Origin of the sequence: Metapseudomonas cellulosilytica, from assembly GCF_049334135.1 — a bacterium.
GTDB lineage: Bacteria > Pseudomonadota > Gammaproteobacteria > Pseudomonadales > Pseudomonadaceae > Metapseudomonas.
This window is the reverse complement of record NZ_JBHZGN010000012.1, coordinates 167,704-211,177: the sequence shown is the minus strand read 5'-3', so window position 1 is coordinate 211,177 and position 43,474 is coordinate 167,704. Positions and strand designations below refer to the sequence as shown.

At 66.0% G+C, this 43,474-nt stretch carries 33 protein-coding genes and 1 pseudogene; 17 read left to right on the top strand and 17 right to left on the bottom strand.

Annotated features, from left to right (window positions below):
- Window positions 1-141: transposase (locus ACFW0H_RS17270; RefSeq protein ID WP_422915094.1), on the top strand; the 141-nt coding region annotated here is incomplete at its 5' end.
- 32 nt (window positions 142-173) lie between these two features.
- Here ACFW0H_RS17270 and ACFW0H_RS17265 read toward each other — a convergent pair.
- Window positions 174-629: a DUF721 domain-containing protein gene (locus tag ACFW0H_RS17265; RefSeq protein ID WP_422915087.1), complete on the bottom strand. Its 456-nt coding sequence runs from the start codon at window positions 627-629 to the stop codon at window positions 174-176.
- Between the two features lie 284 nt (window positions 630-913).
- Between ACFW0H_RS17265 and secA the strand changes: the two genes are divergently transcribed.
- The 4 genes from secA (at window position 914) to ACFW0H_RS17245 (ending at window position 6,829) form a co-directional block, all read left to right on the top strand.
- A complete protein-coding gene (gene secA, locus ACFW0H_RS17260; protein ID WP_422915086.1) occupies window positions 914-3,655 on the top strand; it encodes a preprotein translocase subunit SecA in 2,742 nt (913 codons plus the stop codon).
- A 261-nt stretch (window positions 3,656-3,916) separates the two neighbouring features.
- Window positions 3,917-5,134 carry a bifunctional glutamate N-acetyltransferase/amino-acid acetyltransferase ArgJ gene (gene argJ, locus ACFW0H_RS17255; RefSeq protein ID WP_422915085.1) on the top strand — a complete coding sequence of 406 codons (1,218 nt, stop codon included), beginning with the start codon at window positions 3,917-3,919 and terminating at the stop codon, window positions 5,132-5,134.
- Between the two features lie 118 nt (window positions 5,135-5,252).
- Window positions 5,253-5,891 carry a glutathione S-transferase family protein gene (locus ACFW0H_RS17250; RefSeq protein WP_422915084.1) on the top strand — a complete coding sequence of 213 codons (639 nt, stop codon included), beginning with the start codon at window positions 5,253-5,255 and terminating at the stop codon, window positions 5,889-5,891.
- Window positions 5,888-6,829, top strand: a complete 942-nt coding sequence (locus ACFW0H_RS17245) for a Nudix family hydrolase (protein ID WP_422915083.1) — start codon at window positions 5,888-5,890, stop codon at window positions 6,827-6,829. The genes ACFW0H_RS17250 and ACFW0H_RS17245 overlap by 4 nt, the downstream gene beginning before the upstream one ends.
- A gap of 116 nt (window positions 6,830-6,945) precedes the next feature.
- On the opposite strand, the gene ACFW0H_RS17240 is transcribed toward ACFW0H_RS17245, so the two are convergent.
- From ACFW0H_RS17240 to ACFW0H_RS17225, 4 genes and pseudogenes are all read right to left on the bottom strand, one after another.
- Complete coding sequence (locus ACFW0H_RS17240; RefSeq protein WP_422915082.1) at window positions 6,946-7,521, bottom strand: cob(I)yrinic acid a,c-diamide adenosyltransferase; 576 nt, start codon at window positions 7,519-7,521, stop codon at window positions 6,946-6,948.
- A gap of 1 nt (window position 7,522) precedes the next feature.
- Window positions 7,523-9,538 carry a sensor histidine kinase gene (locus tag ACFW0H_RS17235; protein WP_422915093.1) on the bottom strand — a complete coding sequence of 672 codons (2,016 nt, stop codon included), beginning with the start codon at window positions 9,536-9,538 and terminating at the stop codon, window positions 7,523-7,525.
- A 48-nt stretch (window positions 9,539-9,586) separates the two neighbouring features.
- Complete coding sequence (locus ACFW0H_RS17230) at window positions 9,587-10,498, bottom strand: putative 2-dehydropantoate 2-reductase (RefSeq protein ID WP_422915081.1); 912 nt, start codon at window positions 10,496-10,498, stop codon at window positions 9,587-9,589.
- Window positions 10,495-11,460: pseudogene (locus ACFW0H_RS17225) on the bottom strand (GGDEF domain-containing response regulator); the annotation flags it as partial. The pseudogene ACFW0H_RS17225 and the gene ACFW0H_RS17230, both read right to left, overlap by 4 nt.
- 224 nt (window positions 11,461-11,684) lie before the next feature.
- On the opposite strand from ACFW0H_RS17225, the gene ACFW0H_RS17220 reads away from it, so the two are divergent.
- Complete coding sequence (locus ACFW0H_RS17220) at window positions 11,685-12,164, top strand: YajQ family cyclic di-GMP-binding protein (RefSeq protein ID WP_377690825.1); 480 nt, start codon at window positions 11,685-11,687, stop codon at window positions 12,162-12,164.
- 116 nt (window positions 12,165-12,280) lie between these two features.
- The gene (locus ACFW0H_RS17215) at window positions 12,281-13,105 is read left to right on the top strand and encodes a mechanosensitive ion channel family protein (protein ID WP_422915080.1); all 825 of its coding nucleotides are present in this window, start codon (window positions 12,281-12,283) and stop codon (window positions 13,103-13,105) included.
- A 58-nt stretch (window positions 13,106-13,163) separates the two neighbouring features.
- Here the strand turns inward: ACFW0H_RS17215 and ACFW0H_RS17210 are convergent, their stop codons facing one another.
- Both ACFW0H_RS17210 and ACFW0H_RS17205 read right to left on the bottom strand, forming a co-directional pair.
- Complete coding sequence (locus tag ACFW0H_RS17210) at window positions 13,164-14,903, bottom strand: AmpG family muropeptide MFS transporter (protein WP_422915079.1); 1,740 nt, start codon at window positions 14,901-14,903, stop codon at window positions 13,164-13,166.
- A gap of 84 nt (window positions 14,904-14,987) precedes the next feature.
- Window positions 14,988-15,374 carry an MGMT family protein gene (locus ACFW0H_RS17205; RefSeq protein ID WP_422915092.1) on the bottom strand — a complete coding sequence of 129 codons (387 nt, stop codon included), beginning with the start codon at window positions 15,372-15,374 and terminating at the stop codon, window positions 14,988-14,990.
- Window positions 15,375-15,633: 259 nt separating this feature from the next.
- Between ACFW0H_RS17205 and ACFW0H_RS17200 the strand changes: the two genes are divergently transcribed.
- The 7 genes from ACFW0H_RS17200 to ACFW0H_RS17170 all read left to right on the top strand — a co-directional run bounded on the left by ACFW0H_RS17200 (window position 15,634) and on the right by ACFW0H_RS17170 (window position 21,675).
- Complete coding sequence (locus ACFW0H_RS17200; RefSeq protein WP_422915078.1) at window positions 15,634-16,638, top strand: DUF481 domain-containing protein; 1,005 nt, start codon at window positions 15,634-15,636, stop codon at window positions 16,636-16,638.
- Window positions 16,639-16,944: 306 nt separating this feature from the next.
- Window positions 16,945-17,901, top strand: coding sequence for an ornithine cyclodeaminase family protein (locus ACFW0H_RS17195; RefSeq protein ID WP_422915077.1), 957 nt, complete (start codon window positions 16,945-16,947; stop codon window positions 17,899-17,901).
- A gap of 10 nt (window positions 17,902-17,911) precedes the next feature.
- Complete coding sequence (locus ACFW0H_RS17190; protein WP_422915076.1) at window positions 17,912-19,036, top strand: NAD(P)/FAD-dependent oxidoreductase; 1,125 nt, start codon at window positions 17,912-17,914, stop codon at window positions 19,034-19,036.
- An 80-nt stretch (window positions 19,037-19,116) separates the two neighbouring features.
- Window positions 19,117-19,749, top strand: coding sequence for a helix-turn-helix transcriptional regulator (locus ACFW0H_RS17185; RefSeq protein WP_422915075.1), 633 nt, complete (start codon window positions 19,117-19,119; stop codon window positions 19,747-19,749).
- 108 nt (window positions 19,750-19,857) lie between these two features.
- Window positions 19,858-20,343: a nuclear transport factor 2 family protein gene (locus tag ACFW0H_RS17180; RefSeq protein ID WP_422915074.1), complete on the top strand. Its 486-nt coding sequence runs from the start codon at window positions 19,858-19,860 to the stop codon at window positions 20,341-20,343.
- Between the two features lie 44 nt (window positions 20,344-20,387).
- Window positions 20,388-20,702: a GIY-YIG nuclease family protein gene (locus ACFW0H_RS17175; RefSeq protein ID WP_422915073.1), complete on the top strand. Its 315-nt coding sequence runs from the start codon at window positions 20,388-20,390 to the stop codon at window positions 20,700-20,702.
- Between the two features lie 37 nt (window positions 20,703-20,739).
- Window positions 20,740-21,675 (top strand): glutathione S-transferase family protein, encoded by a 936-nt coding sequence (locus ACFW0H_RS17170; RefSeq protein WP_422915072.1) that lies wholly within the window; start codon window positions 20,740-20,742, stop codon window positions 21,673-21,675.
- Between the two features lie 123 nt (window positions 21,676-21,798).
- Here the strand turns inward: ACFW0H_RS17170 and yejK are convergent, their stop codons facing one another.
- Complete coding sequence (yejK, locus tag ACFW0H_RS17165; RefSeq protein ID WP_422915071.1) at window positions 21,799-22,806, bottom strand: nucleoid-associated protein YejK; 1,008 nt, start codon at window positions 22,804-22,806, stop codon at window positions 21,799-21,801.
- A gap of 145 nt (window positions 22,807-22,951) precedes the next feature.
- Here yejK and ACFW0H_RS17160 point away from each other — a divergent pair, with 145 nt between their 5' ends.
- Window positions 22,952-27,931 carry a tetratricopeptide repeat protein gene (locus tag ACFW0H_RS17160; RefSeq protein ID WP_422915070.1) on the top strand — a complete coding sequence of 1,660 codons (4,980 nt, stop codon included), beginning with the start codon at window positions 22,952-22,954 and terminating at the stop codon, window positions 27,929-27,931.
- On the opposite strand, the gene ACFW0H_RS17155 is transcribed toward ACFW0H_RS17160, so the two are convergent.
- Window positions 27,919-29,253, bottom strand: a complete 1,335-nt coding sequence (locus tag ACFW0H_RS17155; protein ID WP_422915069.1) for a TAXI family TRAP transporter solute-binding subunit — start codon at window positions 29,251-29,253, stop codon at window positions 27,919-27,921. The two genes, ACFW0H_RS17160 and ACFW0H_RS17155, sit on opposite strands and share 13 nt — an antisense overlap.
- A gap of 111 nt (window positions 29,254-29,364) precedes the next feature.
- Here ACFW0H_RS17155 and sbcD point away from each other — a divergent pair, with 111 nt between their 5' ends.
- Window positions 29,365-30,585, top strand: coding sequence for an exonuclease subunit SbcD (gene sbcD, locus ACFW0H_RS17150; RefSeq protein ID WP_422915068.1), 1,221 nt, complete (start codon window positions 29,365-29,367; stop codon window positions 30,583-30,585).
- Complete coding sequence (locus tag ACFW0H_RS17145) at window positions 30,582-34,013, top strand: AAA family ATPase (protein WP_422915067.1); 3,432 nt, start codon at window positions 30,582-30,584, stop codon at window positions 34,011-34,013. Before sbcD ends, ACFW0H_RS17145 begins: the two co-directional genes overlap by 4 nt.
- Before the next feature lie 111 nt (window positions 34,014-34,124).
- Here the strand turns inward: ACFW0H_RS17145 and rlmF are convergent, their stop codons facing one another.
- The 8 genes from rlmF to ACFW0H_RS17105 form a co-directional block, all read right to left on the bottom strand.
- Window positions 34,125-35,117: a 23S rRNA (adenine(1618)-N(6))-methyltransferase RlmF gene (gene rlmF, locus ACFW0H_RS17140; RefSeq protein ID WP_422915066.1), complete on the bottom strand. Its 993-nt coding sequence runs from the start codon at window positions 35,115-35,117 to the stop codon at window positions 34,125-34,127.
- A gap of 56 nt (window positions 35,118-35,173) precedes the next feature.
- On the bottom strand, window positions 35,174-35,734 hold the full coding sequence (locus tag ACFW0H_RS17135; protein ID WP_422915065.1) for a VTT domain-containing protein: 561 nt from the start codon (window positions 35,732-35,734) through the stop codon (window positions 35,174-35,176).
- Window positions 35,735-35,834: 100 nt separating this feature from the next.
- Window positions 35,835-37,664 (bottom strand): SLC13 family permease, encoded by a 1,830-nt coding sequence (locus tag ACFW0H_RS17130; protein ID WP_422915064.1) that lies wholly within the window; start codon window positions 37,662-37,664, stop codon window positions 35,835-35,837.
- A gap of 41 nt (window positions 37,665-37,705) precedes the next feature.
- Window positions 37,706-38,002 (bottom strand): winged helix-turn-helix domain-containing protein, encoded by a 297-nt coding sequence (locus ACFW0H_RS17125; RefSeq protein ID WP_422915063.1) that lies wholly within the window; start codon window positions 38,000-38,002, stop codon window positions 37,706-37,708.
- A 65-nt stretch (window positions 38,003-38,067) separates the two neighbouring features.
- Window positions 38,068-40,917, bottom strand: coding sequence for a valine--tRNA ligase (locus ACFW0H_RS17120; RefSeq protein WP_422915062.1), 2,850 nt, complete (start codon window positions 40,915-40,917; stop codon window positions 38,068-38,070).
- Window positions 40,918-41,040: 123 nt separating this feature from the next.
- Window positions 41,041-41,478, bottom strand: a complete 438-nt coding sequence (locus ACFW0H_RS17115) for a DNA polymerase III subunit chi (protein ID WP_422915061.1) — start codon at window positions 41,476-41,478, stop codon at window positions 41,041-41,043.
- A 12-nt stretch (window positions 41,479-41,490) separates the two neighbouring features.
- The gene (locus ACFW0H_RS17110) at window positions 41,491-41,907 is read right to left on the bottom strand and encodes a DNA polymerase III subunit chi (protein WP_422915060.1); all 417 of its coding nucleotides are present in this window, start codon (window positions 41,905-41,907) and stop codon (window positions 41,491-41,493) included.
- Window positions 41,904-43,391, bottom strand: a complete 1,488-nt coding sequence (locus ACFW0H_RS17105; RefSeq protein WP_422915059.1) for a leucyl aminopeptidase — start codon at window positions 43,389-43,391, stop codon at window positions 41,904-41,906. The genes ACFW0H_RS17110 and ACFW0H_RS17105 overlap by 4 nt, the downstream gene beginning before the upstream one ends.
- Window positions 43,392-43,474: the final 83 nt, after the last annotated feature.

The window sequence follows — 43,474 nt, the reverse complement described above, 5'->3', positions numbered from 1 at the left end:
GCTCGCTTCCCCCTGCACACCAGTGTCCTGGAGGGCGTGAACAACCGCATCAAGGTGATCAAGCGCATGGCCTATGGCTTTCGGGACTCGGTCTACTTCTTCCTGAAAATCAAGGCCGCCTTCCCCGCGAAAGCGCGATGAACCTTTTTTTATGTCCGGATTCCGGCGAAGCCTCATTCCGCTTGCTTGCCGTGGCGGGCCAGCCGCTCCAGGGCGTCCCGCAACCTGGGGTCGCTGACAGTCTCCGCGGTGGCTTGCAGGCTCTCGGCCGCGGCAGGGGAGAGGCGACCTTCGGTCACTGCCGGGCTGCTCGTGTTGTAGCTTGGCTGTACCTTGAAAATGATGCGTTGCAGCCCGGCGAAGGCCTCGAAGCCCTTCAGCTGGCGCAGCAGGCGAGTTTGCTGGTAGCGCAGCCGGGTCGCCCAGTGGCCGTCGGTGACGATCAGCAGCAGTCGGCCCTCGCGCCAGGACGCCACGTGGCAGTGCTCCCGGGCCGCAGGTTGCAGCTGGCTGGCCAGCAGCTGTTGCAGCTGGTCGATACGCTGGGCCTCGTTGAACAGCGCCCGCAACGGCTTCTCTTCGCGCAACAGCGCGGCAGGGGAACGTGCGGGCAGGGGACGGAATGCCATGGCGGGTCGCTTGAAGGAAAACAGAGCGTCCCCATATTAGCAGAAGCGGCCTGTCGCCCGGCCGTTCGCTAGCCGCGTCGCATGGCGCACGAACGGTCCGATAGCGGCGCTCAGGCAACGCTCCGGGCGGCCTCTTGTCGACCGGGTCTTACGGCGGCTGGGAAGTGCGCCCGCTTTCCTCGACAAGGAATCCGGGTAGAATGCCCCCTTCGCAAGCAGCCATGGCGGCTGCGCGGGCGACTCCGGGGCGCCCTCCATCCCAATGTGTGGAAGATTCTCTCTATATGTTTGCGCCATTGTTGAAGAAACTCTTTGGAAGCAAGAACGAACGCGAAGTGAAGCGCATGGCCAAGGCTGTCCAGGCCATCAACGCGTTCGAAGAGCAGATGGTGGTCCTGTCCGATGACCAGCTGCGTGCCAAGACCGAAGAGTTCAAGGCGCGCCTGGCCAAGGGCGAAACCCTCGACCAGCTGCTGCCGGAAGCCTTCGCCGTGGCGCGTGAGGCCGGCAAGCGCGTCATGGGCATGCGCCACTTCGATGTCCAGCTGATCGGCGGCATGACCCTGCACGAGGGCAAGATCGCCGAGATGCGTACCGGCGAGGGCAAGACCCTGGTGGGAACCCTGGCGGTCTACCTGAACGCACTGTCGGGCAAGGGCGTGCACGTGGTCACGGTGAACGACTACCTGGCCCGCCGCGACGCCAACTGGATGCGTCCGCTCTATGAATTCCTCGGCCTGTCCGTCGGCATCGTCACCCCCTTCCAGCCGCCGGAAGAGAAGCGCGCCGCCTACGCCGCCGACATCACCTACGGCACCAACAACGAATTCGGCTTCGACTACCTGCGCGACAACATGGCCTTCAGCACGGATGACAAATTCCAGCGCGAGCTGAATTTCTCCGTGATCGACGAAGTGGACTCCATCCTCATCGACGAAGCGCGCACCCCGCTGATCATCTCCGGCCAGGCCGAAGACAGCTCCAAGCTGTACATCCAGATCAACAAGCTGATCCCGCGCCTCAAGCAACACATCGAAGAAGTGGAAGGCCAGGTCACCCAGGAAGGCCACTACTCGGTCGACGAGAAGACCCGCCAGGTCGAGCTCAACGAGATGGGCCACCAGTTCATCGAGGAAATGCTCACCCAGGCCGGCCTGCTGGCCGAGGGCGAGAGCCTCTACTCGGCGCACAACCTCAGCCTGCTGACCCACGTCTACGCCGCGCTGCGTGCCCACACCCTGTTCCACCGCAACATCGAATACATCGTGCAGAACGACCAGGTGCTGCTGATCGACGAGCATACCGGCCGTACCATGCCCGGCCGTCGCCTGTCCGAAGGCCTGCACCAGGCCATCGAGGCCAAGGAAAACCTGCCGATCCAGGCGGAGAGCCAGACCCTGGCCTCCACCACCTTCCAGAACTACTTCCGCCTCTACAAGAAGCTGTCCGGCATGACCGGTACCGCCGATACCGAGGCCTTCGAATTCCGCCAGATCTACGGCCTGGACGTGGTGGTCATCCCCACCCACCGCCCGGTCGCGCGTAAGGACTTCAACGACCTGGTCTACCTGACCCAGGAAGAGAAATTCGCCTCCATCATCAGCGACATCAAGGAGTGCCAGGCCAGTGGCCGCCCGGCGCTGGTGGGTACCGCGTCCATCGAGAGTTCCGAGTACGTTTCCCAGCTGCTGGTCAAGGCCGGCATCGAGCACAAGGTGCTCAACGCCAAGTACCACGAGAAGGAGGCCGAGATCATCGCCCAGGCCGGTCGTCCGGGCGCCGTGACCATCGCCACCAACATGGCCGGCCGGGGTACCGACATTCTCCTGGGCGGCAACTGGGAAGCCGAGGTGGCTGCCCTGGAAGCGCCGACCGACGAGCAGGTCGCGCAGATCAAGGCTGAATGGCAGAAGCGCCACCAGCAGGTGATCGAGGCCGGCGGCCTGCACGTGGTCGCCTCCGAGCGCCACGAATCCCGCCGTATCGACAACCAGCTGCGCGGCCGTGCCGGTCGCCAGGGCGACCCGGGTTCCAGCCGCTTCTACCTGTCGCTGGAAGACAACCTGATGCGCATCTTCGCCTCCGACCGGGTGAAGAACTTCATGAAGGCGCTGGGGATGCAATCCGGCGAGGCCATCGAGCACCGCATGGTGACCAATGCCATCGAGAAGGCCCAGCGCAAGGTCGAAGGCCGCAACTTCGACATCCGCAAGCAGCTTCTCGAATATGACGACGTGGCCAACGAGCAGCGCAAGGTGATCTACCACATGCGCAACAGCCTGCTGGCCGCCGAAGATATCGGCGACACCATTGTCGAGTTCCGCGAGGAAGTGCTGAACAGCACCATCGATGCGCACATTCCGCCGCAGTCCATGCCGGAACAGTGGGACATCTCCGGCCTGGAGGCGGCCCTGTTCAGTGATTTCGGCCTGAAGCTGCCGATCCAGCAGTGGCTCGACGAAGACGACAAGCTCTACGAGGAAACCCTGCGCGAAAAAATCATGGCGCAGCTGCTGGCCGCCTATAACGAGAAGGAAGACCTCGCCGGCGCCGAAGCCCTGCGTGCCTTCGAGAAGCAGATGCTGCTGCGCGTGCTGGACGACCTGTGGAAAGACCACCTGTCCACCATGGACCACCTGCGTCATGGCATCCATCTGCGCGGCTACGCCCAGAAGAACCCGAAGCAGGAGTACAAGCGCGAGTCCTTCACCCTGTTCCAGGACCTGCTCGACTCCATCAAGCGCGATACCATCCGTGTCCTTTCCCATGTCCAGGTGCGTCGCGAGGACCCGGCCGAGGAAGAGGCTCGCCTGCGCCGCGAAGCCGAGGAACTGGCCCGTCGCATGCAGTTCGAGCATGCCGCTGCGCCCAGCCTGGATGAGCCGGAAGTGACCGAGGAGCAAGACGATGTGGCTGTCGCCACCGCCGCAGCTCCGGTTCGCACCGAGCCCAAGGTCGGCCGCAACGAGCCCTGCCCGTGCGGTTCCGGCAAGAAGTACAAGCACTGCCACGGCCAGATCAGCTAGGAATCGGTCCACGATCTGCTGCGCGTCGGCCATACGGCGTTGAAAATGGCCTCGGGATGCTCATTTACATCTGTAAACTCCGCTCCTTCGGTCATTTTCGCCTTGTCTGGCTCTAGCTCGCGAGGTCGTGCACAGATTCCACGGCACTGCTGTAATACCCCACGCCGCGACCGGCCCTGCCGCTCGCGGCGTTTTTCCTGTTAATCCCTGGCCGCCTGCGCCGCGCGCAACCGGCCGCCCGCTGACAAAGGAGCGCTTCCCATGGCTGTTGGTCTTGGCCCTCTGCCTACCCTGCACCCGGTACCCGGATTCGAACTCGGCATCGCCTCTGCCGGCATCAAGCGCCCCGGGCGCAAGGATGTCGTGGTGATGCGCTGCGCCGAGGGCTCCACTGTGGCCGGGGTGACCACCACCAATGCCTTCTGCGCCGCACCGGTGCTGATCACCCGCGAGCGCGTCGACGGCGACGTGCGCTACCTGCTGACCAACACCGGCAACGCCAATGCCGGCACCGGTCCCGATGGCCTGGTCCGTGCCCGCCGTGCCTGCGCCAGGCTGGCTGAACTGGCTGGCGTGGACGAAGCTGCCGTGCTGCCGTTCTCCACCGGAGTGATCGGCGAGCCCCTGCCGGTCGAGAAGATCGAGACCGCGCTGCAGGCCGCCCTGGACGACCTCAAGGTGGATAACTGGGCCCAGGCCGCCGAAGGCATCATGACCACCGACACCCAGCCCAAGGGTGCCAGCCGCCAGTTCCAGCATGACGGCGTGACCATCACCATCACCGGCATCAGCAAGGGCGCCGGCATGATCCGTCCGAACATGGCCACCATGCTCGGCTACATCGCCACCGACGCCAAGGTCGCCCGCGATGTGCTGCACGCCCTGGTGCGTGACGCGGCGAACAAGTCCTTCAACCGCATCACCATCGACGGCGACACCTCCACCAACGACTGCTGCATGCTGATCGCCACCGGCCAGGCCGCCCTGCCGGAGATCACCGCCGCCAGCGGCGCACTCTTCGCCAAGCTCAAGCAGGCCGTGTTCGAGGTGTTCATGGAGATCGCCCAGGCCATCGTTCGCGACGGCGAAGGCGCCACCAAGTTCGTCACCGTGCAGGTGAATGGCGGCGGTAACCACCAGGAATGCCTGGACGTGGCCTACGCCGTGGCCCACTCGCCACTGATCAAGACCGCGCTGTTCGCCTCCGACCCCAACTGGGGCCGCATCCTCGCCGCCGTGGGTTACGCCGGCGTGCCAGACCTGGACGTGAGCAAGATCGACGTGTTCCTTGGCGAAGTCTGCATTGCCAGCCAGGGCGGTCGCGCCGCGACCTACACCGAAGCGCAGGGCGCGGCGGTCATGGCTCGCGAGGAGATCACCATCCGCATCGAACTCGGCCGTGGTGACTGCAGCGAAACCATCTGGACCACTGACCTGTCCCACGAGTACGTGAAGATCAACGCGGAATATCGTACTTAAGCGGTTGGCCTGGCATTCCCGGTTTTCATGCCCCGATGAAAATCGGGAATTTGCCATGGGCGCAGGCGGCTTCCATGATCCAGCCACACCCTGAGGAACTGGAACCAAGGAGCTAGGCATGTCCCTGACACTGGTAATAGGCAACAAGAACTACTCGTCCTGGTCGCTGCGGGCCTGGCTGGCCATGGAGCTGACCGGTTCGCCCTACGACGAAGTGCGTGTCCCCCTGTACCAGGCCGATAGCCACAAGCGCCTGCTGGCCTGGTCGCCCACCGCCAAGGTCCCTGTCCTGAAGTGCGAGGACGGCACCATCTGGGATTCCCTGGCCATCGCCGAATACCTCGCCGAACGCTTTCCGGAGGCGCATCTCTGGCCCTTTGGCCAGGCCGCCCGTGCCGCGGCCCGGGCAGTCTGTGCGGAGATGCACAGCGGGTTCGTGCCCCTGCGCAGCCATATGCCGATGGACATGCGGCGCAACCAGCCGCTCGCCGAGGTGCCCGACGAGGTGGTGGCGGACATCCGCCGCATCTGTGCCCTCTGGAGCGAGTGTCGCTCGCGCTTCGGCCAGGACGGGCCCTTCCTATTCGGCCATGCGAGCATCGCCGACGCCTTCTATGCGCCGGTGGCCAGCCGCCTGCGCAGCTACGCCGTGGAGCTGCCGGCGGACGCCGCGGCCTACGTCGACACCATTTACCGGTGGCCTGCCTTCCAGCGCTGGTACCAGGCCGCCTTGCAGGAAACGGAGATCATCGAATGAAACGTGTGCATGTGGCCGCCGCCGTGATTCGCGGCCCTGACGGACGGGTGCTGATTGCCAGGCGCCCGGACGACAAGCACCAGGGCGGCCTCTGGGAGTTTCCCGGCGGCAAGGTGGAGGAGGGCGAGGCCGTCGAGGCCGCGCTTTCCCGCGAGCTGGAGGAGGAGTTGGGCATCCGCGTCAACGCCGCCCGGCCGCTGATCCAGATCCACCACGATTACCCGGACAAGCATGTGCTGCTGGATGTCTGGGAGGTCGGCGCGTTCGCCGGTGAACCTCATGGCGCCGAGGGCCAGCCCCTGGCCTGGGCTTCGCCCCGGGAGCTGGGGGATTACGAGTTTCCAGCCGCCAACAGGCCCATAGTGGCTGCCGCGCGACTTCCGGACCGCTACCTGATCACTCCTGATGACCTGGAGCCCCCGGCCCTGCTCGCGGGACTCAAGGCGGCCCTGGCCGCTGGCGTGCGCCTGGTGCAGCTGCGCGCGCCGAAGATGTTCGACGCCCAGTATCGCGACCTCGCGGTGGACGTACAGGGTCTTTGCGCGGGCAAGGCGCAGCTGATGCTCAAGGGCCCGCTGGAGTGGCTGGGCGATTTTCCCGCCGCCGGATGGCACCTGACGGCCGAGCAGCTGCGCAAGTATGCGCCCAATGGTCGCCCCTTCCCTCGCGAGCGCTGGCTGGCGGCGTCCTGTCACAGTGTCGAGGAGCTGCAGCTGGCGCAGGCCATGGGGGTGGACTTCGTCACCCTGTCGCCGGTGCAGGCGACTAAGACCCATCCCGAAGCCGCACCCCTTGGCTGGGAGCGGGCGGAGGAGCTGCTGCGTGGCTTCAACCAGCCGGCTTATCTGCTGGGCGGCGTTGGCCCGGATGAGCTTGAGCGCGCCTGGCGGATCGGCGCCCAGGGCGTGGCAGGTATCCGCGCGTTCTGGCCGGAGTAGAGAACTCAGCGAAGCTCAACGGTGGACGGTTGGAATGTTGGGTTTCGCTTCGCTCTACACCAACCTACGGCAGGTCTTCGACCTGCTTGGCGAATGAATTCGCCCCTACAGGCGACCTATGCCTTGCTCGCCGCCTGCCACAGCACTTCATCCACCCCCTGGCGCCGGGCAATCAGGCGGGCGGCAACGAAGAGCAGGTCGGAAAGGCGATTGAGGTAGGCCAGCAGTTCCGCACGCAGCGGCTCTTCGCCGTTCAGCGTCTGTGCCCGGCGTTCGGCGCCGCGGGCGAAACTGCGGCAGACGTGGGCCTGGGCCACCAGGCGCGAACCACCCGGCAGGATGAAGTTCTTCAGCGGCCCCAGCTCATCGTTCCAGCGGTCGATGGCCGCTTCCAGCCGCTCGATCTCCGCGCCATCCACCACCTGGTACTCGGGCATGGCCAGTTCACCGCCGAGGTCGAACAGGCGATGCTGGCAGGGCGTCAGCACCTCGATCACTTCGCCCAGTCCGGCGCAGCTCTCCGCACTTTCGATGAGTTCCGCCAGCAGCAGGCCCAACTGGCTATTGAGGGTATCCACCTCGCCAATGGCCTCGATCCGCGGATGGTCCTTGGGCACGCGGCGGCCGCTGGAGAGGCCGGTTTCGCCCTTGTCGCCGGTGCGGGTATAGATCTTCGAGAGGCGGTTTCCCATTTCAGGTTCCTGCGTTCGCGGCATTGGCGGTCAGCGGCAGGCGCAAGGTGAAGCAGGTACCCTGGCCGGGCTTGGACTGCACTTCCATCTGCCCTTTGTGGTTGTTGGTGATGATGAAGTAGGAGACCGACAGGCCGAGCCCCGTACCCTGGCCCACCTCCTTGGTGGTGAAGAAGGGTTCGAAGATACGCTTGCGCACGTTCTCCGGAATGCCGATGCCGTTGTCCTCTACCTGGATTTCCGCCCAGGGTGGGCTCAGGCGCGTGCGCAGGGCGATCCGGCCTTCCTTGTCATTCTCGCGCAGGTGAATGGCCTGGGCGGCGTTCTTCAGCAGGTTGAGCAGCACCTGTTCCAATTCGTTCGCGGTGCCCGGCACCGGCCCCAGCTCCGGATCGAATTCGCGGGTGACCTGCAGCCCCTTGAAGTCGAAACCCTCGGTCAGGTCGAAGTCGTTGCTGGCGATCTCCAGCGCCTGGTCGATCAGCACGGGGAGCTGGCATGGCGCCAGCTGGCGGTTGCTGCGGCGGCTGAAGGCGAGCATGTGGGAGACGATCTTCGCCGCTCGGGCGCCGGCCTGGTGGATGTCATCGAGCAGCTTGGGCACCTCGCGTGCGTCCAGGTACTGATTGACCGATTCCAGCCTGATGCCGCTGATGGCGGCCTGCTCCTGGTTGCGGTCCAGATCCGGCGACAGGCGTCGACGGATGTTCTGCACGTTGTGCAGGATGGCGCCCAGGGGGTTGTTGATCTCGTGGGCCATGCCGGCCGCCAGGCCTCCCACCGAGAGCATCTTCTCCGATTGCACCATCAGCTCTTCCATCGACAGCCGCTGGGTGATGTCGTCGATGCGGATCACCACGCCGCGCCCGGTACCGCCCATCAGCGGGTAGAAAGTCAGGGCGTAGTGGTGGACGTCCTCGCCCACCAACCAGCTGACCCGTTCCACCTTTTCCACCTTGTGCTTCTCGGCGGTCAGGCGGATCTGCGGCAGGAAGGGCTTGAGCGAGGGGAAGGCGAGGAACACCGGCTGGTTCAGCGCGTCGTCCATGGGCGTGCCGGAAAGGGCGCTGGCTTCCTGGTTCCACTGGGTGACATAAAGCTGCTCGTCCAGGGCGATGAGCGCGGATGGCATCGAGTCGATGATGCTGTTGAGGTAGTTCTGGAAGCCGGTGAGCTTCTTTTCGATCTTGCTGCGCACCTGCACTTCCAGCTCCAGCTTGCGGTTGGAATGGCGGGTCTCTTCGGCCAGCTCATGGGCCTGGTCGAAGGCGGCCTGGGCGTCGTCACGGGCGCGCTTGAGTTGCTGCTCGCGGGCTTCGATGCGGCTGAGCATGGTGTTGAAGGCGTCGGCCAGGCCGCCGATTTCATCGCGGTTGCCGCGCGGTGCGCGCAGGGCATAGTTCTCTTCGCGGGTCACCTGGCGCGACAGTTCTTCGAGCCTGCGAATGGGGCGGGTGATCATGCGCCGGACCTGTCGCGCCACCAGCAACCAGAGCAGCACGCTGCAGGCGAGGATCGCCAGGCTGGCGGTCAGCGTACCGGTGTAGAAGACCCCGGGCAGCTCGCTGGAGGCCACCAGCAGCAGGTGGCCGGGCTTCCTGCCGGGCATCGGCAGTTCGGCCAGGTGGGTGGTGCGGAATTCCCGCAGGCGCCAGCCGGGCAGGTCCGCGGCATTCAGCGGCAGGTCAAGCAGTTCGCCCCGCTGCAACTGGGCCAGCAGGCGGCCGTCGCTGTCGTAGAGCGCGGCGGCGCGCAGCGGCGTGTAACCGTCCAGGCGTTCCAGCATCTGCTTGGCGTTGTCTTCCGAGGAAAGCGCCTCGGGGCCGAGTGCGGAGGTGGCGAAGAGCCGGCCCAGGGTCACCAGCCCCTGGGGCGCGACGCTTTCCTGAGAAATCCAGTAGGCCGCGCTGATGAAGGCCAGGTTGGCGATGAGCAGGACGGTGGCGAGCAGGACCAACAGGGCGGCGAGCAATTTGCGGCCGACCGACAGGTTCTCGAGACGCTGACGCAGGCTGATCAAGGGGTAGGCATCCGCAGCTGGGCTGAGGGGCAGGTTAGCGCGGGGTCAGTTGACGGGCAATCCGCGCATCTCGAGGTGAGCCTGAAGGCGCTGCCGCAGGCTCTCCAGATGCGGCAGCCTGAGCTGGTGGCGGACGGCGGTGGCGCAGGCGTGGCCAAGCAGGTAGCTGATCTCGGTGCGTCGGCCGTTGGCGACGTCCTGATACATGGAGGAGTAGTTCGCCGCGGTGGCCTGGATCACCCGCAGCACTTCCTCGTGCAGCCCTTCGGCGGCGTCCGGCTGGCCGCAACGCCGCAGCAGCTCGGCCAGCTCCACGCAGAGTACGCCGACTTCAGCCGGATGTTCGGATAGACCACCGTTGCGGCAATCGTGCAGAACGGTAAGGGGGTTGATGGCGCAATTCAGCGCCAGCTTGCGCCACAGGCGCGAGAGGATGTCCGGCGTCCAGCCGTGGGGGATGCCGGCCTGCTCCAGGTCGCTCAGCCAGTCGGGAGCGGTGGGGTGCAGCGGGTCGCCTAGCCAGGTGTAGCCGTGGCCGGCGAAGACCACGCGAAAATCCGCCTCACGGAAGGCGCCTTCGGTGCTGGAGGCGAGTATGCAGCGGGCATGGGGCAGGCGCATGGCCACGGCGTCCTGGCTGCCCAGGCCGTTCTGCAGCAGGATCAGCTCGGCGCCGGGGGCCAGGCGGTGCAGCAGGGGCTGCACCGCGGCTTCGGCATCGTAGGCCTTGCAGGCGACCAGCAGGCGGCTTATGGGGCCGGAGCTGCTGGGCAGGTCGGCGGGGATGGGGAAGCGGCGGGCTGCGCCCTGTTCCACCAGGGTCAGGCCACCGGCTTCTTCGTAGGCCTTGAGCCGCGCGCGATCGCGCAGCAGCAGGCGCACCGGCAGCCCGGCTCGCGCCAGGCGCGCGGCCCAGAGGCTGCCGAGGCTGCCGGCGCCGAGGATGTGCCAGGTCATGGCTGCGGCAGGCGCATGGCGGTGACCCGGCCGCTGGCGTAGGCCTCGGGGAGCATGGCGACGGCCTTGCCCAGCAGTTCTTCGACATCCAGGGGCAGGGCCTTGGTGTCCAGGCCGACCAGGGCGATGCCAGCCTTGAGGGTGATGAAGCCCTCGCTGGTCTTGAAGGCTTTCAGGTTCAGCCCTTCGTGCAGGCGTCGGAAGCTGCTCGGCGAGCATTCATGGAGGTCGTCGAGCAAGGTGATCAGGCCGAAATGGCTGTCGTCCACGCGGGTCAGCACGTCCAGCGGCCGCACCAGTTGCTGCAGGCGCCGGGCAACGCCGTGCAGCAGCTCGTTGTAGAAGGTGTCGCCATACTGCTGGCGCAGCTGCGGTGCGTCCAGCAGGCCGATCAGCAGGTAACAAAGAGCGCCACCACGGGACTCCACCTGGCGCAGGCTGTCGGTCAGTTTCTGGCGCAGGTAGCGCGGATTGCCGAGGCCGGTGAGGGAATCCACCAGGTTGCGCTGCTCCAGGCTGGCGATGTTCTGGGTCAGCAGGCGGTTCTCCTGCAACAGGCGCTGCAAGGTGTTGCACAAGCGGTCGGCGGCGTAGACCCGCGGCACCAGCTGTTCGTTCATGGCCGCCTTGCTGATGAAGTCGTCGACGCCACGATCGAAGGCTTCGCCCAGGACGTTTTCGCCCTCCTTGCCGGTCAGCAGGATGATGTAGCTGTAGTGATCGGTCATCTCATCGAGCTGGCGCACGCGTGCGGTCAGTTCCAGTCCGTCGATCTCCGGCATCAGCCAGTCGGCGAGGATGACGTTCGCCGGCTTGTGCTCCAGCAACTGCAGCGCTTCGCTGGCGCTGCTGGCGAAGCGCAGGTCCTGGTAGCCGGCCTGGCTCAGGGTGCGGCCGATCATCGCGCTGGAGAATTTGGCGTCGTCCACCACCAGGATGCTGAGATGAGGGTTGGGCATGTGGCAGGCTCGCAAGGGGAGTGGGATTGCGTGAGATGGCGCTATGATATCAAGTCTCGTTCGGGTTGCCGTGTCGCCCTACCGTTCTGCCGGTTGCGGACTGCTGGGGGGACGGCCACCGGAAAGGCGGCTTGTCGCTCGGTTATAATGGGTGCGCATTTTTTACCGTCAAGCCAGGCGCGTTCATATCCGTGATGCAGATCGCGCCGTCTATCTGGAGGAATCCCATGCCCTCGTTCGACGTGGTGTCCGAACTGGACAAGCACGAAGTCACCAACGCCGTCGACAACGCCATCAAAGAACTCGATCGCCGCTACGACCTGCGCGGCAAGGGTAGTTTCGAGTTCAAGGAGCTGACGGTCACCCTGACGGCCGAAGCCGATTTCCAACTGGAGCAGATGCTGGAGATCCTCAAGCTCGCCCTGGTCAAGCGCAAGATCGACGTCCAGTGCCTGGAAATCAAGGATTCCTACGCCTCCGGCAAGGTGGTCAAGCAGGAAGCCGTGCTGCGCGAAGGTATCGACAAGGAACTGGCGAAAAAGATCGTCGCCCATATCAAGGAGAGCAAGCTCAAGGTCCAGGCCGCCATCCAGGGCGAGCAGGTTCGCGTCACCGGCAAGAAGCGCGACGACCTGCAGGAAGCCATCGCCGCCCTGCGTGCCAAGGAGTTCGGCATGCCTTTGCAGTTCAACAACTTCCGCGACTGAGCGGAACCTTCGCGGCCGATTCGCGTCGCAACCCTAGTGTCCTTTTGAACCTTTGCCGCCCTGGAGTGTCCATGGCGGCTTGGTTTTGCATTGCTGAAATACCGCGGAGAACGCCCATGGAGATGAACGTCGACCAACTGGTGAAGGTATCCGAAGCCTGGTTGCCCATTGTGCTGGAGTACAGCGGCAAGCTGGCGCTGGCGCTACTTACCCTGCTGATCGGCTGGTGGCTGATCAACGTGCTGACCGGCAAGGTTGGCGCGCTGATGCAGCATCGCCGGGTGGACCGCACCCTGCAGGGCTTCATCGGCAGCCTGGCCAACATCATCCTGAAGGTACTGCTGATGGTCAGCGTGGCGTCGATGATCGGCGTCGAGACCACGTCTTTCGTCGCCGCCATCGGTGCGGCGGGCCTGGCCATCGGCCTGGCCCTGCAGGGCAGCCTGGCGAACTTCGCCGGTGGCGTGCTGATCCTGCTGTTTCGCCCCTTCAAGGTGGGCGATTTCATCGAGGCCCAGGGTGTTTCCGGCACCGTGGACCATATCCAGATCTTCCACACCGTGCTGCGCACCGGTGACAACAAGACGGTGATAGTGCCCAACGGCAGCCTGTCCAACGGCATCATCACCAACTACTCCAAGCAGGCGAACCGCCAGGTCCTGTACGACGTGAAGGTGGACTATTCCGCCGACCTGTCCAAGGCCCGTGACGTGCTGCTCGAGCTGGCCCGGGACCCGCGCGTGCACAAGGACCCGGAACCTGTGGTGGTGGTTTCCGCCCTCGGCGATACCTCCATCAACCTGTCCCTGCGCCTGTGGGCCTCGAACGCCGACTACTGGGGCGTGATCTTCATGCTCAACGAGAACGTGCGCGACAGCCTGGGCGCTGTCGGTGTGGAGCTGGCCCAGCCGCCTCGCATGGTGCAGGTGGTGCCGGGCTGAGTCCTGGCGAAAAACGAAAAGGCCGGCAATTGCCGGCCTTTTTCATGCCTGAAAAACGTCAGGGCTGCTCGGTGGAGCCAGGCGCCGCGGGCGCGTCGGACGAACCGTTCTCCTTCGGTTGCTGGCGGTCGCGGCCCCACTGGATGGCGATCAGCACCAGGGTGGGGACGCCCAGCAGGGCGGTGAGCAGGAAGAAGCTGTGGTAGCCGAGGCTTTCCACCATCACGCCCGAGTAGCCACCGATCAGGCGCGGCAGCAGCAGCATGATGGAGCTGAGCAGGGCGTATTGGGTGGCGGAGAACTTCAGGTTGGTGAGGCTCGACAGATAGGCGACGAAGGCCGAGGTGGCCAGGCCCGCACTGAAGTTGTCGCAGGAGATGGTCAGGATCAGCATGTTCAGGTGCGGCCCCATGTCGCTCAGGGCCACGAACATCAGGTTGGTGGCCGCCGAGGTGACGCCGCCGATGAAGAGGATCGGCAGGATGCCGAAGCGCACGATGAGCACGCCGCCGGCGGCCGCGCCGAGCAGGGTCATCACCAGGCCGAAGAGCTTGCTGACGCTGGCGATCTGCTCCTTGGTGAAGCCCTGGTCGATGTAGAAGACGTTGGCCATCACCCCCATCACGGTGTCCGACATCCGGTAGGTGGCGATCAGGCCAAGCAGCAGCAGCGCCTGCCAGCGATAGCGCTGGACGAATTCGCTGATGGGGGTCAGCACCGGCGCCATCAGCAGGCGGCCGGCGGCGGAGAAACAGGCCAGGGTGATCAGCAGGAACAGCGTGGCGCGCGGCCAGGCACCGGTGGAGAAGGCCTTCACCGCGGCGGCGATGGTCACCAGGATCACGATCAGCACGATGATCGACACCGCCTGGTGGACGAAATCGAAGTTCGGTATCACCTTGCCCCGCGCGGCCACCAGCAGTTGGCGGCGTTGCTGGCTGAGCAGCTCGCGCACCGGCAGGACCTGGCGCATGCCCCAGGGCGACAGGCAGGTGATCAGGAAAATGGCGTAGAGCGCGGCGCGTGGCCAGGCGTGGTCGAGCAGGCCGGTGATCATCGCCGGCAGGGAGATCAGCATCACCAGCAGAATCAGCACCGACGACAGTTGATGCTTGAGCTTGAAGCGCGAGGTGTTGCTCTGGGTCGGCAGGTCCACCGGCGGCTCGCGCATCCACAGGCTGGTGATCAGGCCCGGCAACATCAGCAGCGCGAACAGCAGGTAGGTGCCAGCCCAGGCGCCGTACTCGTAGAGCTTGGCGGTGGAACCGAACCACTCGGCGAAGTAGAGCGCACCTGCGGTGGCGAGCAGCGCGGAGATGCGGTAGCCGGTCATGTAGCTGGCGGCCAGGGCGGCCTGGCGGCTGTCCTCGGCGATTTCCAGGCGGTAGGCGTCGATGGCGATGTCCTGGGTGGCCGAAGCGAAGGCCACCACCACCGCCAGGGCGATCAGCCAGGTGAGGTGGATCTGCGGGTCGCACAGGGCCATGCCCACCAGTCCAAGGGCCACCAGGGCCTGGGACAGCACCAGCCAGGAGCGCCGGCGGCCCAGCCGGCCGAGCAGCGGCAGGCGCCACTGGTCGAGCAGCGGCGACCAGATCCATTTGAAGGCGTAGGCCAGGCCGATCAGGCTGGCGAAACCGATGGTCTCGCGGGAAACCCCGGCCTCGCGCAACCAGACGGAGAGCGTGGAAAACACCAGCATGTAGGGCAGGCCGGCGGCGAAGCCCAGGAGCAATAGCGAAAGGGTGGCCGGCGTGGCATAGGCGGCGATGGCGGCGCGCCAGGAACGATGGGGCATCAGGGGTGCGGTCCGAAAGGCGTGGTGCTGGGCATGGTCTGCTCGCGGCGTCCAGGGTAAGGCTGTAAAACGGCAGGGCGCACTCTAACCGTTGGGTGGCATGGGATGCCAGCCGTGCCGACGCATGTCCACCCTATCGTTCAGGATAGTGACACCTTCAGCGCGCAATCGTGCCCGCTGCTCGTTGCCCGAGGGTGTGCCCGGCGCCAGGCTGAAGTGTCCGCCGGCGCCCAGAACTCGGTGCCAGGGTAGCTGAGTGCCCGCCGGTAGCTGGCTCAGGGTGCGTCCGACCCAGCGCGCGGCGCGGCCCAGCCCCGCCAGGTCGGCCAACTGGCCATAGGTGACCACCTTGCCTTCCGGCACCTGGCCCAGGGTCAGGTAGAGCGCCTCGCGGCGGACGTCCGCGCTGGCTGTCGACAGGTCCGCCCATGCGTTCTCTGGCGCGTCCTCGATTCTCTTCTTGCTGACCATGCTGCTCCGTAGCACCTGGTGGTGCATTGCTCTTCTGTCGCGGCGTGCGCGGCACTGTGGCAACGCTCGATTGGAGAACCCGCTGCCGCTCGGGCCCGGCGATCCCGACAGCCAGCATAGTCGCACCCTCGAGGCGGCAGGGCACGCTCGTCGATTCGGGGGAACTCGTCAGGAGCTGGCCGGTCAGTCCTTGCTCTGCTGTCGGTCATAGGGATAATGCCCGGCTTTTTTTGAGATCCAGAGCCAAAGAAGCCGCTTTATGTTGTCCAGATCCATGTTTTTCCTGGCGCTCGCCGCCACCTCCACCGCCACCTTCGCCGACACCGTCTGGATGAAGAACGGCGACCGACTCACCGGCACCATCCGCGTCTTCGATGGCGGCAAGCTGGTGCTGCAAACCGAGTACGGCGGCACCATTCCGCTGGACTGGAAGAAAGTCGCGACCCTGGAAAGCGACCGCGAGCTGCTGATCAAGCAAGGCGACCTCGACGGCGAACGCGCCAAGTCCCTGCGCCGCGCGGAGGATGGCAAGGTCATCCTCGCCAATGGCGAGGCGCCGAAGGAAGTGGAACTGGCCAGCATCGAACAGATCATGAAGCCCAAGCCCCTGGTGGAGGATCTGACCTGGACCGGCAACGTCGACCTTGCCCTGGACTACAAGCGCGCCGAAAAGGACACGGACGACTACGACGTCAACTTCAAGACCAAAGCCCGCCACGGCCGCTGGCGTCATAACGCCTCGGGCGAGTTCAACCGCGAATTCACCGACGACGAGAAGACCACGGACAACTGGGAAGCCGAGTACGCCCTCGACCGCTTCATCACCGACAAGTTCTTCTGGCAGGGGCGCGGTGAGTACAAGCGCGACAAGATCGAAGACCTCGAACGCCAGCGCACCCTGGGTACCGGCCCCGGTTACCAGTTCTGGGATGACGAGTTGGGCGCCTTCTCCCTCGCTGGCCTGGTCAACCGCAGCGATTACCAGTTCGCCAACGGCGCAGAGGAAAACTTCTACGCCATCAGCATGAAGTGGGACTACAACCGCTACCTGGTGGGCAAGACGGTGGAGCTGTTCACTAGCGGCGAAGTCGGCCGTCCCCTGGACAACACCGCCGATTACGCGCTGGATGCCGAAGCGGGCCTGCGCTACAAGCTCACCGACTGGGCCTCGCTCAACATGAAGGCCGAGAAGGACCAGGTCAGCGGCGCCAGGGAAAATCTCGACGAAACCCGCTACACGGTGGGCTTCGGCGTCGGCTGGTAAGCCGTCAGGCCAGGCCTTCGCCGCCCCACGCTCCGACCAGGTAGGGTGCGCCGCGCACACCAGGGGTTGAGCGAGGTGCAGGGGCTGATCCCGCGATCGGTGCGCGTGGCACACCCTAGGGTGGAACGAGTGCAGGCGTTGCGCCCCAGTTGCGTAGGTAGGCCCCGCCCGCCCACAGGAGAATGCACCGGGCGTCTTACGCCCAGGCGCCATTCCCGTACATCCCGTCCGCTCGCCCCTTGCTGGAGTAAACTTAAAAGTCCAATATGGACAAATAGTATATTTTCAGCCCCCGGGAGCGCCTCCATGTCCAGCACACCGCCCCTCGTCCTCCAGCAAGCCGAAGCCCGCCGTCTGCTCCAGCAGGTAGATGTGCACCAGGCCATGCGCCGCATGTTCCTCGACCTCGCCGTCGGCGAGGCGGTGCAGCCGGCCCAACAGCTGGTGGAGTTCCCCAATGCCGCCGGCGATTTCATCAACTACCTGGGTGTGCTGGCCAAGGAAGGGGTCTACGGGGTCAAGACCTCGCCCTATATAAAGAAGCCCGACGGCGCACGGGTCACGGCCTGGACCCTGCTGATGTCCATGGACAGCGGCGAGCCGCTGCTGCTTTGCGATGCCGGCGAGCTGACCACCGCCCGCACCGCCGCCACGACGGCGGTGGCGGTGGAGGCCTTGGCCCCGCCCCAGGCCCGTGGCCTTGCGATCATCGGTAGCGGCCCGGTGGCTCGTGCCCACCTGCACTACGCGAAGGGGCTGCGTGACTGGCAGCGCATCGCCCTGTTCTCGCCGGGCCTGGCTGGCGACGCCGAGGCCCAGGCGCAATTGCGTGCCCAGGACCCGCGCGTCGAAGTCTGTGCCACCCTGGACGAGGCCGTGGCCGATGTCGACGCGGTGATGCTCTGCACCTCCTCCGCCGGCCCGGTACTGGACCCGCGCCGCCTTGGCCGGCCGGCCCTGGTCACATCCATCAGCACCAACGCCCCGCGTGCCCACGAAGTGCCGCCGCAAGCCCTGGCGGAAATGGATGTCTATTGCGACTACCGCGCCACCACGCCGGGTTCCGCGGGCGAAATGCTGCTGGCCGCCGAGCGCCACGGCTGGAGCCGCGAGTCCATCCGTGGCGACCTGCCGGAGCTGCTCAGCGTCCAGGCGCCGCGCCCGGACTACAGCCGCCCGGTGTTCTTCCGCTCCATCGGCCTCGGCCTGGAAGACATGGCCCTGGCCAACGCCCTCTATCGCCTGCAGCAAGAAGGCCAGTGAGGTGGATTCCATGAACCAGGCTGACTTCATCATCATCGGTGCCGGTATCGCCGGCGCCTCCACCGGCTACTGGCTGTCCCGTCATGGCCGTGTGCTGGTGCTGGAGCGCGAGGAGCACGCCGGCTACCACTCCACCGGCCGTTCCGCCGCTCTCTATACGGTGGCCTACGGCACACCCCAGGTCCGCGCCCTGACCGCCGCCAGCCGCGCCTTCTTCGACGCACCGCCGGAAGGCTTCAGCGAACACCCCCTGCTCACGCCCCGTGGCGAAATGGTGGTGGACTTCACTGGCGATCCCGACGAGCTGAAGCGCCAGTTCGACAGCGCTCTGGAAAGCGTCACCGAGATGCAGATGCTCACCCCGGATGAGGCCTGCGCGCTGGTGCCGGTGCTGCGCCGGGATAAGGTACAGGGCGCCATGCTCGACCCCAGCGCCGCCGATATCGACACTGATGCCCTGCACCAGGGCTACCTGCGCGGCATCCGTCGTAACGGCGGGGAGATACGGCACAGCTGCGAAGTGACGGGCGTCCAGCGCCAGGGCGAGCAATGGCGGGTCAGCACCAGCCAGGGAGACTTCCACGCCCCGGTCCTGATCAATGCCGCAGGCGCCTGGTGCGACCAGCTGGCGCAACTTGCCGGCGTTCAGCCCCTGGGCTTGCAGCCCAAGCGCCGCGCCGCCTTCATCTTCGCGCCGCCGGAGGGGATGGATGCTCACAAGTGGCCGGCCCTGGTGAGCCTGGACGAATCCTTCTACTTCAAACCCGATGCCGGCATGTTGCTGGGCTCTCCGGCCAACGCCGACCCGGTGGACCCCCACGACGTGCAGCCCGAGGAGCTGGATATCGCCCTCGGCATCTACCAGATCGAGGAACACACCACCATGAGCATTCGCCGCCCCGCACGGGTCTGGGCCGGTCTGCGCTCCTTCTTCCCGGATGGCGACCTGGTGTCGGGTTACGACCCGCGCACGCCGGGTTTCTACTGGGTAGCGGGGCAGGGCGGCTATGGCATCCAGACCTCCGCCGCCATGGGCGAGGCCAGCGCTTGCCTGATCCTGCGCCAGCCGCTGCCGGAGCACCTGACCCGCTTCGGCCTCAGCGAAGCCCTGCTGTCTCCCGCGCGGCTGGGGTGACGGCGCAGGCGCTTTGCGCCACACTCGCGTCGCCGGGCCCCGCGCCCGGCGCCGATCTACCCGCTCCAGGAGCCGCCTCCATGACCCCCCGCCCCGATTCCGCACTGGACAACTACCGGGCCATTGCCGACGCCATCGCCACGCTGTTCTTCCCCCAGGCCGAGGTGGTGCTGCACGACCTGCGCACGCAGAAGATCGACTACATCGCCAACAACATCTCCAAGCGCTGCGTGGGCGACGATGCCGCCCTGGAAGACATGCTCAGCGAGGAGGTGGACGAGCGGAACATCGGCCCCTACGAGAAGCTCAATTGGGATGGACAGAAAATCCGTTCCGTGAGCACCGTGCTGCGTGACGGCCAGGGAGCGCCAATCGCCGTGCTCTGCATCAACCTGAACATCTCCATGTTCGAAGCGGCGAAGGCGGCCCTCGACCTCTTCCTCTCCTCAAGCAAGCTCATTCCCCAGCCAGACGCCCTGTTCCGCGACGACTGGCAGGAGCGCATCAACACCTTCCTGCACAACTGGCTGCGCCAGCGTCAGCTGGGCCTCAACCTGCTCACCCGCGATCACAAGCGCGAACTGGTGCTGGCCCTGCACGCCGAAGGCGCCTTCAAGGGCAAGAGCGCGGCCAACTACGTGGCCAACGTCCTCAACATGGGGCGGGCCACTGTCTACAAGCACCTCAAGGAATTGAAGGAAGAGTCGGTGTAGCCTGGCCCATCGTTGCGGGGGCGGAGGCATTCGCCAGGTCGATGGGGCTGGAGCAACCGGCCTGAACGGGTCGATACTTTCGCTCTGACCTTCGAGCCGGAGCTGCCCATGGCCCACCCCAACGCCGAACTCATCACGCGCTTCTATCAGGCCTTCCAGCGCCTGGATGCCGAAACCATGGCGTCCTGCTACAGCGCCGACGTGCACTTCAGCGATCCGGTGTTCCCCGACCTCAATGGCCAGGAGGCCACCGACATGTGGCGCATGCTCGCCAGCCGCGCCCAGCAGTTCAGCCTGACCTTCGACGGCGTCGAGGCCGACGACCTCAGCGGTCGCGCCAACTGGGTGGCCACCTACCTGTTCAGCCAGACCGGGCGCATGGTGGAGAACCGCATCCAGGCGCGATTCCTCTTCTGCGACGGCAAGATCATCGAGCACCACGACAGTTTCGATCTCTGGCGCTGGGCGCGGCAGGCCCTGGGTATCAAAGGCGTGTTGCTGGGCTGGCTGCCGTCGGTGCAGAACGCCATTCGCAAGCAGGCCGCGCGGGGGCTGGCCGCCTACCGTTCAAGTGCCCGGGGGCTTGTGCCCTGACGCGCGGACGGGCCTAATCGCGGCGCTGCCCCGAGGTCCCGACGATGTCCGAACACCCCGAAGTCCCCGCCGCCAAGCCCTGGTTCGTCTACCTGGTGCGTGCCGAGAACGGCGCGCTCTATTGCGGCATCAGCGACGACCCGCAACGGCGTTTCGCCCAGCACCGGAGCGGCAAGGGCGCGCGTTTCTTCCATTCCAGCCCGGCCCAGGCGCTGGTTTTCGTGGAGGCCTGCTCCGACAAGGGCGAAGCCCTGCGCCGGGAGATCGCCATCAAGCGCATGAAGAAGGCGGCCAAAGAGGCGTTGATACAAGTCTGGGAGCGCGCCGAAAGGATAGGCCTCGTCGAAGCGGCAGGCTAAGCTCCACGGCTCATCCCAACCGCAGCGGAGCCCTGCCATGTCCGAACTCATCCTGCACCACTACGATGCCTCGCCCTTCGCCAAGAAGGCGCGGTTGATGCTCGGCTACAAGCAGCTGTCGTGGCGCTCGGTGGAAATCCCGCGGATCATGCCCAAGCCCGACCTGATGGCGCTGACCGGCGGCTATCGCAAGACCCCGGTGCTGCAGGTCGGCGCCGACATCTATTGCGACACCGCGCTGATCGCCCGCCGGCTGGAGGCGGAGAAGGCTGGCCCTGCGCTGTTCCCGGAAGGCCAGGAATTCAACGTCGCCAGCTTCGCTACGTGGGTGGACTCGGTGATCTTCCAGCACGCCGTGACCCTGGTCTTCCAGCCCGAATCCATCGCCGTGCGCATGGGGCAGCTGCCGCCTGCCGCACAGCAGGCCTTCATCGCCGACCGTGCCAGGCTGTTCTCCGGTGGCAGCGCCTCGCGCCTGCCGCTGGAACAGGCCCGCAACAACTGGCCGGTGCTGATGGGGCGCCTGCAGCAGCAACTGGAACGCAGCGAAGGGGACTTCCTCTTCGGCGAGCCGTCGGTGGCCGACTTCTCCCTGGCCCACTGCCTCTGGTTCCTCAAGGCTACCCCGGTGACCGCGCCGCTGGTGGATGACTACCCGGACGTGGCGGCCTGGTTGGGCCGGGTACTGGGGTTCGGCGAGGGCTCCTACAGTCCGCTGTCGGCCACCGAGGCGTTGGAAGTCGCCCGCCATGCCACTCCCGCAGCACTGCCCCGCGAGGACTTCATCGATCCCAACGGCTTCGGCCTCGGTCAGAAGGTGCTGGTGGCAGCGACCGACTATGGCGTCGATCCGGTGGAAGGCGAGCTGGTGTTCGCCGGCCGCGAGGAGATCATCCTGCGCCGCGAGGACGAGCGCGCCGGTGTGGTGCATGTGCACTTCCCACGGCTGGGGTTCCGCATCGAAGCGCTCTGATTCTGGGCGAAAGGCTCTCTTGTAGGGGCGAATTCATTCGCCAAGGGCAGCGCAGCTGCACCCAGGAGGCTCGAGGGGCAGGCCTTCGGCCTGCTTGGCGAATGAATTCGCCCCTACAGGAAGCTAGTCCTTGCGTCGTTTCAGCTGATCCTTCAACTGGGTCGGCAGCTGGCGGATGATCAGCATGTCGCGGCCCTCGTCGTATTCGATCTTCGAGCCCAGGAGGTGCGCCTCGAAGCTGATGGACAGGCCCTCGGCGCGGCCGGTGAAACGCTGGAACTGGTTGAGGGTACGCTTGTCCGGCGGGATCTCCGGGGACAGGCCGTAGTCCTTGTTGCGGATGTGCTCGTAGAAGGCACGCGGGCGGTCTTCGTCGATCAGCCCGGAGAGCTCGTCGAGGGTGATCGGCTCGCCCATCTTGGCCTGGGTGGTGGCGTAGTCCACCAGGGTCTTGGTCTTCTCGCGGGCCTGTTCTTCGGCCAGGTCCTCGCTTTCCACGTAGTCGCTGAAGGCCTTGAGCAGGGTACGGGTCTCGCTCGGCGGGTCGACGCCTTCCTGGCAGCCGATGAAGTCGCGGAAGTAGTCCGAGACCTTCTTGCCGTTCTTGCCCTTGATGAAGGAGATGTACTGCTTCGACTGTTGGTTGTTCTTCCACTCGGACAGGTTGATGCGGGCCGCGAGATGCAGCTGGCTCAGGTCCAGGTGCTTGGCCGGCGCCACTTCCAGGGACTCGGTCACGGTCACGCCTTCGCTGTGGTGCAGCAGCGCGATGGCCAGGTAGTCGGTCATGCCCTGCTGGTAGTGGGCGAAGAGGACATGGCCGCCGGTGGACAGGTTGGATTCTTCCATCAGCTTCTGCAGATGCTCGACGGCCTGGCGACTGAAGGCAGTGAAGTCGCGGGCGCCCTCCTGGTACTCCTTCAACCAACCGCTGAAGGGGTAGGCGCCGGACTCCTCGAAGAAGAAACCCCAGGCCTTGCCCTGCTTGGCGTTGTAGCTCTCGTTGAGGTCGGCCAGCAGGTTTTCCATGGCCTGGGATTCGCCCAGTACGCTATCCCGGGCATGCAGCACGGCGGCACTGCCGTCGGGCTTCTTGTCGATGAGGTGGACGATGCAGTGGCGGATGGGCATGGCAGTACCTGGGCTTGGAGTCGTCTGGTCGCTTTTGGCGGCGCAGATTGTACCTCAGGCCCATGCTGCCTGACGCGACTTGTGAGGGAACGGGACGATCCTTAGAGTAGTGGCACTTTCGCCCATATAACCAAGGATGGTTTCGATGTCCGGTTCGACGCTCGACCATTTTCCCGCCCAGCACCTGGCTGACCTGCTGCCGGCTCTCGATTCCCTCGCAGACCGGGGTCTGTTCCTCCAGGCTCACAAGTTGGCCGCACAGTTGGGCGACTACCGACAATGGCAAGGACCCGCTGCGATTTCGATAGCGGTCCGGCTTGCAGGCCACCTGGGGGCGCCTCGTCTGGCCAATGTCCTGGCCTATCTCGCCTACCGGCGCCACCCCGGCGCCGCCGAGACGCGTCTGCGCATGGCCCGCATGCTGCTCAACCGCCGTGGCAGCCACCGCGCCTGGTGTTTCCTGCGAAGCTTCGGCAAATGGCTGCCGGCAGATCCGGGGCTGCGCTCCGAGTGGATTTCCTTCCAGGGGTATCTGCAGGCCTTGCTGCGGGACTTCGGTCGTAGCGCGGAACTGCATGCTCAAGCCATCGCGCTGATGCCGCGGGAGCCCTGGCTATTGGTGGAGCGCTCCTACAGCCTGGAGCTGGAAGATCGCTACGATGAAGCACTGGAGTGCTGTGAGCAGGCTTTGGCGCTGGAGCCGTTTTTTCGCGCGGCGCTGCTCCAGGCCAGTCAGTTGGAGGTGCAGTTGGGACGCGAGCCTCAGGCTGTAGAGCGGCTGCTCGCGGTAGCCGGGACACTGGAAAGCAGTGGCTTGTGCCGGTATCTGGCCGATCTCCTGATCGAGCGCCGTGAACTGGACCAGGCGGAATCCTGGCTGGAGCGTGCCGAAAGTCTGGAGCCGCTGCAGGAAAAGGTGCTGAGTTCCGGCTACGCAGGACGACGTTGCGACATCGCCTGCCTACGTGGCGATCATGCCGCCGGCCTGGCACTGGCCGAAGCTGCTGGCGGTCCATTCTTCAGCGCGGTGGCCGAGCGCCTCGCCGAGCCCCGTGGAAAACGTTGCCTGCTGCCGGTGACCTTTGTGCGCCAGCACTACATGACCTGCGTCCCGGCGACTCTGACCGCGCTTTCGGCATTCTGGAGCCGGCCGGTACGGCATCTCGAAGTGGCCGAGGAAATCTGCTACGACGGAACCTCCTATCAGGCGGAACGCGCTTGGGCCGAACGCAACGGCTGGCTGGCCTGCGAGTTCACCGTCGACTGGGACATAACCCGGGCGCTGATCGACCGAGGCCTGCCCTTCACCCTGACTGTCCAGTACACCGGCAGCGGACACTTGCAGGCAGTGGTCGGTTACGACGAGCCCCGCGGCACGATCCTGATTCGGGATCCGGCGCAACCCCAGTTCGGCGAATGCCTGGCCGAGAGCCTGTTCCGGAACCAGAGTGCCTCGGGACCGCGAGGCATGCTACTGCTCCCCACGGACGAGGCGCATCGCCTGGATGGCCTGGTGCTACCCGAAAAGGCAATATGGGACCTTTACTACGAGCTGGTCAGCGCGCTAGAGGCCCATCGTCGCAGTGATGCAATGGTCGCCCTGGAGGCCCTGCGGGACCAGGCTGCTGGACATCGCCTGGCCTGGCAAGGGCAACGCGCTCTGAGTTGGTACGACGGCAGGGAGTCCGGGGTCCTGGAAGGGACGGAGGGCCTGCTCGAGCTGTTCCCGGAGGACACCAACCTAGTGCTGTCCAAGGCCAACTCGTTGTCCTTGCTGCAATCCCGCCAGGCTCAACTGGCCTGGCTCGCCGATGGCAGCAGTGTACCCGGGGCTGACGTCAGCCTGCTGGTGCGCCAGGCAAGCCTGCTGATGGCCGATGCGAGTCGGGCCGATGAAGCGAGGCGATTGCTGTTGCGGGTATTGGGGCGGTCGCCGCACCTGGCTGAGGCCTGGAATGAACTCGCGAGCCTGGAATGGGATCAGGGCGATCGAGAATTGTCCTGTGCCCTCTATCGGGTCGCCGCGTGCCTGCATGACGCCAATGAGGGCTACAGTCAGCAATACTTCAAGGCCTTGCGTTGCCTCGGGCGGGTGAATGAGGGGCTGGAATTCCTCGGGCAGCGCCAGGCCCGTCTTGGCGCTCGCGCGGCGGGGCCGACCCTGACCCTGTGCGAGTTCATCGAAGAGCTGAATGATCCACATCGTTGCCGTGAGCTCATGGAGAGCGCGTTGGAAATGCGGCCGCAGGACCCGATGCTGCTGCTCAACCTCGCTGACTTCTACGGTCGTATCGGCGAGCAGGAACTGTGCACCCGTACCCTGGAGCGTGCCGAACCGGTCAGCAATCGCGGCGCATGGCTCCGTCGTTCGGTCGCCCATGACCTTCGATGCAGCAATGACCTGAAACAGGCGAGGGCTTGGTGCCAGGAGGCCATCGAGCTGGATCCGTTGAACATCTCCCTGCACCGGATGCACATGCAGGTCTTGGTCCGATCCGAGGGCGAAGAGGCGGTGGACGCCTATGTCGAAGCCCGGTCCGTGCTCTTTCCCCATCACTGTGGTCTGCTGGAACTGCAAGTGGAACGGGCGCAGCTTCGCTCCCTGGATGACACCGAAGCCGCGTTGCGGCGCTTGCTGAAAAGTCATCCCTTGCATGCTTGGGCCATTCGCGAGCTGGCGGTGACCGTTGCGCGTCTGGGGCGCACCGATGAGGCCCTGGCCATCTGTGCGGATGCGCTGCTCATCGATCCGGCGAGCAGCCATGCCCATTCCTCCAGGGGTTTCGTCCTCCTGCAGCAGGGCCGTCGTGAAGAGGCCAGGACTGCCTTTCGCGAGGCACTGTCGCTGAGTGTGGACAACGAGTATTCCGCCGGCATGTTGCTGGAGTCCTGCAACGGCCGGGAAGAAGCGCTCGACAGCCTGGCCTTCATTCATGCTGAACTGGTTCGCCAGGTGACCTTCGGCGACGGCTGGCTTGCCTATGCCGATCAGGCTCGCCCCTGGCTGGAAACCGACGTCCTGATGGAACAATTGTCGGAGGCTCTGCAGCGACGTTCCGATCTTTGGCAGCTCTGGACTCTGGTGGCACGCCTGCACGCCCGACAGGGACGAATGGACCAGGCCGAGCAAGTCCTTCTGGGCGGCGCTGAGCGCTTCCCGCTGCTGCCTCGGCTGTTCCTCGAGCGTGCGCAATTGTTCAAGGACCAGGGACTGCATGGGGAGTGTCGCAGCGTCTTGCGCGAGAGTTTTCGCATCAACCCCCTGTGGGGACCCAGTGTGCGGCTTTACGTGGAGAGCCTGCTGGATGAGCCGGGAGACCAGTTGGACGAGGCCGAGCAGATACTGCGCGATGTATTGCGGCGGACGCCCGACAATACCGATCTGCGTGCCTGGCTGGTACACGTGCTGTGCGAGCGGGGCGCCACACAGGAGGCGGCGGATGAGGCTGAACGCGTGCTGGCGCAGGAACCTGCCAACAACTGGGTGTGGGGACGGTTCAGACGCCAGTCGGAGGAACTGGGACAACCGCATCGGCCATTGGCATTCGCGCGGTCGCTGGTGGGGCGTCGTGCTGGTGATAGCGACGCCTGGCTTGCGCTAGCCTGGCAGGAGTCCTCCATCGCCGAACGGGAAACGGCCTTGCGCGAGGCGCTACGCCTGACGCCGCGCCATCGTGGCGCCAACGAGCAGTTGGCCGACCTGCTGCTTGAACAGGACCGCTTCGATGATTTGCGTCTATTGCTCGATGCCCCTGTATGGGGAGATGCGCTCCCAGGAGAGTTGGCGCTCTTCAGGCCCCGCGCGCTGATCAAGGCTGGGAATTCCGCGGATGCCATCCAGGCGCTGGAGCAACTGCTCCAGCTTCATCCGATGCTGTTCGAAGGCTGGCGCGAGCTGGCCGACCTCCACGATAACGCCGGCAATCACTCCGCCTATGTGGAGGCGGCGCGACAGATGGTGCGCCTTGAGCCCGGCGTGCCGCTTGCCAACGGATTCCTAGGGCACGCGCTGCTGGGCAACGACCAGCCCGAGGAAGCGCTCGCGTCGTTCCTCAAGGCCTTCGAGCAGGACCCCACCTACAACTTCGCTGCGCTCAATGCCTTCGACCTGCAGAACCGCTTCGGCCAGTCCGCCGCGGCTGCCACCACCATCAGCAGCCTCCTGGACCACTGGCCGGAGGCGCCTGCCCTGGTCCGGGCCCTGCGCCATGCCAGGGAGCGCGGTGACGACACCTTGAAGATCCGTGCCCTGGATATGCTCTGTACCGGCCGCAGCGGCCTGGATGCCTGGAACGAGGGGCTGGAAATCCTCGGTGGCTCCTTCTCGGACCCGGATCTCGGTCAGGCACTGGAACGAGCAGTCGCGACCGGCGACCTGCATCGCAATGCTGCGCGTGCCTGGCTGGAGCTCCAGGACCAGCGCTGGACGCCCAATAGCCTGTGGCGCGCCTTCAAGTCGTTGCTGGCCAACGACCTGCGTCATGCCGCCAAGCAGGGCATGCTGGAACTGCTGGCGGAACGGCCCAACACCGACGATCTGCTAGCTCGGACCCTGGACGAATGCCGGGAAGCGATAGGCCAGGACGCCATCACGTGGGGCGCGGCCACTTACGCCATGGTGTCCCGCGGACGGCTGGACCAGATGTTCGCCTGGATGGCTGATTGGCCCCAGCGTCCCGATGTCCCGGCATGGGGGTTGGACAACCTGGCCCTGGGACTGCGCATTCGTGGCAAGGAGGCGCACGCCGCCGAGGTGTCCAGGGCATCCCTGGCGCGCGATCCGGCGGGGCACGACGCCATGGTCTGGCTGGCCGGTGACGCCGCCGTGGCTGGCCAGCACGACGAGATGCAAGAGTGGCTGACGCGGATCGGCGAGGTTCGCCTACGCGCCTATGTACAGTGCATGCTTGAACTCGTGCGGGGTTATGCACGGGCGGTGGATGCCGGCGACAGCCGCCAAGCGTTGAAGCACTTCCGTGATGCGCAACACCTGGCGAAGGTAGGGGACAATAAACCCTGCTTCCGACGCCTGCGCCGCAAGCTGGCGTGGCGACTGGCATTCGGGCCGCTGACGCCCGGCTGGTGGGCGGCGTTACGCTATCTGCGATTGCGCTACGAGGGCTGATCCCCGACTGCCTGCCGTCTCTGCACGGCCTGCAGGCGCTCGATCACATAGCGCAGGTGAATGTGCAGGTCGTACAGCTCGTTGGAGTACGACAGCGGCACTTCCACCTTGGCCAGGCGCTGCTCCAGCGTCTCCAGTTGTTCGATCTCGGCGGCCAGCCGTTCCGGCGGGGTGCCGTCGTCCAACTTGCGGTCGACTTCGCGCAGGAACTTGTACCAGCGGTAGATGCGCGCACGGATGCGCCAGCGGTAGATGGGACCGACGGCCTTGGACAGCGGGATCATGATCACCACCAGCGGGATCAGCAGGATGATGTAGCGGTCGGCCAGGGAGGCGATGCGGAAGGGCAGGTAGCGCTGCAGGATCGGCAAGCCCTTCTCGTAGAAATAGTCGACCTCGTCCAGCGTCTGCAGGGTTTGCGGCTTGGCTGCGGGATAGGCGCCGGGCGGATCGAGCAGGGTGCCGTTCTTCATCACCTCGCGGGCGGCCTCGAGGATCAGCGGGGTGAGCGAGGGGTGGAAGTCGTCGCTGGCCACCAGGGTGGCCACCGGCGCCAGGGTGAGGATGTCCCGGGATGGGCTGTTGCTGGCCAGGTTGACCAGGCCTTCGCCCACATTCAGCTTGGTCAGGTAGGGCAGGCGCGCACGGTAGGCGGCGCTGCGGCGCAGGCTCACCAGGTCCAGTTCCGGGCTGGCGGCCAGGCGTTGCACCACCGCGTTCTCCGCCGGGCCGAGGAAGAAGCCGGCATCCAGCTCGCCGGCGAGCAGGGCGTTGGCCGCCGGGCTGCCGCTGACCGGCTGCCACTGCAGCGGGTAGCGTTCCGGACTGATCTGGTTGGCCGCCAGTAGCGCCTCGCTGACCGAGCGCGTACCGCTGTTCGGCGCGCCGATAGCCACACGCAACTGCAGCAGGTCGGCCATGCTGTCGATGTCCAGCCCCTTGCGCTGGAACAGCCAGACCGGCTCCTGGTACATCACCCCGAGGCCATGCAGGTGGCGCCGCTCCTTCTCGCTCAGGGTGAGTTCCTGGCCGCTCTGCACCAGGGCTATCTCCGCCTCGCCACTCTGCAGCTTGCTCAGGTTGTCCAGCGAGCCGGCGCTGTGCACCAGTTCCAGTTCGAAGCCCTGCTTGGCCAGTTCCTCCTTCAGTTTCTCGCCGAAGGCGTTGTAGCCACCTGCCGGATTGCCGGTGGCGAGCCTTGCATGCATGGGCGGCGGTGGCGCGACGAAGTAGAAGAGGGCGCCCACCAGGGCCGCCAGCACCGGAATCAGCCAGAGGTTGGCCAGCAGCATGATCTTGATGTCGCGGAAAATGCGTTGCATGTCGGTCCTTGTCTGCAGCGGATGCTGGGAAGGATAGCGGTTCGGCGGTTGCCAGGCTTTCAAGGAAATGACAGGGTTGCCGGCATTTCCGTTCCGCCACAGTGATTTCCCATGCGCATCCTCCATACCTCCGACTGGCACCTGGGCCAGCACTTCATGGGCAAGACCCGTCAGGCCGAGCACCAGGCCTTCTGCCGCTGGCTCATCGAGCAGGTGCGTGAGCGCCAGGTGGATGCGGTGCTGATCGCCGGAGATGTGTTCGACACTGGCGCGCCGCCCAGTTATGCCCGCGAGCAATACAACCAGTTCATCGTCGAGCTGCGCGCTACCGGCGCCAGCCTGGTGGTGCTGGGCGGCAACCATGATTCGGTGGCCATGCTCGGCGAGAGCCGTACCCTGCTGGCGCAGCTGGACACCCGCGTGGTGCCGGCGGTGGGCACCGATCTCGGCGAACAGTTGCTGGTGCTCGAGCGCCGCTCGGGCGAGCCGGGCGCCATTCTCTGCGCCATTCCCTTCGTCCGTCCGCGGGATGTGCTGCAGAGCCAGGCGGGGCAGAGCGCGGCGGACAAGCAGCTGTCCCTGCAGCAGGCGATCCAGGACCATTACCAGCAGCTGTTCGCCCTGGCCGAACGGCGCCGTGTCGAACTGGGCGGTGGCCTGCCCATCGTCGCCACCGGCCACCTGACCACGGTGGGCGCCAGTGCCAGCGAGTCGGTGCGGGAAATCTACGTCGGCGCGCTGGAGGCCTTCCCCACCAATGCCTTCCCGGCGGCGGACTACATCGCCCTCGGACATATCCACAGGCCGCAGAAGGTCGCCGGGCTGGAGCACATCCGCTACTGCGGCTCGCCCATCCCGCTGTCCTTCGACGAGGCACGGCAGCAGAAGGAGGTGCTGCTGGTGGAGCTGGACAGCATCGGCCTGCACAAGGTGGACGCCCTGCCGGTGCCGCGCTTCCAAGCCCTGCATTCGCTGCACGGCAGCCTGGCGGAGCTGCCTGCGCAGATCGCCGAGGTCGCCCGCGAGGGCACGCCGGAGCGTCCGGTGTGGCTGGAGGTGCTGATCAGCGCCGACGACTATCTCAGCGATTTGCAGGCACGCCTGGCGGCCCTCTGCGAAGGCCTGCCGGTGGAAGTGCTGCGCATTCGCCGCGAGCGCGGCAATGCCCAGCCCGGCCTCACCGGCGAAGCGCGGGAAACCCTCGATGAGCTGAACCCCGAGGAGGTGTTCGGCAAGCGACTGCAGAGTGAGGAGCTTGACGATGTCCTGCGCAGCAGCCTCCAGGGGCTGCACCGCAAAGTGCTGGCCGAACTGTTGGAGGGCCAGGCATGAAGATCCTCAGCCTGCGCCTGAAGAACCTCAATTCGCTGAAGGGCGAGTGGAAGATCGACTTCACCACCGAGCCCTTCGCCGGCAACGGCCTGTTCGCCATCACCGGCCCCACCGGCGCCGGCAAGACCACCCTGCTGGACGCCATCTGTCTCGCCCTCTACCACCGCACGCCACGCATGGGTACGGTGTCCGCCAGCATCAATGAGCTGATGACCCGGCACACCGCCGATTGCCTGGCGGAAGTGGAGTTCGAGGTGAAGGGCGTGGCCTACCGTGCCTTCTGGAGCCAGCGCCGCGCTCGCGACAAGGCCGACGGCGGCCTGCAGCCACCCAGGGTCGAGCTGGCGCGAGTGCTGGATGGGGAAATCCTCACCGACAAGATCAACGACAAGCTCAGGCTCACCGAAAGCCTGACCGGCCTGGATTTCGAGCGCTTCACCAAATCCATGCTGCTTGCCCAGGGCGGTTTCGCCGCCTTCCTCGAAGCCAACGCCAACCAGCGTGCTGAGTTGCTGGAAGAGCTGACCGGCACCGAGATATACGGACACATCTCACAACGGGTATTCGAGCGCACCCGTGAAGTGAAGGCCGGGCTGGACCAGTTGCGCGCCCGCGCCGAGGGTGTGGAGCTGCTGAACGATGAGGCCCGCGCCGCGCTGCAGCAGGAGTCTGCGGCCCTCGCCGGCGACGAGCAGCAGTTGCAGACCCGGCAGGCCGACCTGCAGCGTCAGCGCCAATGGCGTGACGAGTTGGACAAGACCCTGGCGCGGCAGCGGGCCGCCGAGCAGCAGGGCCAGGCGGCCCGCTCCGCGCTGGAACAGGCCCGCCCGCAACTGGCGCGCCTGTCGGCCAGTGAACCGGCCAGCCAGTTGTTGCCCCTGCACCGCGACTGGCAGCGGGCGCAGCAACAACTGAGCCAGGGCGAAAGCGAGCTGCGGGTCACCCGCTATGACCTGCAGACCCTGGCCGAACGCATCCTCGGCCAGCTCTGGCGGGGTGCCCAGCTCGGCGAGCAGTGGGTGCAGACGCGGCAGCATGCCCTTGAAGGCCTCCAGATCGAGCGAGAAGCCCTGCAGAATCGACTGGCGGAACAACCCCAGCGGGCCCGTCTCGGCGAGCACCTGGGCGCCTGGAAGGCCGAATTCGGTGCATTGGCCCGACGCCAGGCCGAGCTGGCCGAGCTTCAGCAGGCCCAGACCGGACTCCAGCGCCAGAGCGGCGAGTTGGAGGCGCGCCTTGAGCAGGCGCGTAGCGCCCTGGAGATCGCCAAGGCCGAGCAGGGCCTGGCCGGGCAGGGCGAGCTGGAGGCGCAGGCCCGGCTCGATGAGCTGCTTGGCGGCCAGGATGATGCCGCCCTGCGTGGGCAGTGGCAGCGACTGCTGGAGCGCGGTCGTCAGCTGGAACGCCTGGAGCAGCTCTCCCTGCAGCGCCGGCAACTGGCCGAGCGGCAGTCGCGGGCCCGTGAGCAATTGCAACCGCAGCAGGAGGAGCACAAAGCCCTTTCCGATCAGCGCGACGGCCTGCGCCGCCGCTTTGCGGAACTCAAACAGCAGATCGCCGACAAGGAAAAGCTCCTCGAACAGGAACAGCGCATCCAGCAGCTGGAAGCCTATCGCGCCGCGCTGCAGCCCGGTGAGGCCTGTCCCTTGTGCGGTTCCCACGAGCACCCGGCCATTGCCGAATACCAGGCGCTCAACCTTTCCGTCACCCAGCAGGCGCTGCAGGACTGCAAGGCCGCCCAGGATGAGGTGCGCCAGCAGGGCGAAACCCTGAGCAACCGCATGGCCGCCCTGGACGCGCAGATCGCCCAACTGGGCGAAACCCTGCAAGGCGCTGAAAACGAGCAGCGCGAGTACGTCGAGCAATGGCGCCAGCTATGCCAGGCGCTGGAGCTGCAGTTGCCCGACCTGGCCGCCTTGCAGGCCGAGCTGCAAGGCCATGCCGAGCGGCTGCAGGCACTACAGGAACGCCTGGCGCGGCTGGATCAGCTCAAGGCCGCACTGACCGCGGCCCGGGACCTGCGCCAGCATCGCGACAAGGTTCTGCACGAATGCGCCAGCCAGCTCGCCTTGCTGGAGAAGGACCAGGCCGGCCTGCGCCAGCAGGAGCGGGTCAACATCCAGCGGCTGGAACAACTGGACAACCAGCAACGGGAGGCTCGCGAGCAGTTGGCCGCCAGCCTGGCACCACTGGGCTATAGCCTGCCGGCGACGGGAAACGCCTGGCTGGCCGAGCGCGAGGTCGAATGGCAGCAGTGGCAGCAGGACCAGGCCGCCAGCCAGCGACTGGAAGACCAGCTTCGGGACCTGCAGCATGGGCTGGAGAATGCCCGTGAACAGGCGTGCCTGTGGCAAGGCCGCTGGCAGGCATCCGGGCAAACCGGGCAAGCGCTCCTGGCGCCGGTGGACGATCCCCAGGCCGCCCTGGCGGCACTGCAGGCCGAGCTGGACACCGCACAGCAGCGGCTCAACCAGCTCAAGGGCATCGAGCGGACCCAGGACCAGCGGGTCCAGGACGCCCGCCACCAGTTGCATCTGCAACTGGACGCCTGGCGTCAGGGACTGGCGGCCAGTCCCTTCGCGGATGAGGCGGCCTTTCTCGGTGCCTTGCTGGACGAGGCCGAACGCAGCGCCTTGCAAGACCTGCAACAGCGCCTGAACCGCGAGTTGGGCGATGCCGAGGCCCTGCTGGCCGATGCCCGGGCTCAGGCAGATCGCCTGCAGGCCGCGCCGCAGAGCGAACTGGACCGCGAGCGGCTGGAAGCTGAATGGCAGGCCCTGGGCGAGCGCCTGCGCGAGCTGAGCCGGCGCCAGGGGGAAATCCGTGCCCAGCTCACCGGTGACGAGCAGCGCCGGCAGAGCCAGCAGGCGCTGTTCGCCGAGATCGCCCGCCGGGAAGCCGAGTACGACCTCTGGCAACGCTTCAACAGCCTGGTGGGCTCGGCCGATGGCGCCAAGTACCGCAAGTTCGCCCAGGGCCTGACCCTGGACCACCTGGTGCATCTGGCCAACCTCCAGTTGCAGCGCCTTCACGGCCGTTACCAACTGGCCCGGCGCCAGGGGGGTGAACTCGAGTTGGAAGTGGTGGACACCTGGCAGGCCGATGTCGTCCGTGACTGCAAGACGCTATCGGGCGGCGAGAGCTTCCTGGTCAGCCTGGCCCTGGCCCTGGCGCTGTCCGACCTGGTCAGCCACAAGACCAGCATCGACTCGTTGTTCCTCGACGAAGGCTTCGGCACCCTGGACGGCGAGACCCTGGAAGTCGCCCTGGACGCCCTGGATGCCCTGAACGCCAGCGGCAAGATGATCGGGGTGATCAGCCATGTCGAGGCGCTGAAGGAACGCATCCCCGTGCAGCTCAAGGTGCACAAGGGCGTGGGGATGGGCTACAGCCGGCTGGATGGGTGTTTTGCGGTGGCATCACCGTAGGATGGGGCGGGCGGCGTTCCGCGAGCAAAGCGATACCCATCGATAACGCCGCTGATGGGTATCGCTTCGCTCCACCACATCCTACGCACTGCTTGGCGAATGAGTTCGCCCCTACAGCCAGCGCGCCTTGCGCCAGGCTTCTCGTTGCTCGGCATCAAGGAAGGTCCAGGCCACGAAGCGGCTCTGCTTCTGTCCCTGGGCCATTTCCACCACCTGCATTTCCACGGCGCCACTGCGGCGCAGGCGCGCTTCCATGCCGGGGAGGTTGCCGCCCTTGGACACCAGGCTGCTGAACCAGAACACCTGATCCTTGAACTGCACGCTCTCGTCCACCATGCGTTGCAGGAAGCCGGCTTCGCCGCCTTCGCACCAGAGTTCGGCACCCTGGCCGCCGAAGTTCAGCACCGGCAGCTTGCGTTTCGGGTCGAGCTTGCCGAGGTTCTTCCATTTGCGCCGGCTGCCACTGGTGGCTTCTTCCAGCGAGCTGTGGAAAGGCGGGTTGCACAGGGTCAGGTCGAAGCGCTCACCGGGGGCGATCAGGCCCTTGAAGATGTTCTGCGGCGTCGGCTGCTGGCGTAGCTCAATGGCGCTCGCCAACTGATTGGACTGGACGATGGCGCGGGCTGAGCCGAGGGCAGTGCCGTCGACATCGGCGCCGGTGAAGTGCCAGCCATATTCGCTGTGGCCAATCAGCGGGTAGATGCAGTTGGCGCCCACGCCGATATCCAGCGCCTGGATGCCCGTGCCGCGTGGGATCGCCCCACCGTTGCCTTCCGCCAGCAGGTCCGCCAGGCCGTGCAGGTAGTCGGCGCGACCGGGGATGGGCGGGCAGAGGTAGCCCGCGGGGATGTCCCAGTGGCGAATGCCGTAGAACTGCCGCAGCAGGGCGCGGTTGAACACCTTGACCGCCTCCGGGTCGGCGAAGTCGATGCTCTCCTTGCCGTAGGGGTTGGTGATGACGAAACGTGCCAGCTCCGGGCTGCCCTGGATCAGCCGGGGAAAGTCGTAGCGGCCCTGGTGGCGGTTGCGTGGGTGCAGCTGACCCTTGGCGGGCGGGGCGGCCTTGGCAGGAGCGGGATGGGGGCGCTTGGGCGGTTGCGGCATGGTGGAGGCATCAGCAGAGGAAAGCGCGGAATTTTCCCACAGGCGGGGCACTGAAGTCAGGTGAGGTGAAGGGCGCGCCCCAGGTAATCGAAGAACAGGCAATAGACCGCGATGGGCAGCGGCAGGCCCAGCAGGGTTCCGATCAGGTAGTGGCGAAAGCGCACGCCGCTGAGGCTGAGGGCGTAGTTGAGTGCCGGAACCGTCTGGAACAGCACTCGCAGGAGGGTAACGACGGCCACCGGGTGTTCATCGAGGTGGGCGATGATGCGCCGCGCCAGCCGGTTGTCCAGTTCGCGCAGGGCGCTGCCGCCCAGCACGCGGATAACCACGAAGGTGCAGCAGCAGGAGAAGGTCGCCGCCAGGTAGGTGGCCAGCCCGCCCCAGACGCGGCCCAGGGCCAGTACCGCGGCGGCGAGGAAGATCCAGCCGGGCACCTGGATCAGGTTGCCGAGGGCGAACAGCAGGGCGAAGAGCACCAGGCCCCAGCCCTTGTGGGCCAGCAGGATGTCGTGGAGGTACTCGAGGCTCAGGTGCTCGCGCAGCCCGCTGAGCTGGAAGGCCGCCAGGAGCAGGCCGAGGAACAGGACGACCAGCAGAAGGCGGCGGTACTTGCGCATGGTAAAGGCTCCGACGCTGTCCCTTGCATTGAAGCCCAAAGGTGCGCCGTGCGCACCGGGCAAGAGCATTGGTGCGCGCAGCGCCCTTGAATACCTTTGCTCAGAGCGGAAACACCAGCGGCACCAGGAACACGCTGACGATCATCACCAGGATGGTGAACGGCACGCCCACCTTCACGAAGTCACCGAAGCGATACTGGCCGGGGCCCACCACCAGGGTGTTCACCGGTGAAGAAATCGGGGTCATGAAGGCAGCCGAGGCGGCGAGGGCGACGATCATCGCGAAAGGGTAGGGCGACATGCCCAGTTGCTGCGCCGTGGCGATGGCGACGGGGGCCATGAGTACGGCGGTGGCGGTGTTGGAGATGAACAGGCCGATCAGCGCGGTGACGATGAACAAGCTGGCGAGCATGGCGTAGGGCCCGGCATTGCCGAGCACGGCCACCAGCCCTTTCACCGCCAGGTCGATGCCTCCGGTCTGCTGCAGGGCGTGGGCGAAGGGCAGCATGCCGACGATGAGGATCAGGGTGGGCCAGTGAATGGCACGGTAGGCGCTGTCCAGGTCGATGCAGCGAAAGGCGCCCATCAGCAGGCAACCGATCAGTGCGGCCATGACGTTGGGCACCAGGCCGCTGACCATCAGGACGATCATCACCGCGAGGCTGAGCAGCGCGTAGGGGGCCTTGCGCGCGGTGGGCGCCACTTCGTCCACCTCGGCGGGCAGGCTCAGCACCAGGAAGTCGCGGCCCTGTCCCTGCAGCTGGTGGATGCACTTCCACTCGCCGGCCACCAGCAGCATGTCGGATGCCTTGAGCTTCTCGTCCACCAGCACACCTTCCAGCGCCCGGCCGTCGCGACGCAGGCCCACCACATTGAGCTTGTGGCGCGAGCGGAAGCCGAGCTCTTGAATGGTCTTGCCCGGCAGCTTGGATTCCGGCGGCAGGGCGACCTCGGCCAGCCCCAGTTGGTGGGCGTGCAGGCTGTAGTAGGAGGCCGGTAGCGGGAGGGGTTCCAGCCCCAGCTCCTGGTAAGCGCCGAGCAGGCCGATGGCCGGGCTGGCCAGGTCCACCAGCAGCACGTCGCCGGGCTCCAGCAGTGTATTGCCGGTGGCCATCAGCAGCAGGGTGCGGAAGCGTCGCTGGCGCTCCACGGCGATCACGTTGATGCCGTACTGCTTGCGCAGTTCCAGCTCGTTGAGGGCCTGCTGCACCAGGGGCGAGTCGGCGCGTACCTTCAGGCGCCGCTCCCGTTCGTTGAGCTGGTAGGCGGTCGCCAGGTCGGCAAGGGTCAGGCGTGGCACGGCCGCACTGTCGTCATTGCCGCGTGGCGTAAGCCAGTGGCGGGTCAGCAGCATGTAGACGACGCCCAGGGCCAGCACCGCCAGGCCCACCGGAGTCAGGCTGAAGAAGCCGAATCCCTCCAGGCCGGCGCGGCGCAGTTCGCTGTGGACCACCAGGTTGGGGGCGGTGGCGACCAGGGAGAGCATGCCGCTGATCAGCCCGGCGAAGGCCAGCGGCATCATCAGCCGCGCCGGGGCGATCTTCAGCCGGGCGGCCACGCCCAGGGCGACGGGAATGAAGATGGCGACCACGCCGGTGGAGCTCATCACCGAGCCCAGCCCGGCGGCGGCCAGCATCAGCAGCACCAGCAGGCGAGTCTCGCTGCTGCCGGCGCGGGCCACCAGCCAGTCGCCCAGGCGGTAGGCGATGCCGGTGCGGACCAGGCCGTCACCGATGACGAAGAGGGCGGCGATGAGCACCACGCTGGGGTCGCTGAAACCGGCCAGGGACTGCTGGATGTCGAGCACGCCGATGAGGGGCAGGGCGACCAGCACCAGCAGGGCCACCACGTCCATGCGCGGCTTGTTGAGGACGAACAGGGTGACGGCGGCCAGCAGCAAGGCCAGGACCCAAAGCAATTGGTGGTTCAAGCAGGACTCCCGGTGGTTCCTTGACGGGGAGCGGCAGTCTGTCAGGGGTAGCCCAGCACGGCCTTGATCTGATGCAGGTTAGCGGCGATCCAGCGCTTGTCGATGGCGCCCCAGTCGCGGATCACGTAATGGCCGGCATTGTTGCGCTCGCCGGCCTCCTGCTCGAAGTGGCAGTCGATATCCAGTTCGGCCAGGGCCAGCAGGGTGTCCTGGGCGGTGCGCCGCGGCATGCCGGTGGCGTCCATGATCTCCGGGACGCTGGCGGCCGTGCCGCTATCGATCAGCCAGGCGACGTAGAGGCGGCGGTAGAAGCTGGTCTTGGTCTTGCTGGGTTCCATGGGCGGTCCTTGCGGTCAAGAGGCTGCAAAGAACAAGGCCCGCAATTGCGGGCCTTGTCGGGGGATTACAGGCTGGCGATGCGCCCGCGCTGTTCGGTCAGGTTGGCCAGGGCCTGTTCGGCCTCGGCCAGCTTGGCGCGTTCCTTCTCGATCACCTCGGCCGGGGCCTTGGCGACGAAGCCTTCGTTGGAGAGCTTGCCGCCAACACGTTTCACTTCGCCGTCCAGACGCTGGATTTCCTTGTCCAGGCGGGCCAGTTCGGCGTCCTTGTCGATCAGGCCGGCCATGGGCACCAGCACCTGCATGTCGCCCACCAGGGCGGTGGCGGACATCGGCGCTTCTTCGCCGGTGGCCAGCACACGGATGGTCTCCAGCTTGGCCAGTTTCTTCAGCAGCGGCTCGTTGTCGGCCAGGCGGCGGCGGTCCTCGTCGCTGGCGTTGGCCAGCAGCAGGTCGATGCGCTTGGCCATGGAGATGTTCATCTCGCCGCGGATCTGCCGCACGCCGAGCATCAGCGCCTTGACCCACTCGATGTCGCCTTCGGCGGCGGTGTCGATGCGGGCCTCAACGGGGAGCGGCCAGGGTTGCAGCATCAGGGTGTCGCCACTCTTGCCGGCCTGGCCCTTGATGCGCTGCCAGATCTCTTCGGTGATGAAGGGCATGAAGGGATGCGCCAGGCGCAGGGCCACTTCCAGCACGCGGATCAGGGTGCGGCGGGTGCCGCGCTGGCGCTCGATCGGGGCGTTCTCGTCCCACAGCACCGGCTTGACCAGCTCCAGGTACCAGGCGCAGTACTGGTCCCAGATGAACTCGTAGAGGGTCTGGGTGGCCAGGTCGAAGCGGAACTGGTCGAGGTGACGGGCGACTTCACCTTCGGCGCGCTGCAGCGCGGAGATGATCCAGCGGTCGACGGAGGACAGTTCCACCGGTTCGTCGTTGACGCCGCAGTCCTGGCCATCGGTGTTCTCGATGACGAAGTTGGCGGCGTTCCACAGCTTGTTGCAGAAGTTGCGGTAGCCCTCGACGCGACCCATGTCGAACTTCACGTCGCGGCCGGTGGAGGCCAGCGAGCAGAAGGTGAAGCGCAGGGCATCGGTGCCGTAGCTGTTGATGCCTTCGGGGAACTCGGCACGGGTCTGCTTGGCGATCTTCTCGGCCAGCTTGGGCTGCATCATGCCGCTGGTACGTTTTTCCAGCAGGGTGTCCAGGTCGATGCCGTCGACGATGTCCAGCGGGTCGAGGACGTTGCCCTTGGACTTGGACATCTTGTGGCCTTGGGAGTCGCGCACCAGGCCGTGGACGTAGACGGTCTTGAACGGCACCTGCGCCGTGCCGTCCTCGTTCTTCACCAGGTGCATGGTCAGCATGATCATGCGGGCGACCCAGAAGAAGATGATGTCGAAACCGGTGACCAGCACGTCGGTGGGGTGGAAGGTCTTGAGGAACTCGGTCTGTTCCGGCCAGCCGAGGGTGGAGAAGGTCCACAGGCCGGAGCTGAACCAGGTGTCCAGCACGTCCTCGTCCTGCTCCAGGGCGATATCGCCGAGGTTGTGCTTGGCGCGCACTTCGGCTTCATTGCGGCCGACGTAGACGTTGCCTTCTTCGTCGTACCAGGCCGGGATGCGGTGGCCCCACCAGAGCTGGCGGCTGATGCACCAGTCCTGGATGTCGCGCATCCAGGAGAAGTACATGTTCTCGTACTGCTTGGGCACGAACTGGATGCGGCCGTCTTCCACGGCGGCGATGGCCTGCTCGGCCAGGGGCTTGGTGGAGACGTACCACTGGTCGGTCAGCCAGGGCTCGATGACGGTGCCGGATCGGTCGCCGCGGGGTACTTTCAGCGCGTGGTCTTCGATCTTCTCCAAAAGGCCCAGGGCGTCGAAGGCTTCGACGATGCGCTTGCGCGCGTCGAAACGGTCGAGACCGGCGTATTCGGCCGGCAGGCTGGCGTCGACCTCGTGGTTGACCTCGCCGTCCAGGTTGAACACGTGGGCGTGGGCCAGCACGGCGGCGTTCTTGTCGAAAATGTTGATCAGCGGCAGGTTGTGGCGCTTGCCGACTTCGTAGTCGTTGAAGTCGTGGGCCGGGGTGATCTTCACGCAGCCGGTGCCGAACTCGGGATCGCAGTACTCGTCGGCGATGATCGGGATGCGGCGGCCCACCAGGGGCAGCTCGACGAAGGTACCGATCAGGTTCTTGTAGCGCTCGTCTTCCGGATGCACGGCGACCGCGCTGTCACCCAGCATGGTCTCCGGGCGGGTGGTGGCGACGATCAGGTAGTCCTTGCCGTCGGTGGTCTTGTGGCCGTCGGCCAGGGGGTAGCGCAGGTTCCATAGGCTGCCCTTCTCGTCGTGGTTTTCCACTTCGAGGTCGGAGATGGCGGTGTGGAACTTGGTGTCCCAGTTGACCAGGCGCTTGCCGCGGTAGATCAGGCCGTCTTCATGCAGGCGCACGAAGGCTTCCTTGACCGCATTGGACAGGCCGTCGTCCATGGTGAAGCGCTCGCGGGTCCAGTCCACGGAGGAGCCGAGACGACGGATCTGGCGGGTGATGGTGCCGCCGGACTGCTCCTTCCACTCCCAGACCTTGTCCAGGAACTTCTCGCGGCCGAGGTCGTGGCGGCTGACGCCCTGGGCGGCCAACTGGCGCTCCACCACCATCTGGGTGGCGATGCCGGCGTGGTCGGTGCCCGGCTGCCACAGGGTGTTGCGGCCCTGCATGCGGCGGTAGCGGATCAGGGCATCCATGATGGCGTTGTTGAAACCATGACCCATGTGCAGGCTGCCGGTCACGTTCGGCGGCGGGATCATGATGGTGTAGGGCTCGCCGGAACCTTGCGGGGCGAAGTAGTTGTTCTTCTCCCAGGTCTGGTACCAGGAAGTCTCGATGGCGTGGGGCTGGTAGGTCTTGTCCATGGTTCGGCGGGGACCCTAGAGGCAACTGAACGGGAAAACGGGAGAGTATAGCGGCAACCGGCCGGCGAAAGAATTGGCGCGCGTTACGCTGCGCCCGAACGGTGCCGGGCGCGGTGCCTGGTCCTATTGCCGGCGTGGCGGCAGCAGTCGGGGCAGGCGGGCCTCGAGGCGGCGCTTGAGTTCGGCCTCGATCTGCGGCACGAAGTCGTCGATCACGTCCTGCAGGATCAACTGTGCGGCGGCGCGCAGTTCATCGTCCAGGTGCGCCAGTTCGGGGCTTGCGCTGGCCGCGAGGCGCTCGCCGATGGCCTCGGTCACGGGCTGGCTGGGCGCCGGCGCGGGCGCGACCGGCTCGGTCAGGACCGGCGGTTGCGCGGCCGGCAGCGGCTGGGCCGTGGGAGCCGCGACTATCTCCGAAAGCAGGGGGATGTCGTCAGCGTCCAGGCTGTCGGTGAGCAGCGGCGGTTCATTGGCGCTGGGCTCGTCGTCGAGCAGGGCGCGGATGGATTCGAGGTCGTCCAGCAAGTGAGCCGGCTTGGGGGGAAGCTTGGGGGTATCCATGGGGCAATACGGCTAGAGTTCGACTCGTTTCGGATCATAGCCCCGTTGCCGGTAAGCACGGAAATTCTCCCGGCAGGCGGCAAGCAGGGCAGGCTCCTGGTTGACGATCTCGATGACCCGGCTGAAGCGCTCGACGTGAGGGGAAATGCTCGAGGCGAGGTTGATCAGCAGGCCCTGCGCAACCGGCGGTTCTTCGTCCAGCGCCAGCACCACGGGGGCGGTGGCATCGTCACCGATGAGGCTATGGGGGATGAAGCTTTCGGCGCGGAAGCGCCACAGCAGTTGGTCCAGTTCGTCGCGCTGGGCGGCGTCGCTGCAGCGCAACAGGACCGGCAGCCCGTGCCGCCAGCCCTTGGCGGCCAACTGGCAGGCCGCGCGCAGGCGGTCCGCCGGGTTGGCCGAGGAGAGCACGTAGAACTCTATCCTCACTTGATGCGATCCAGCAGGAACTGGGTGAGCAGGGGCACCGGACGGCCCGTGGCGCCCTTGTCCTTGCCGCCGCTGACCCAGGCGGTGCCGGCGATGTCCAGGTGCGCCCAGTGGAATTTCTTGGCGAAGCGCGACAGGAAGCAGCCGGCGGTGATGGTGCCGGCCTTGGGCCCGCCGATGTTGGCGATGTCGGCGAAGGGGCTGTCCAGTTGTTCCTGGTACTCGTCGAACAGCGGCAGCTGCCAGGCGCGGTCGTCGGCGTACTCGCCGGCCTTGAGGATCTGCTTCACCAGGGCATCGTTGTTGCCCATCAGGCCCGAGGTGTTGCTGCCCAGGGCGACGATGCAGGCGCCGGTGAGGGTGGCGATGTCGATCACCGCCTGGGGCTTGAAGCGTTCGGCGTAGGTCAGGGTGTCGCACAGCACCAGGCGGCCTTCGGCGTCGGTGTTGAGGATCTCCACGGTCTGGCCGCTCATGGTGGTGACGATATCGCCCGGGCGGGTGGCGCCGCCGCTGGGCATGTTCTCGGCGCAGGCCAGCAGGCCCACCAGGTTGATCGGCAGTTGCAGCTCCAGTACCGCGCGGAAGGTGCCCAGCACACTGGCGGCGCCGCACATGTCGTATTTCATCTCGTCCATGCCGGCGGCCGGCTTGATGCTGATGCCGCCGGTGTCGAAGGTGATGCCCTTGCCCACCAGGGCGAAGGGGTTGTCTTCCTTCTTGCCGCCCTGGTAGTTGAGCACGATCATCCGCGGCGGCTGCTCGCTGCCCTGGGCCACGGCGAGGAAGGCGCCGGCGCCCAGCTCCTTGAGCTTCTTCTCGTCCAGCACCTCGACCTTGAGGTTCTTGTGCGCCTTGGCCAGGGCCTTGGCTTCTTCGGCGATGAAGCTCGGGTGGCAGAGGTTCGGCGGCAGGTTGCCGAGGTCGCGGGTGAAGGCCATGCCGGTGGCGATGGCGCGGGCGTGCAGGCTGCCGCGTTCGACCTCGGCCAGATCGGCCTTCTCGGTCAGCAGGGTGATCTTCTTCAGGGCTTTGGGCTCGGCCTTCTGGCTCTTGAAGCGGTCGAAGACATAGGCGCCGTCGGCCAGCGTCTCCACCATCAGGCGGGCCTTGCCGTAGGCGTCGCGGCCCTTCACGGCCACTTCGTCCAGGGCCAGGGTGGCGTCGCTGCCGCCGAGGCCTTTCACCACGCCATTCACGGCGGCGATCATTTTGCGGAATTGACGGTCAGAGAGCACGTGCTCCTTGCCGCTGCCCACCAGCAGCACGCGTTCGGCCTTGAGGTTGGGGAGGCTGTGCAGGAGCAGGGTCTGGCCCACCTTGCCGGCCAGATCGCCGCGCTTGAGCAGGGCGCTGATGGCCCCGCCAGCGGCGGCATCGATGGCCTTGGCGGCTTCGCCGAGCTTGCGCCCTTCGCCGACTGCGACGACCAGCGTGGCGGTTTTCAGGGTTTCCAGACGGGCGCTTTTGACGAGGAATTCCATGACATGTGTCCCCAAGACAAAGAGCCGGGATTGCAGGATAATGCCGGCTATTTTTTCAGTGGCCCGTCAGATCGGCGGGCTGG

Coding starts and splice junctions, on each gene's coding strand:
- ACFW0H_RS17125 (WP_422915063.1), bottom strand. CDS start 38,002: ATGGAACCCAGCAAGACCAAGACCAGCTTCTACCGCCGCCTCTACGTC.
- ACFW0H_RS17195 (WP_422915077.1), top strand. CDS start 16,945: ATGTCCAGCACACCGCCCCTCGTCCTCCAGCAAGCCGAAGCCCGCCGT.
- ACFW0H_RS17200 (WP_422915078.1), top strand. CDS start 15,634: ATGTTGTCCAGATCCATGTTTTTCCTGGCGCTCGCCGCCACCTCCACC.
- argJ (WP_422915085.1), top strand. CDS start 3,917: ATGGCTGTTGGTCTTGGCCCTCTGCCTACCCTGCACCCGGTACCCGGA.
- ACFW0H_RS17250 (WP_422915084.1), top strand. CDS start 5,253: ATGTCCCTGACACTGGTAATAGGCAACAAGAACTACTCGTCCTGGTCG.
- ACFW0H_RS17180 (WP_422915074.1), top strand. CDS start 19,858: ATGGCCCACCCCAACGCCGAACTCATCACGCGCTTCTATCAGGCCTTC.
- ACFW0H_RS17230 (WP_422915081.1), bottom strand. CDS start 10,498: ATGACCTGGCACATCCTCGGCGCCGGCAGCCTCGGCAGCCTCTGGGCC.
- ACFW0H_RS17220 (WP_377690825.1), top strand. CDS start 11,685: ATGCCCTCGTTCGACGTGGTGTCCGAACTGGACAAGCACGAAGTCACC.
- ACFW0H_RS17245 (WP_422915083.1), top strand. CDS start 5,888: ATGAAACGTGTGCATGTGGCCGCCGCCGTGATTCGCGGCCCTGACGGA.
- ACFW0H_RS17210 (WP_422915079.1), bottom strand. CDS start 14,903: ATGCCCCATCGTTCCTGGCGCGCCGCCATCGCCGCCTATGCCACGCCG.
- ACFW0H_RS17185 (WP_422915075.1), top strand. CDS start 19,117: ATGACCCCCCGCCCCGATTCCGCACTGGACAACTACCGGGCCATTGCC.
- ACFW0H_RS17240 (WP_422915082.1), bottom strand. CDS start 7,521: ATGGGAAACCGCCTCTCGAAGATCTATACCCGCACCGGCGACAAGGGC.
- ACFW0H_RS17205 (WP_422915092.1), bottom strand. CDS start 15,374: ATGGTCAGCAAGAAGAGAATCGAGGACGCGCCAGAGAACGCATGGGCG.
- ACFW0H_RS17135 (WP_422915065.1), bottom strand. CDS start 35,734: ATGCGCAAGTACCGCCGCCTTCTGCTGGTCGTCCTGTTCCTCGGCCTG.
- ACFW0H_RS17145 (WP_422915067.1), top strand. CDS start 30,582: ATGAAGATCCTCAGCCTGCGCCTGAAGAACCTCAATTCGCTGAAGGGC.
- ACFW0H_RS17170 (WP_422915072.1), top strand. CDS start 20,740: ATGTCCGAACTCATCCTGCACCACTACGATGCCTCGCCCTTCGCCAAG.
- ACFW0H_RS17190 (WP_422915076.1), top strand. CDS start 17,912: ATGAACCAGGCTGACTTCATCATCATCGGTGCCGGTATCGCCGGCGCC.
- ACFW0H_RS17265 (WP_422915087.1), bottom strand. CDS start 629: ATGGCATTCCGTCCCCTGCCCGCACGTTCCCCTGCCGCGCTGTTGCGC.
- sbcD (WP_422915068.1), top strand. CDS start 29,365: ATGCGCATCCTCCATACCTCCGACTGGCACCTGGGCCAGCACTTCATG.
- ACFW0H_RS17155 (WP_422915069.1), bottom strand. CDS start 29,253: ATGCAACGCATTTTCCGCGACATCAAGATCATGCTGCTGGCCAACCTC.
- yejK (WP_422915071.1), bottom strand. CDS start 22,806: ATGCCCATCCGCCACTGCATCGTCCACCTCATCGACAAGAAGCCCGAC.
- ACFW0H_RS17160 (WP_422915070.1), top strand. CDS start 22,952: ATGTCCGGTTCGACGCTCGACCATTTTCCCGCCCAGCACCTGGCTGAC.
- ACFW0H_RS17215 (WP_422915080.1), top strand. CDS start 12,281: ATGGAGATGAACGTCGACCAACTGGTGAAGGTATCCGAAGCCTGGTTG.
- rlmF (WP_422915066.1), bottom strand. CDS start 35,117: ATGCCGCAACCGCCCAAGCGCCCCCATCCCGCTCCTGCCAAGGCCGCC.
- ACFW0H_RS17115 (WP_422915061.1), bottom strand. CDS start 41,478: ATGGATACCCCCAAGCTTCCCCCCAAGCCGGCTCACTTGCTGGACGAC.
- ACFW0H_RS17175 (WP_422915073.1), top strand. CDS start 20,388: ATGTCCGAACACCCCGAAGTCCCCGCCGCCAAGCCCTGGTTCGTCTAC.
- ACFW0H_RS17120 (WP_422915062.1), bottom strand. CDS start 40,917: ATGGACAAGACCTACCAGCCCCACGCCATCGAGACTTCCTGGTACCAG.
- ACFW0H_RS17105 (WP_422915059.1), bottom strand. CDS start 43,391: ATGGAATTCCTCGTCAAAAGCGCCCGTCTGGAAACCCTGAAAACCGCC.
- secA (WP_422915086.1), top strand. CDS start 914: ATGTTTGCGCCATTGTTGAAGAAACTCTTTGGAAGCAAGAACGAACGC.